The sequence below is a fragment of the Caballeronia sp. J97 genome, from assembly GCF_905220305.1.
Classification (GTDB): Bacteria; Pseudomonadota; Gammaproteobacteria; order Burkholderiales; family Burkholderiaceae; genus Caballeronia.
This window is the reverse complement of sequence record NZ_CAJMZL010000020.1, coordinates 57,307-114,318: the sequence shown is the minus strand read 5'-3', so window position 1 is coordinate 114,318 and position 57,012 is coordinate 57,307. Positions and strand designations below refer to the sequence as shown.

Below are 57,012 nucleotides of genomic sequence, written 5' to 3'. Positions count from 1 at the left end.
CATAGCGCATCGAGACCGACAGGCCGTCGTCGTGATAGCGCGGCGTTCCGCCATCGCCGTTGAAGTACGACACGAACGCCGTCGTCTTGCCGATACGATACGACACGCCGCCGAGATTCGCGCGCAAGCCGGTGTCGCCCTGCGTCTGCTGATGCGCATAAGAAATGCGAAACGGCCCGTTCTGATACGCGAACGTCTCGTAGTTGCCCGACAGGCCGTTGCCGTCGCCGCTGTCGCGCAATGCGACCATCAGCGTCGTGGTGAAGCCATGAAAATCGGGCGACAGATACGTGATGCCGTTGTTCGTGTAAGGCGTGATCTTCGACAGATTGTTGAGCCCCGACGCGATCGTGCCCGCGCCGAACGCATCGAGTCCGCCCTTGAACGGGATATAGATCGGCGAGTACTGGCGGCCCACGCGCCACTCGCCCCACGGCGCGGCGAGACCGATCCATGCCTGTCGGTTGAAGATCGTGTTGGCCGTCGCGAAGGTGCCGTCGGCGGAGCTGAAGCCGCTTTCGAGATCGAAGAGCAGGCGCGTGCCGTCGCTCAGTTGCTCGTAGCCGCGCAAGCCGAAGCGCGAGCCGCGATACGCGCCCGAATCCATGCGCGGCGTCCATGACGAGCCCGGATTCGTCACCTCGATGCTGGTGTCGATCGTTCCGTACAAGGTCACGGCGCTTTGCGCATGCGCCGCCGGCACGCCGATGCCGCACAGCGTCGACACGGCCAGCAAGCGGGTGAAAGTGGTGGTGAGACGCATGTAGTCTTCGGCCCGGATAGCGCGATCAGCGCTTCAAAGCATAAGCGATGACATAGTCGCCGCGATCGGGCGATTGCCGCGCGCCGCCCGCCGAGATCAGCACGTATTGCCTGCCCGTCTTCGGCGACACATAGCTCATCGGACCGCCCTGGCTTCCGACCGGCAGACGCGCCTTCCACGCTTCCTTGCCGGTGGCGCTGTCGAACGCGCGCAGATAATAGTCCTGCGTGCCCGCGATGAACACGAGGCCGCCTTGCGTCGCGAGCGTGCCGCCGAGCGTCGGCATGCCGATGGGCATCTTCATGCCCATCTTGATGCCGAACGGTCCCGTGTCCTGCACCGTGCCGACGGGCACTTGCCACAGGAGCTTGTGCGTCTTCAGATCGACCGCGGAGAGCGTGCCGAACGGCGGCTTCTGACACGGAATGCCGAGCGGCGACATGAAGCGGTTCTTGTTCACGGCATACGGCGTGCCCTTCAGCGGCACCGCGCCCATGCCCGTGTTCACCGCTTCGCCGCCGTTGCTCGCGGGTCCGCTATCGGTTCTTTGCGGGATCATCTGCACCCAGAGGCCGAGGCGCATGTCGTTCACGAAGATCACGTGATGATTCGGATCGGTCGACAGGCTGCCCCAGTTCATGCCGCCGAGAGAACCCGGAAAGCTCAGCGAGACATCGGTGTCGGGTGCGGTGAAAAGGCCGTCGTAACGCATCGACTTGAAGCTGATGCGGCACATCAACTGATCGAACGGCGTCGCGCCCCACATGTCCGATTCCTTCAGCTTGTCCGCGCCGATCGTCGGCATGCCGACCGAGAAGGGCTGCGTCGCGGCGTACTGCTCGTTGGGAATCGTGCCCGTCTTCACCTCGCGCTCTTCGACACGCGTTAGCGGCTTGCCCGTCATGCGGTCGAGCACGAAGATCTGGCCGGACTTGGTGCCGAACACGACGGCGGGCTTCGTGGTTCCGTCCTGCTCCGGGAAGTCGATGAGGCTCGGCTGCATCGGAATGTCGAAGTCCCACAGGTCGTTGTGGACCGTCTGGTACACCCACTTCTGCTTGCCGGTGGTCGCATCGAGCGCGAGGATCGACGTCGCGTAACGATGATCCAGCGGCGTGCGATTGCCGCCCCACAGGTCCACCGACGAGCTGCCCATCGGGATGAACACGGTGTTCATCGCGGGATCGTAGGACATCGGCGCCCACGAGTTCGGCGTGCTGCGCGCGTAGGTCTGTCCCGGTTGCAGGCGCGCGTTGGGATCGTCGCGGCCCGGATCGAAGGCCCAGCGCATCTCGCCGGTGATCACGTCGAAGCCGCGCAGCACGCCGCCCGGCATGTCGGTCTGGACGTTGTCCGCCACGCGCCCGCCCACGACGACCGTCGTACCCGCGAGCGTCGGCGCCGAGGTCAGCTGATATTTCGGATCGTCGGCCACGCCGAGGCCCGCCTTCAGATTCACGATGCCGTGATCGCCGAAGCCTTCGCACAGCGCACCGCTGTCGGCGTCGATGGCGACGAGGCGCGCATCGATCGTGTTCGTCAGCAAGCGGCGCTGGCAGCTTTCGCCTGCCGCGACGGAAACGGGCATCACGGGCGTCGAACCGGCCACGGAAGGTTGCGTCGAAGGCCGCGTCGCATCGAAATACGCGAGACCGCGGCAGCGATTCCATACCTGCGCCTGCGCGTTGATCTCGCGCTTCCAGATCTGCTTGCCGGTGTCGGCATCGACGGCGATCACGTTGTTGTGCGGCGTGCACATGTAGATGCGATCGCCGATCTGCAGCGGCGTCTGCTGATCTTCAGCGCCGTTGCCGGTCGGGCTCTCGGGCACATCGCCCGTACGGAAGGTCCACGCGACCTGCAGATCCTTCACGTTGTCGCGGGTGATCTGATCGAGCGCCACGAAACGGCTGCCGCCGGGCGTGTTGCCGTAGTTGCTCCAGTCCTTCTGCTCGAGTTCCTTCGCGACGGGCACGAGCGGCGCTTCGCTGCCATCGGATGCGACGGTCGGATGCGGCTGGAACATCTGCACGAAGGTGACGAGCATGCAAAGCGCGATGACGGCGGCAAGGCCGTATGCGCGCTTCGACGCGGGCCGGCCGGTCTCGCGCCGGCGCAGCGATGGCCACGTGACGAGCGCGAGCACCATGAAGCCGGCCGGCAGCATCAGACGCGAAACCAGCGGCCAGAAATCGAAACCGGCGTCGAGGGGCGCCCAGATCAAGGTGCCGATGAACGCCGCGCCGAACAGCAGCACCGCCGACGACTTCGCGCGCATGAACTGCACCGCGGACACGACGATGACCGCGCCCGCGATCACGAAATAGGGACTGCCATGCAGAAGCGCGAGCTTCGCGCCGCCGGCGACAAAGAACAGACCTGTGGCCAGCAGCGCGAGGCCCAGCAAAACACACCCGGCTCTCAGCGCGGCTGAAAGACGGGCTTCACTCGTAGACATCGAATCTTCTCCAGGAATCTGCCATGCGATCCGGTATCGGCCAAAGAAAGGGCATCGCGCGGCCATGAGGCGCCGCGCGATGAAAACGTTCCCGTGAAGTCGGCGCGTCGAGCGACGCGCTTCGTCATCCGCCGATGCCGCCGCACTCGACAAATGGGCAACGCGTGAATGCGTGCGCCGATGTGCGCGGCTGGATCGCCTGCCCGGCGCGGCCGATACGAACCGGCCGGGACATTGGCGTAAACCTCTATATTCTAACTGGATAGTTAAATGTTTGCATGGTTCCGGCGTGGATGCGGCGTGCGCTCATGCCTCGTGTGCGTGCGCGAACGCATCGCCTTCGTACTCGAGCCATGTGCGAAACAGCACGATCAGATCGTTGCCGGCCTTTTCATCGGCGACATAGGTGCAATAGCTTCGTGACGGCAGGCGCGGACCGTCGAACGGCGCGACGAGCCGGCCCGCAGCGAGATCGTCGGCGACGAGCGCGCTCGGGCCCATCGCGATGCCCATGCCATCGACGGCCGCCTGCAAGGTCAGATAGAAGTGATCGAAGGTCAGCACCGCCGCGGGCACGAGCGCGGGCATGTCCGCCTGCGCGAGCCAGTCCGGCCAGACGCGGGGAAGGCTCGACGTATGCAGCAGCGTGTGCCGCCGCATGTCTTCGGGCGTGCGCAGGGGCAGGCGCCGCAACAGCGCCGGACTGCATACCGGCAAACGCTCTTCCCTCAAGAACGGACGCATCACGTAGCCGTAAAACGTGTCCGGGCCGCCCCGGATGACGATGTCGCTCGCGTCCTTCAGGCGCTCGACCGGTTCGTTCGAGGTCTCGATTCTGACTTCGACATCGGCATGACGCGCGCGGAATTTTTCCAGCCTCGGCACGAGCCAGCGCAAGGTGAAGCTCGCGGGCGCATTGACGGTAAGCGTCCGCGACACGGCTTCGGACAGACCATAGCGCGCGGTGGCCTGCGCAAGCCGCTCGAAGAGCGGGCCGATTTCCGCGAGATAGGCGCGCGCTGCCGGCGTCAGCACCACGCGCCGGTTATGGCGCTCGAACAAGGGCGCGCCGAGCCACGCTTCGAGCAGGCGCACCTGCTGACTGATCGCACCGTGCGTCACATGTAATTCATCGGCGGCTTGCTTGAAGCTGCCGAGCCGCCCCGCAGCCTCGAAAGCGCGCAGCGCGTTGAGCGAAGGCAGTGTCGGTCTCATTCGCGAGAGTTTTTCTAACACGACAACGCAATTTATATGGTTTGTGAGCGCGCCACAAGATAGTTAATCTACGAACCACCCGTCACATAACCGACATAAAAACGCATGTTCACTTACACCGGCGGCGTCGTTCTCTTCGCAGCGGTGCTGCACGCGAGTTGGAACGCGATGCTTCACGGCAACCGCGACCGGTTCCTGTCGATGACCTGGATGAGCATCGCCATCGGCGTCGTGTCGGCGCTCGTCGTCTTCTATTTGCCGATGCCCGCGCGGGCTGCGTGGCCGTATATCGTCGCGTCGGGGCTCGTGCACATCGTCTATAACGTGAGCCTCGTGCGCTCGTATCGTCGCGGCGATCTCGCTCAGGCTTATCCGATCGCGCGCGGATCGTCGCCGATGCTCGTCACGCTCGGCGCGGCCCTCTTCGCGCACGAAGCGATCGGCCCGGTGCACGCGTTCGGGATCGTGCTGATTTCGGGCGGCATCATGGCGCTCGCGTTGCAGGGCGGCCGCGTGTCGCGCGCGGGCGCGGTCGCTGCATTGACGACGGGCGTGACCATCGCGATCTATACGGTGATCGACGGCATCGGCGTGCGCCTGTCCGATGGCGAAGCGCTCACGTATACCGCGTGGATGTTCATGTTCTATTGGTTCATGCCGGTGATCTTCGTCGCCCGACGCGGCTTCGCGGCGCTCTGGACGCCCGTTACGGAAGCGCCGATGGCCGTGGGCTCATCGCTCGCGGGCGGCCTCGTCTCGATTGCGGCCTACGGCATCGTGATCTGGGCGATGCAGTCCGGCGCGATGGGCGCGGTGTCCGCGTTGCGCGAGACCAGTGTCGTGTTCGCCGCGCTCATCGGCCGCGTATTCCTGCGGGAGCCGGTCAGCGCGAAGCGCTGGCTCGCGTGCGTGGTGGTCGCGGCCGGAGCCGTCTGTCTCGGGCTTTGAACGGCCGGCATTCTTTCACCGGTAAGCCGCATGCCGCGAACTGAGGGACAAGCGACCCTTTATTTGACGGATCGGGATTGCGCGGGGTTCGATAAATTGCTCATCGTGGCATTGGGCCCGCTGGCAATCGACAAGGCACAGTGTCCGTGGCGCGCGTAGGGCGCGATGTCCTGTGTTATCCGGAAGAATCGAGAAGAACCTTGCAACCCGTACATGAATGGCACGCGGCGCCTTTGCCCGCCGATGAAGCGAAGCGGCTCCGCTTGCTGCACAGCCTCGACCTGCTCGACACGCCTCAGGAGGAAGTCTTCGATCGCGTGACGCGCGTCGTCGCGGAATTGTTGCAGGTGCCGATCGCGCTCATATCGCTCGTCGATGAACATCGGCAATGGTTCAAGTCGCGCGTCGGACTCGATGTATGCGAGACCGCGCGCGATGTGTCTTTCTGCTCGTACGCGCTGCATTCCGAACGTCTGCTGCTCGTCGAGGACGCACACGCGGATGCGCGTTTCGCCGGCAATCCGCACGTGATCGGCGCGCCTCATGTCCGCTTCTACGCGGGCGTGCCGTTGCGCTCGTCGCACGGCCCCGTGCTCGGCACGCTGTGCGCAATCGACACGAAGCCGCGAACGCTCAGCGCCGCCGCGCAGGCCGCGTTGTGCGATCTCGCGGCGACCATCGAGCGTGAGATCGCGCAGCGCGAAGCCGCACGCGAGACGCGCGAGATTCAGGAAGTCGACCGCCGCAAGCTGCGCCTGTCCGAGACGCGCTTTCATACGATCTTCGAGCAGACGCCGACGGGCAAGGCGATCGTCGATCTGGACGGCCGCTTCGTCGAAGTCAATCCGAAGCTCTGCGAGATCACCGGCTACAGCGCCGACGAGCTCGTCACGATGACCTTTCAGCAGATCACCGAAGAAGCCGACCTTCCCGCCGACCTGCAACTCGTCGCCGAACTGCTCGACGGCACGCGGACCACCTATACGCTGGAAAAGCGCTATCGCCGCCGCGACGGCGACCTCGTGTGGATCGAGCTCTCCGTTGCGCTGCTTCGCGACGATCGCGGCCTGCCGGTGCACTTCGTGAGCGTGATGCACGACATCACGAGCCGCAAGTACAGCGAACAGGTGTTGCGCGATTACCGGCAGGAACTCGAGCGCCGCGTGCTCGAACGCACCCGCGAGCTCACCAGCAACCGCGCCGCATTGCAGACGATCACGGACAACCTGCCGGTGCTGATCGCTCATGTCGATGCCGGCCTGCGCTATCGCTTCAACAACCAGGTGTACCGCGAGGTGTTCGGCGTCGAGCCGGCCGCACTGCGCGGCAAGGCCGTGCGCGACACGATCGGCGCGGCGACCTTCGAGCGCTGTCTGCCCTACTTTCGCCGCGTGCTCGCGGGCGAACGCGTGACCCACGAGGACATCGTCTACGAGGGCGCGCCGAGCCGCATCTGGAACGCGACGTATATCCCCGAGTTCCAGCGCGACGATGTCGTCGGCTTCTACATCATGTCGCAGGACATTACCGAGACCAAGCGGCGCGAGAATCAGATGCGCTCCGAAGTCATGCTCGATGCGCTCACGGGCCTGCCGAACCGGCGCGCGCTCGCCGAGCAACTCGCCCTGTGCATCGAAGCCGCACGCGACGAGTCCGTGCCCTTCGCGCTCTTCTTCATGGACCTCGACGGCTTCAAGAGCGTCAACGACCAGCACGGCCACGACGCCGGCGACACGCTGTTGAGGCAGGTCGCCGCGCGCCTGAAGAAGACCACGCGCGCGGGCGATCTCGTCTGCCGTCTCGCCGGCGACGAATTCGTGCTGCTGGCGCGCGGCATCTCATCGTCGAGTGCGTGCAGCCGGATCGCGCAGGACATTTGCCGTGCGATCGGCCGGCCGTTCGAGCTCGGTCAGGCCGAAGCGCAACTCGGCACGAGCGTCGGCATCGCGATGTGCGCGGGCGGCTTCGACACATCCGCCGAAGCGATACTCGGCGACGCGGACCGCGCGATGTACGAGGCCAAGCGCAAGGGGCGCAACGGTTTTCGCTTCGCCTCCGTGCTCGCGGACGCCCCGCCGACCATCAATAACTATCTCGACGGCAAATGCCACGACGCCGTGCGCCACTGAATTTTCACGATACGGAATTGAGGTCCGTTTCTCGAAAATTCACGCTGCATGGCAGCATGGCGCGAATTGCACATCGGAGAACGGGCTTTCTCATCATGGGAGCGTGCGCTTAGCCTATTGATTTGTATCGATTTTTATTTGGTGGGGGACACCACCTATCGCCGACGGAAGCCGTCGTTTCTTCGCTAATCTCTTATACAAGAGGTGCACGTCGCAAAGCCGCGCGAGCCGCCCGATGCTTTCCAATCAAGCTGGAGAAACGCGATGCAGAATGTCTATATCGAACCGATGCCGAAGGGCCAATGGGGGCCGATCGACGGCTATGCGCTCGAATTCCACGACGGCACGAGAATGACGCAGCAAAGCTATCGGTCGGAGCGGCTCGCCGTCGATGAAATCAAACTGCGCGGCTATTCGCCGATGGTGGCGAAAGTGCGCGTGACGGATAAGACCGTCGACGAACATTGGGAGCTTGTCGAGTAAGCGTTGCGCACGCGCTTCGCGTTTCGCGCGAAGCGCTTTCCTGTCTCCCGCTACGCTCCTTTTTCGCGCGACGAACGTATCAATGCGGCACGCGACACATCCTTCGCCAGGCATGCATTCAACCCGCGCCTGATCTCAAATCCACGCACCGCCTTCAGCGGATACGACGGCGCGAGGCTCAATACTTCTTCTTGCTCGGCCGCCAGCTATCGTCGGCGGTCATGGCCGGCTTCACCGGTTGAGCAATGGCCGTCACTTTTTGAAATTCCTTCGCGTCGGTTTTCGGTCGTGTGCCCGGCGCGGCACGCGGCGCCGCGCGCGTCTGCCGTGGCTTGGGGTCCGGTTTCGATGCGTGGTGCGGCGCTCGCTCGACACATGCGCGATTGGACTTGTGCGGACAAGCGGCGGATTTCGGTGCGGGTTTCGATGCCGTTTTGGAAGCGGACTTCAATGCAGGCTTCGATGCAGGCTTCGACGTGGTCTTGAGCGCGCGCGTGGCGCCGGGTGTCGCGTCTTTCTTATCGACCGAACGTTCGACCACGCCGCTTTGATGCGCGCCGTCGTTGCCCGACGCGGTGACCGGGATCAACGGCGAAGCGGATTGGACTGAAGGATAGCTTGCCGCCCGAGTCGAGCCGTCTACGATCCGGTCGGCCGAATCGATATTCGGCGCGGCTTCAGCGACCTTCGGCGCGGCGAGGCCGACCGTGCCCGCGACAGCCACAGGCAGCGCCGCCGCCCTCGGCGTGGACGCACGTTGCTCGAAGTAAGCGCGCGCGATGAAGCACGCCCCGAGCACGACGGCGGCCATTGCGACGGTCGCAAGAATCGAATGGGATGAACGTTGGGTGTCGAGAACCGCCGCGCTGCTGGACACGGACGCGGGTGCGGGTAAACGCGCCTCGTAGGTCCTGGGACGCACGAACCAGCGCACACGGGCTACCTCGTGGGGTTCCTGAAAATGGCGCGTCACGCCCCGCGCCGCCTCGACCGCGCGCAACGCCGTCTCCGCGCCCTTCGTCAACACCGCCCCGTGCCGGTCGGCGCCGCAGAACGGACACACCCTTTCTTCTACTGATGAAAGGGTTTCACATCGGGGGCAGATGACGAAATAAAGCGACGGGCCATCGCCTCGCTGTTCCATTGTCACAACTCCATCCGAATAGTTCGGAAGGCCGATCGACAATCAGCGATCGTCCGGTCGCAAGTAATACATACGAATCACCGTAGCATACCGGGCATTGTTTCGGAAGATCAAACCTCTGCTTTGAGGAAACCGAATCATCAGTCGAATCAAGGTCTTGGGGCGAATAGGCGAAGCCGCATAGGGCCTCACCCTTTCGACATCCCGCCCACCACCCGGCGCGGCAAATGCGGCGCGGTCTGCGCGATATGGTCGAGCTCGTCGCGCACCGCGTCGATCACGCACGGGTCACGCACGCGAGGATCGGCGGCGTGGATCGCCTCGAGACGCCGCCGCACCGCGCCGTACTGCGCGCCCGCACGGCGATGCAGCTCCGCCCGCTCGCTGTAGCGCAGGAACGTCTGCAACGAGGCCAGCACCGCGGCGCTCAGACTCGTCATGCCGATGACCACGCGCACGTCCGGCGACACCACCGTCGCAACGAGTGACAGAAACGCCGACGTGCCCGTGGCCGCCGTGATGCCGATGACCGCAAGGCCGAGCCGCCTGCCGCAGCGCGTGAGCCTGTCGGCCATTGTGTAATGACGAACCTGCGATTCGCGCGCGCGCCGGATCCACGCCAGCACGAGCGCCGGCGTGTCGCGAGGCGGGTCATACGAGGAAGCGGCAACGGTCGGTTGCGATCGAAGAAGCGTGTCGGTCATGTTTTAGGCACTCTGCGAAACAGACCTCATCTTCCCTGCGTATCCGGACACATCGTGTCCCGATCGCGCGCCGCTTCAGCGCTCGTTTCGCGGCGCCTGAATCATCTTCCAGCCGTTGCCGGCGGGATCGCGAAAGCCCGCATCGACGCTGCCGTAGCGATCGACCGGCTCCTGCGTGAACTCCACGCCGCTCGCCTTCAGCCGCTCGCAGGTCGCGCGGCAATCCGCGACGGACAGCACGAGCGCCGGCATCGCGCCCTTGGCGACCATCGCGCGCAAGGTCTGCGCGGTCGCGTCGTCGTGAATCGGCGAGCCCGGCGCGAACAGGCCGAGCTGAAACGACGGTTGCTCCGGATGCTGCACGGTGAGCCATCGATACGTGCCGTTGCGCACGTCGGTGTGAACGCGAAATCCGAGCTTGTCGACGTAAAACGCGAGCGCTTCGTCCTGATCGTCGACATAGATGCCCACCACGCTGATGCCCTGGTTCATGTGACCTCCTTCGTTGAAGATGGCCGCACTGTACCTTCGGCGCCGCGCCGCCGCTTCTCCAAAACTGCGATCGTGAGATCGGGACGCTGCGCGGCCTTCAGCACGCAGGCCGGCACGCGGTCGAGCGCGGAAGTGCCGGCGCGAGATTCGACGCGCATCGCGCCCGGACTGCGGCCCGTGATATCCCGGAAGATGCGGCCGAAGGTGCCGAGGCTCTCCCAGCCGGTGACGAAGGCGATGTCCGTGATGGCGAGATCGGTGTCGCGCAACAGCGTGACGGCCTGCTCGATGCGCCGCGTCAACAGATAGCGATGCGGCGGTATGCCGAACGCCCGCTTGAACGAACGCGCGAAATGCGCTTCGGACACGCCGCTGACTTCGGCCAGACGCCTGACGGGCCAGTCCTCGTGCGAGGACGCATCCATGCGATCCCTAGCGCGCAGCAGTCGCCGCAGCAGAGGCGGGTCTTGCAAGGCGTCGGCGCTGTCTGAGTCGCGAGATGGCATGGCGTTCGGGGCGAAAAGTGTGCGGCCAGTGTAGCCCGGCGCGCGCCATCCACGCCGCAAAAGAAAACGTCGCGCGGACGAATCCGCGCGACGCCAAAGTCGCTCATCCCTTGGAGGAGAAAGAGCTAGAGGGGATGGATAACATCGTAGCCCGCCACGCCGATGCGCGAAGCGCCGGAAAGCGGCCGATTTCCGGTCTACTTCGCCCGATCGGACGCGCGCTACAACAACGGAAGCGTGAGCCTGATGTGCTCCGCGAACGCCGCCGTCAACAGCGACGGACGCTCCCGCGCGAATTTCAGCGATATGCCGACGCCCGGCAACGCGGGCAATCCGGTATCCGCGTTCAGCACGCAAAGATCGGCGGGCACGGCCGTCTGCGTGATCACCGCGAAGGCCTGCCCGGACCGCACGAGCGCAATGAGCCCCGCAAGACTGCTGCTCGCGTACGCGATGCGATACGCCTTGCCCGCGCGCCGCAGCGCCTCGCACGCGGCGATGTGATCGAGCGTGTCCGGATCGGACAGCGCGAGCGGCAGCGGATCGTAGTGCGCGGACTCCATGCCCGGGCAGCCGATCCACACCAGTTGCTCGCGCCGGATGATTTCGCCGCCGGAGCGGTCTTCGGGCAGCGAGAGCATCGCGAGATCGAGCGCGCGCTTCGTCAGTTGCTCGGCGAGCCGGGGCGTCGGGCCGCACACGACTTCCACCTGCGCGTGCGGATGCTGACTCGAAAATTGCCGCAGCAAGGTCGGCAGAAAGACGGCGGCGTAATCGTCCGGACAGCCGAAGCGGATGCTGCCCGATAGCCCTTTGCCGCACAGATCGGCCATCGCTTCATCGTGCAGACGCAGGATGCGCTGCGCGTGCACGAGCAGACGCTCGCCGGGATTCGTCAGCACGACGCCGCGCCCGGTGCGCTGAAACAGCGGCTGATCGACGATGTCCTCCAGCCGCTTCATCTGCTGGCTCAACGCCGATTGAGTCCTGCCGATGCGCTCCGCCGCGCGGCTCAACGCCCGCGCTTCCGCGATGACGGCGAACGAGCGCAACAATTCGATTTCGAGTGACAGGCTCAAGGTATTAGCCCCTCTTCTAGCTCGCATTAGAACTATTCGATTCTATAAAACCAGAGCGTTGTCTACACTGCAAATTCCATCCACCCTCCGCCAGGAGAAGCACGGTGTCCCGGAACAACGACGCAAGCTTTTGGCAGAACGCCAGACAACATCTCATCCGCTACGGCGCCACCTTCGAGCCGATGATCATCGAGCGCGCGCAGGGCAGCTTCGTCTACGACGCCGACGGCCGCGCGATCCTCGATTTCACGTCGGGACAGATGAGCGCGGTACTCGGCCACAGTCATCCCGAGATCGTGTCGGTGATCGGCGAATATGCGGGCAAGCTGGACCACCTCTTCAGCGGGATGCTTTCGCGTCCCGTGGTCGACCTCGCGGCGCGTCTCGCCGACATCACGCCCGCCGGGCTCGATCGGGCGCTTTTGCTCAGCACCGGCGCCGAATCGAACGAAGCGGCGATCCGCATGGCGAAGCTCGTCACCGGCAAATACGAAGTCGTCGGCTTCGCGCAGTCGTGGCACGGCATGACCGGCCACGCCGCGTCGGCCACGTACAGCGCCGGGCGCAAGGGCGTCGGTCCCGCGGCGGTCGGCTCGTTCGCGATTCCCGCGCCGTTCGCGTATCGCGCGCGCTTCGAGCGCAACGGCCGATACGACTGGCTCGCGGAACTGGATTACGCGTTCGATCTCGTCGATCGCCAGTCGAGCGGCAATCTCGCGGCCTTCATCGCGGAGCCGATTCTGAGTTCGGGCGGCATCATCGAATTGCCGGAAGGCTACATGGCGGCGTTGAAGCGCAAGTGCGAGGAGCGCGGCATGTTGCTGATTCTCGACGAAGCGCAAACGGGCATCGGCCGCACGGGCACGATGTTCGCGTGCCAGCGCGACGGCGTCACGCCCGACATTCTCACGCTATCGAAGACGCTCGGCGCGGGCTTGCCGCTCGCGGCCATCGTGACTTCGGCGCAGATCGAAGAGAAAGCGCACGAACTCGGCTACCTGTTCTACACGACGCACGTGTCCGATCCGCTGCCCGCCGCAGTCGGCCTGCGCGTGCTGGAGGTCGTCGAACGCGATGGCCTCGTCGCGCGAGCGAACGAGATGGGCGCGCGGCTCAGGCGCGGCCTGCTCGATCTGATGGAGCGCTTCGACTGCATCGGCGATGTGCGCGGACGCGGCTTGCTGCTCGGCGTCGAGATCGTCAAGGATCGCCGCACGAAGGAACCCGCCGACGGCCTAGGCGCGAAGATCACGCGCGAGTGCATGAATCTGGGCCTCAGCATGAATATCGTGCAGTTGCCCGGCATGGGCGGCGTGTTCCGCATCGCGCCACCGCTGACGGTGAGCGAGCAAGAGATCGATCTCGGTCTCGATCTGCTCGGCAAGGCAATCGAACGCTCGCTATAGGCGGTCGAACGAAGCGGGATCGTCAGCGCAACTCGGCGCGCAGATCGCGCACGCCGCGTCCGAGGCGCTGGCGCAACAGCGTTCGCAAGGTAGCACCGTCCTCGTAGCCGACTTCCGCGGCGATCGCTTCGAGATCGAGGCCGCTGCCGTGCAGAAGGGACTGCGCGCGCTCGACACGCAAGTCCTGAAAGTACGCCAGCGGCGATTTGCCGAGCACTTCGCGGCATCGGCGTTGCAGCGAGCGCGTGCTCGTCGCGAGCGCGCTTGCCGCTGTCTGCAGCGAAAACCCTTCCTTCAGATGATCCCGCGACCAGCGTTCGAAACGCTGGATCAACGGATCGGCCTGCGCGAGATGATTGGGGATGATGTACGGCGCCTGCAGCGTGCGGATATCGGCGAGCAGATAACGCGACACGAGCGCGGCCAGCTCGGGGCTCGTCTTGCGAATCAGCCACAGCGCGAGATCGAGATGGCCCATCGCGGCGCCGGCCGTCACGCCGATGTCGGTCGGCACGAGCATGCGCGATTCGTCGAGCATCACATGCGGATAGCGTTGCCTGAAGAGCGGCGCGAGCGACCAGGTCGACGTCGCCGGCCGATGATCCAGCAGCCCGGCTTCCGCCAGCAGAAACGTCCCGATGCACGAGGCGGCGACCAGCACGCCCTCGTCGCGCCATCGCCGCAACTGCGCGATCGCGTCTTTCACGTCCGCCCGTTCGAGCGCGGGCAGCAGCCGGTCCGGCGTGGTCGTGCCCAATGCCGGAACGATCACCCAGTCCGGCTTCAGGTCGGGCGTGATGGGCTGCACCGGAATCGCGAAGCCCTGACCCGAGCGCACGCGCTTGCGCACGGCGACGGTCGACACGTCGAAACGCGGCGCTCCGCCCATCGCGCGCGCCGAAAGATTGTTTGCGGCCGCGAGCGTATCGAGCGTCACGGCAAGGCCGGTATCGAACAGACCATCGAGAGCGAGAACCGCGATGCGCATGGCGTGAATGACCCTAAAGTTGTCATTTACGACAATACAGCTTTTTGCTCCCGGCGACTACATTGATCTCCGTTGCGCTTCGCAATGAACCCGTTCAAGGAGATCGAGATGAAAGTCATCGCTATTGCTTCAGTCAACACGCCGCTCACGCCGGAACAACGTCAGCAGATCATGCCGCGAGAAGTGCCCGCCACGCTCGGGCTCTATCTCGAAGGCAAGATTGAACAGTTCTGGTATCGGCAGGACGCGCCGGGCGTGGTCTTTCTGATGAATGTCGAATCGCTCGACGAGGCCAGGACGGCCGTCGAGAGCCTGCCGCTCGCGGCGGGCGGCCACGCGAAATACGAGCTGATGCAGGTCGGTCCGCTTGCGCCGCTGGGCCTGCTCATCCAGGGCAGATAAACGATGCCCGAGCGTCGCCGTCCGCGCGACGCTCGTGTGCTCACTTGCCCGCCGCCGCGCTTTCGATTACGGCGATGTCGATTTTCTTCATCTTCATCATCGCGTCCATCGCGCGTCGGGCGGCTTCGCGATCGGCGCCGGAGAGGATGTCGAGCAGGCGCTTCGGCGTGATCTGCCATGAAAAACCCCAGCGGTCCTTGCACCAGCCGCACGGACCTTCCTCGCCGCCGTGGCCGACGATCGCGTTCCAGTAGCGATCCGTTTCTTCCGCGCTGCCGGTGTGGACCATGAAGCTCACCGCTTCGTTCGGCCTGAAGTTCGGCCCGCCGTTCAGGCCGAGAAAGCGCCGTCCGAGCACGGTGAATTCGACGGTCAATTCAGGTCCCTGCCCCACGCCCGGTTTGGCGGACACATGCCCCGTTCCGACGCGACTATCGGGGAACGTGGCGGCGTAGAACTCCGCCGCTTCACGCGCATTACCGTCGAACCACAGGCAATTGACGAGCTCGGCCATCGCACACTCCTGAGACAGTGAACAGTGACGCCGACGATATCACGCCCCTGCCGACGCGCTTGGGCGCATCGCGGCCGCGGCGCTCGCCCAAGCGCCACGGCCGGGCATCGCTCACAGAAGCGCTTCGCTGCGCTCCGTGTCGCCCCGTGCGCTTGCGTGCACGGGCTTGCGCGGCACGCCCTGCAACACCGCTTCGGCGACGAGCTCGGCCGTCGCCGCCGACAGCGTCCAGCCGAGATGCCCGTGCCCGGTGTTGTAGAACACGCCCGGACGTTTGCCCTGCCCGACCTTCGGCAGCATGCTGGGCAGCATCGGGCGCAGGCCGCTCCACGGAATCACGCGCGCGGTCGATACCTCGGGGAAATGTCGCCGCGTCCATTCGACCAGCGGCGCGATGCGGTCCGCGCGAATGTCGCGATTGAAGCCGTTCAGCTCCGCCGTGCCCGCCACGCGAAAACGGTCCGCGCCGAGGCGGCTCGTGACGATCTTCGCGCGGTCGTCGAGCAGGCTCACCCACGGCGCGTGATTGCGGCTGCGCGCATCATCGAGACACACGGTGATCGAATAGCCCTTCACCGGATAGACATTGAGATGGTCGCCCGCCATCGATGCGAACGCGCGGCTGCCGACGCCCGCGCAGATCACGATGCCGTCGAACTGAAGCGCCTGCGTTTCGCCCGCATGCTCGACGGTCAGCGACAAGCGCCCCGCGCGGTCATCGATCGCCTGCACCGACGTGTCGTAGCGAAACTCGACGCCATGCCGCACGCAGGCATCGGCGAGTCCGCGCGTGAACTTGTGGATGTCGCCGGTGGAATCCGACGGCGTGAAGAAGCCGCCATGGAACGCGCCGCGCAAGGTCGGCTCGATCGATGCGATCTCTTCGGGCGTTACCGCGTGACGATCGAGTCCGGCGTCGCGCAGGATTTCGTTCACCTTCGATGCCGCGTCGAACTCCTTGCGCGTGGCGTAGAAGTGAAGAATGCCGCGCCGCTCCAGATCGAACTCGATCTGCTCGTCCCGAGCGATGCGAAACAGATGCTCGCGCGCGGCGATCGCGAGGCGCACCGTCTCGACCGTATTCGCACGATAGTTCGGAATCTGACGCAGGAATTCGCCGATCCAGCTGTACTTGTGCCAGCCGGGCCGCGGGTTCATAAAAAGGGGCGCATCGCGCGTGAACATCCACTTCAGGCCCTTCAGCACGGTGGCGCGGCTGTTCCACACTTCGGCGTTGCTCGCCGACAGTTGCCCGCCGTTGGCGAAGGACGTTTCCATCGCGGCATAGCGATGACGTTCGAGAACGGTGACGCGAAAACCGCGCTGCGCGAGAGCGTAAGCGGTCGTGACGCCGGTAATCCCGGCGCCGATGATGGCGATTCGTGACATGACATGGTCCAGATTGATTGAGCATCGCCGGCCTTTTCCGCATACCGCGGCCGGCACCGATGCCCCATCTGTCCATGTACCTGAGAGTTTCGCCCGCGGGCTGCTCGACATGGGTCGATAGCCGGGGGCTCCCCTTCGGTGGGCGCGCGCAGCGCCGCTCTCCAGATGTTCCGGCGCGCACGGTCCTTTTGCCTGAGAGTTTCCGGGGCGGTTGCTCCGTCGGCGTCGTCGCGAGGACGAGCTCTTCCGTGGCGCGTTGTCGAACCCCTCGAAGATACCGGCAGGAAATGCGCGTGGCAAGTCCCTTCGACGTTGACAGACGTGCGCCCTCGCCGTCAGACTGCCGTCGTCCGTCAGACCTTACGCCCCGCAAACGATGCCGATTTCCCAGTTGTCCGTCTTCTTCTTCGCCCAGACCGCCGCGATCGTGCTCGCGAGCCAGTTCGTCGGCAGGCTCGCGCAACGCATGGGTCAGCCGCAAGTGGTCGGCGAGATGATCGCGGGCGTGCTGCTCGGTCCGTCGCTCTTCGGCCTTCTTCTGCCGCAATGGCAGCAGGCACTGTTTCCCAAGGCGACGATGGGCATGCTCTACGTCGCCGCGCAGCTCGGCGTCGGGCTCTACATGTTTCTGGTCGGCACGGAGTTTCGCGCGGAGCACTTCCGCGCACGCGCGAAAAGCGCGATGAGCGTGTCGCTCGCCGGCATCGTCGCGCCTTTCGCGCTCGCGTTCGCGCTGACGCCCTGGCTGCACACGATCCCCGGCCTCTTCGCGGAAAAAGTGCGGCTCTACGAGGCGTCGCTCTTTCTCGGCGCGGCCATCGCGATCACCGCGTTTCCGATGCTCGCGCGCATCATCCACGAACGCGGGCTGGCCGGCACGTCGCTCGGCACGCTCGCACTGACCGCCGGCGCATTCGACGACGCCGCCGCGTGGTGCATCCTCGCCATCGTGCTCGCGAGCTTCGGCGGCTCGTGGATGGGCGCGTATGCGGCGATCGGCGGCGGCGCGGCGTTCGCGCTCTTCATGATCTTCGCCGGCGGCAAGCTGCTGCGCCGGCTCGCGGTCGGATTGAGACCGGACGCGCCGCTGCCCGCGAGCGTGTTCGCCACGGTGTTGGCGCTGTTCTCGCTCTGCGCATTCGCGATGGACGCGATCGGCATTCATGCGGTGTTCGGCGGCTTTCTGCTCGGCGTCGTGCTGCCGCGCGGCCCGCTCACGGAAAAGCTGCGCGAGATGCTGCAGCCTTTCGTCGTCGTGTTTCTGCTGCCGATATTCTTCACCTACTCGGGCCTCAACACGCGGCTCGACATGCTGATGGACCCCGCCATCATGCTCGCGGCCGTCGTGATCCTGTTCGCGTCGTTCGGCGGCAAGGGCATCGCGTGCTGGGCGGCCGCGCGCGCGAACGGCGAGCCTTCCGGCGACGCAATGGCGATCGGCGCGCTGATGAACGCGCGCGGCCTGATGGAACTGATCATCATCAACATCGGCCTCGCGGCGGGCGTGATCCTGCCCGGACTGTTCTCGATCCTCGTGCTGATGGCCGTGCTCAGCACGCTGATGGCAACGCCACTCTTCAACTGGATCGTGCGCCGCAATGCGGCGCTGCGCGCGGCCATCGCGCGCTAGCGGGCGGGAACGGGTGAAAACGAGGGCTTAGAATAGCGGCATCGACACGCTCTTCGTTCCGCCCATCATGCGCTCCTGGCGACTCGACCGCCTCTCCTCACAAGGGCAACTGGATCTCAGCCGCGCAACCGGGCTCGTGTCGTCGATCGGCAGCGAAGATTCCAACGCGCTCGCCGCCGAAGTGCTGAGGCTGCTCGGCGATGTCGCCGCGATCTCGCAATGCACGATCTTCGCGTACGAGTTCGGCAACCGGCCACGCACGGTGTCGGTCGCGGATCATCGCGGCGGGCGGTTTCTGCGCGATGTCGCCGATACCTACGCGCGCCATTTCTATGCGCTCGACGGCAATCAAAAGATCGTTTCGTCGGCGCGCAACGACAAGCCCGGCTCCATGCTCGTGCTGCATCGGCAGACCAGCGAGGACATCGCCAACGAGGCGTATCGCGCGGCGTGCTATCACCAGCCGAACGTATCGGATCGCGTGTCGCTGCTCGTGCAGCCGAGCGCCGACCTCTGGCTCTCGGTGAATCTCTATCGCGACACGCGCTTCGGCAACTACCATCCGCGCGAGATCGCGATGATCGAAGCGATGGCGCCGCTCATCGCGCATGCGGCGAAGCATCACTACGCGATCTGCGGGCAGCGCGACATGCCGATCTCGCATCTGATGCTCGCGCGCGTGCGCGGGCTGTGTCCCGAACTGTCGAAGCGCGAGCTCGACGTGCTGACCGGCGTGCTCGAAGGACGCACCGCGCAGGAAATCGGCGACGCAATGGGCATCAAGGCGACGAGCGTCGTCACCTATCAAAAGCGCGCGTATCGCAGGCTCGGCATTTCGAGCCAGCGGCAACTCTTCGCGCTGTGCATCGGGCCGGGTAAGGTCTGACGAAACATCGCGCGCATCCGTGTTTTCCCCGAGCCGCCGGCACGCTCGCGCTGTACCCAAATTGAGGACAGACGGCCGCATCGCGCGCTCCATACTCCGAGCCAACAGATGTCCGACACAGCGACACGACCGGAGACGACGACATGGAAACCACACGCGCACGCGGTGCGCTCGGCGCAACCCCCGTAACTCACACGCACGAACAACCCGTCATCGCGAAGGTCTCGCGGCATCTGCTGTGGTTTCTCTTCGTGCTGTTCTTCTTTTCGTTTCTGGACCGCATCAACATCGGCTTCGCGGGACTGACGATGATGAAGGACCTCGGCCTCACGAGCACGCAATTCGGGCTCGCGACGACGCTCTTCTATGTCGCGTACATCGCGTGCGGCATTCCGAGCAATATCGTGCTCGCGCGCATCGGCGCACGCCGCTGGATCGGCACGATCATGATCGCGTGGGGCCTCGCTTCCACGGCCACGATGTTCGCGACGAGCCCCACGTCGCTCTATGTGTTGCGCGTGCTCGTCGGCGTGACCGAAGCGGGCTTTCTGCCGGGCATCCTGCTCTATCTCACGTACTGGTTTCCCGGCGCCTATCGTGCGCGCGCCAACGCGCTCTTCATGATCGCGATGCCCGTGACCGCCGCCGTCGGTTCCGCGCTCTCGGGCTTCATTCTCGCGCTCGACGGCACGCTCGGCCTGAAGGGCTGGCAATGGCTGTTTCTGCTCGAAGGCTTGCCGTCCGCGATCCTCGGTTTCGTTGTCTACCGCTATCTCGACGACAGCCCCGAAAAGGCGCGCTGGCTCGATGCCGATGAAAAGCGCGCACTCGCCGTCACGCTCGCGTCCGAGCATCGCGACGACGCAACGCCGCCGATGTCATCGACATCATCGACGCAACCCGCGCGCGGCGCGAGCATCGCCGCCGAACTGCTTTCCCCGACCGTCGTGAAGTTCGCGATCGCTTACTTCTGCCTCGTCAACACGCTCGCGATGGTCGCCGTGTGGACGCCGCTCATCGTCAAGAGCTTCAGCGCCGATGCGAGCAATCGCACGATCGGCCTGCTCGCGGCGATTCCGCAAGTCTGCACGATCGTCGCGATGATCGTCTGGGGACGCCGCTCGGACCGCAAGCAGGAGCGCAAATGGCATCTGATGCTGCCGATGCTCTTCTCCGCAGCCGGCTGGCTTTGCACCGCGTATTCGGCGAATCCCGCGCTGCGCATGCTCGGCGTCTGTCTCGCGTCGGCGGGCTCGTACACGGCGATGTCGATCTTCTGGACGACGCCCGATCACGCGTTGAGCTTCAGGGCGCGCGCCATCGGCATCGCGGTCATCAACGCGACCGGCAACATCAGTTCCGCGCTCAATCCGCTGATCGTCGGCTGGCTGAAGGACGCGACGCACAGCTTCACGTCGGGGTTGATCTATTCGGCGATGCTGCTCGCGATCGGCGCGGTCATCGTCATGATGCTGCCGATACAAAGAAGCCAGGCGCAAGCCGTTTGAGGAATCACAAGGAGCACTGCATGAACAAGACATTCAAGCCGTATCCGTTCACGGCGAAAAAGTACCCGGCGCGCATTCCGCCGTTGCAGCATGGCGTCGACGCGAAGCGTCATGACGTGACGATCGTCGGCGGCGGCCCGGTCGGTCTCGCGGTCGCGCTCGGGCTCGCGAATCATGGCGTGCGCTCCGTGCTGATCGAAGCGGACGATTCGGTGTGTCACGGCAGCCGCGCGATCTGCATCTCGCGGCGCAGCCTGGAGATCATCGAACGACTCGGCGCGCTCGACGGCTTTCTCGCGACCGGCCTGCCGTGGACCGGTGGACGCAGCTTCTATCGCGACACCGAAGTGCTGCACTTCACGATGCCGCAGGACGAAAACCAGAAGCTCCCGCCGATGGTCAATCTCGCGCAGTATCACATCGAACAGTTTCTGCTCGATGCCGCCGAGAAGCGTGCGGACCTGATCGATATTCGCTGGCAGACACGCGTCTCGTCGATCGATGCACGCGACGACGGCGCGACGCTGCAACTCACGACGCCCGAGGGCGACTATGCGCTCGAAACCGGGTGGGTCGTCGCATGCGACGGCGGCCGCAGCGCGATCCGCGAAGCGCTCGGACTGCAGTTGCAAGGCACGAGCTACGAAGGCCGTTACGTGATCGTCGATATCGAACTGGACAGCGAGCGGCCGACCGAGCGCCTCGCGTACTTCGATCCGTCTTCGAATCCGGGCTCGACCGTGCTCGTGCACAAGCAGCCCGACAACGTATGGCGCATCGACTACCAGTTGCGCGACGGCGAGGACGCCGACGCCGCCGTGAAGCCGGAAAACGTGATGCCGCGCGTGCAAAGCCTGCTCGACATGATGGGCGAGAAAGGCGCGTGGTCGCCGATCTGGATCACGATCTACAAGGCGAATGCGCTGACGCTCGAACGCTATCGGCATCGGCGCGTGATGTTCGCGGGCGATGCCGCGCATCTGGTGCCGATCTTCGGCGTGCGCGGCGCGAACTCCGGTATCGACGATGCCGACAACATCGCGTGGAAGCTCGCGTTCGTCGTCAAAGGTCTCGCATCCGATGCGCTGCTCGACAGCTATTCCGACGAGCGCGTCGCCGCCACGCACGAAAACCTGAGCTACGGCACGAAAAGCACGGAGTTCATGGCGCCGCCCTCGTTCGCATTCGATCTGATGCGTACCGCCGTGCTGAGTCTCGCAGCCGGGCACCCCGAAGTGCGCTCGCTGATCAATCCGCGGCAGACGTCGGCGATCACGTATGCGGGCTCGCCGTTGAACATCGCGGATCGCGACGCGTTCGCATCGGGCCCGGTTCCCGGCGCGGTGCTGATGGAGTTTCCGCTGACGATCGTCGAAAGCGGGCATGGACGCGAAGCGCACCTGACCGATCTCGCGGGCCCGACCTTCACGGCGCTGTGCTTCACGGCAGACGGCATCGCGCCGGTGCCGTTCACGACGCTCGCTAGCGCGCTGCGCGCCGGCGGCGTCGCGCTCAGGATCGTGCCGTTGAGCGCGCATCTGAATCCGCATACGCCGGGCGTTCACGCATGGGATCACACGGGACGCATTTTCGAGCGTTATGACGCGCAGCCCGGCACGGTGTATGTGCTCCGGCCCGACGGCCATGTGCTCGGCCGATGGCGCGACGCGCAGCCGAACGATATCGAAGCGGCGATCGCCCGTGCGCTGTCCACATCAACCGATTGAACGAGGGAGAACATCATGACCGATGCACAACTCGACACCGTCTACACGCGTCTGTGCAAAACGATGACGCAACTCGGCGAAGCGAAGGCATCGCTGTTTCTCGCGCGCTTCGCGTTGCTCGCGATCGGCGAGATGGACGATCCGGATACGTCGCTCAGGCTCATCGACGAAGCGGGCAACGGGATCGCAAGTTGAAGAAAAGGTGAAGAAAAGGCGTCGCGCCGACCAGCCTCGGCGCGACGCCTTCGTTGCGGGCCGTCACCTTCGCATGAGGCCCATGACCAGCGTGACGAGGAATATCACGAGGAAGATGAAGAACAGGATCTTCGCGATGCTCGCCGCGCCTGCCGCGATGCCGCCGAACCCGAGCGCGGCGGCGATGATCGCGATGATGAAAAAGACCAACGCGTAATACAACATGATGTTTTCTCCCTCTCACCAGGTTCGCCGCGCGCCCCATGTGCGCGGACGGTGAAGTGTAGGTAAGCAAGCAGTATTCCTTACCGGATGGAGCATAGATTTTTCCCGTGATATCCTTGGCTCGTCCTGCATACGCCATCAAACCTGCATCACGCCGCGAGCGCGGATCATCCGTTTTTTACACGCCGTCAAGAAGACTCGTCACCTGCCGTTAATCAGAAAAAAGGGACGTGAAGCCTGAATCGGCATGTCGAACGCTCGTTCGCGCGCTGCTCCGCGTTATCGAATGGTCATGCATCACGGGCACCATTCCAGCGGGAGCACTCCCTAAAAAGGGCCATGCTCGCATGGTTGACGATCTGCGGTTAAGGTCGATCGCTTCGCCATCTTGAGCATCAAGACATACGCGCGGGCATCCCACCACCGAAGCACCACAGAGACGCGTTCGGACGCCATTCGTCCGACGATAGATTGAAGGGCGCCGCCCTTGCGGCCCCATTGGGAAAGAATTGATGAAACCGGCAAGGAATTCGCTGCGGTCACGCGTTGGCCGATATATCGCGTATGGAGTGATCACGGCCGCGCTTGTGGCGGGCGCGAGCTTCCTGCACTGGCGCCATGAGTTGCGCGTCGCGCAATCGCAATCCGCCGCGCTGACGGGCGTCGCGAGCCAGATGCGCCATGACGCATCGCCGTGGACGCATCGGGAAAGAGACGCATCGGAAATGCTGACCGATATCCGCGGCAAGAATGTCGGGACGATCGGCGTGAGTCCGGATGCGATTCTCGTCTCGACCCTCAAAGGCGAGAAGTATTACGTCGCCGACCACAATGGCGCGTTCTCCAATGCGCTCTTGCTCGGCGACATGAAGCCGGGCGAAAGCTCGCCCTATCAACTGGTCTGGCTGCCCGACGCCGATGTGCGCACGGGCGTCGCGCGCTGGAGCGAGACGTTCGACCGCTCGCGCGACATCCTGAGCCTGTTGCTGCCGCTCTTGATGATCGGTGGCCTTCTCTGGTTCATGCGCCGCGAGATGCGCGGCGGCGCGAAATTGCTCGGCGAAGCGCCGACGCTGCGTTTCGATGACGTCATCGGCGCGGGAGAAGCCAAGGCCGCCCTCACCGATGTGCGCGCGTGGCTCACCGAGCCTGCACAATTTACCGGCATGGGCGTGCGCGCGCCGTGCGGCATTCTGATGACGGGCGGCCCGGGCGTCGGCAAGACGCGGCTCGCGCAGGCGCTCGCGGGCGAATGCGGCGCGAACTTCATCGCCATCACCGGCAGCTATTTCAGCGCGAAGTATTACGGCGTCGGCATTCAGAAAGTGAAGCATCTGTTCGAACTCGCGCGCAAGAATGCGCCGACCGTGATCTTCATCGATGAAGCCGACGGCCTCGGCAAGCGCACCGACACCGGCGGCGGCCCGGTCGAAGCGGAAAGCAATCGCATCATCAATCAACTGCTCGCGGAAATGGACGGCTTCGCATCGAACGAAGGCGTGATCATCGTCGCGGCGACGAACCATCCGGACAATCTCGACGAAGCGCTGCGTCGCCCCGGCCGTTTCGACCGCACGGTGCAAGTGCGTCTTCCGGGCGTCGATGACCGCGCGGATATCCTGCGCTTCTACGCGGCGAGCCTGAAGACGAAACACGACGACATCGACTTCGACCAGCTCGCGCGTCTCACGACGGGCCTGTCGCCCGCCACATTGTCGATGATCGTGAATCAGGCGGGACTCGTCGCGCGCAAGGCGGGCCAGCGCGAAGTGTCCGCGACGCATTTCCTCGAAGCGATCAAGATCGCGCGCATCGGCGATGTCAACGGCGCGGAGCGCGCATTGTCCGACGACGAGCGCACGCGCATCGCGGTGCATGAAGCGGGTCACGGACTCGTTGCGGCGCTGCTCGGCACGGGCGTGCTCGAAGAAGTGACGATCCTGCCGCGCGGCGGCGCGCTGGGCGTCGCGCTCATCACGAAGATGCAGGACAAGCATCTGTATCGCGAGACCGAACTGCGCAACGAGATTCAGGTGCTTCTCGGCGGGCGCAACGCGGAACTGCTCATGTTCGACGAAGCGTCGAGCGGCGCGGCGTCGGATCTTCAGGAAGCATCGCGCATCAGCCTCGACATGGTGTCGAAGTTCGGCTTCAACGAAGAAGGCAATCTGTTCAGCCTCGCGGCGCTGCCGCAGCAGTACGCGGGCTTGCAACTGAAGAATTCGATCGGCCATGCGAACGCATTGCTGCACGATCTAAGCGATGAATGCTTCGCGCTCCTGCAGGCGAACGAGCCGGTGCTGCGCGCGATCGCCGATCAGTTGCTCGAATCGGAGACGGTGCCGGGCGAGACGGTTTATCGTCTGATCCGCGAACATGCGGCGGCGGTCGCGGAAGCGCAGGCGACGGTCGACGAAGTGCTCGCCGCCTGAGCGCGGGCGGCGCAAGCGCCCGGTCGGCCGATGCGCGTTTTCTGCTACGTGTTTCGACTCCAGCACGGCACACCGGAGCACCGCCATGGCCGACGCTTATCGCAGCAAAGGATTGTCCAGCGCGCTTTCGTATCAGGATCCGAAGGTCGCGTTCCGCTGGCTCGAAGCCGCGTTCGGTTTCGAGCCGATGTTCGTGCTGCTCGATGCCGACGAGCATCTCGCCCATGCCGAAATGTCGTATGGCGACTCCGTCGTCATGATCGGCACCGAGTGGAGCGAGGACCACAAGAGCCCGCGCTCGGTCGGCGGCAAGAATACGCAGTCGGTGCATGTGCAGCTCCCCGAGGGCGAGGACATCGATGCGCATTGCGCGCATGCACGCGCGGCAGGTGCGGCGATCATCGCGGAGCCGCAAACGCAGTTCTACGGCGACCGGACCTATCGCGCGAAAGATCCCGAGGGACATATCTGGACCTTCGGCGTCACCGTGCAGCGCATGACGGCCGAGCAATGGGACGCGGCGAGCGGCCTGACGACGCGCAAACGTCTCGATTGAGCGGCGAGACGCGTTACTTCGCGCGCTGATCGGCGCCGAGATACTGGCTTTCGAGGCGGCTTATCGTGCCGTCCTGCCTGAGCCGCGTGAGGGCTGCATCGAGCGCCTGCAGCGTCTTGCCATCGCCCTTGCGCACGCCGATCACGCTGCTCGCGCCGAGAATCGCGGGATCGTCGATACGCGGCCCCGCGAGCTCGAAGCGCGCGCCTTGCGGTTTCGCGAGAAAGCCGAGCCGCGCCGCCGAACCGACCACGACGGTCGCATCGAGCCTGCCGTTGACGAGGTCCGCATAGATGCTGTCCTGGTCCGGATACTCCCGCACGATCACGCCGCGCGTCTCCCAACTGGCCTTCGCGAACGCCGCCTGCGTCGAGCCTTGCAGCACGCCGACACGCTTGCCCGCGAGCTTCGCCGCATCGGGCACGAGACCGCTGCCGCGCGCGGCGACAAGACGAATGTCCGCCGCATACACGGGCTGCGTGAAGTCCATCACGGCACGCCGCGCGGCCGTGGGCGCCATCGACGCGTTGATCGCATCGAACTTGCGCGCCTGCAATCCGGCGATGAGTCCGTCGAAACTGCTTTCCACCCAGACGCACTTCACGTTCGCCGCCGCGCACATCGCATTGCCGATGTCGATGTCGAGTCCCGCCAGACGACCGTCGGGCAGCTTGTATTCATACGGCGGATAGCTCGGGTCAGTGCCGAAGCGCAAGGTGCCGGCGGCGCACGCGCCCGTCATCGCGGTCATGGCGACGGCCATGAGAAGCGCCGACGCGAAGCGCGCGCGCACTCGATGATGCTTCATCGAAAACTCCTTCAGACAAGGGATAAAAGGGACTCAGGCGGCGCAGCGGTCCAGCGCGAGCGCCACGAAGAAGCGCACGCCGAGCGGCAGCACGTCGTCGTTGAAATCGAACTCGGGATGATGGCAATACACGCCGCCCTGTCCCAGCAGCGCATATGCGCCGGGCTTGCGCAACAGGAACTCCGAGAAATCTTCGGAGCCGTTGAGCGGGGCGAAATCGCGCAATACGTTCTGCGCGCCGAAGAGTCCGTCGGCCACGCGCGCCGCGGCTTGCGCCTGCTCGCGATGATTGATCGTCGCGGGCGAGCTGTTGCGGAACGCGACCGAGACCGCGCATTCGCTGGTGATGGCGATGCCCTCGCAGATCGCGCGGATGCGCGACTTCATCAGCGCACGCACGCCTTCGTCGAACGCGCGCAGCGTGCCGGTCAACGCCGCGTGCGACGGAATCACGTTCGGCGCGCTGCCCGCGTGCACGCTGCCGATGCTCAGCACGGCCGTCGCGTTCGGACAGACGGCGCGGCTCACGACCGTCTGCAATGCGCAGATGAGCTGCGCGGCGGCCATCACGGGATCTTTGGTTTTCTCGGGCGCGGACCCGTGTCCGCCGACGCCTGCTATGTCGATCACGATCTCGTCGCATGAAGCGAGCATCGCTCCGTCGAGCACGCCGAACGTGCCCGGCGCAAAATGCGGCGCATTGTGCAGCGCGTAGATCTCGTCGTAGGCGAAGCGCGTTTCGATGCCGTCCGCGAGCATCGCGTTCGCGCCGCCGCCAGTTTCCTCGGCGGGCTGAAAGACGAGCACGACCGTGCCCGCGAAATCGCGATGTCCGCTGAAATGACGCGCTGCGCCGAGCAGCATCGCCGTGTGGCCGTCATGGCCGCATCCGTGGAATACGCCCGCGCGTTGCGAGCGATGCAGCGGCACGCCTTCTTCCTGCATCGGCAATGCGTCCATGTCGGCGCGCAATGCGATCGTGCGCCCTTTGCCGCGCAGCCCATGCACGACGCCGACGACACCCGTCCCGCCGATTCCCGTATGCGTTTCGATGTCCCATGCGCGCAACTTCGCCGCGACGAGCTCGCTCGTGCGATGCTCGTCGAACGCGACTTCGGGATTGGCGTGAATGTCGCGCCGCAAAGCGACCAGTTCGTCGATATCGATGTCGACGGTATTCGTTCTCACGCTTTCGCCTCCTTGTATACTTCGGCCTCTCATCCGTGCCGCTGTTCGCATACTAGCGGCGCGCCGGCCCGCGCCGATTTCCAATTTCTCATGCATATAGCCAACGCTTATGGAACGAGGAACGCTCAAGACCGCACAATTGCAGACGCTCGTCGCGATCGCCGAGCACGGCACGCTGATGGCCGCCGCCGAAGCGTTGAACGTGTCGCAGCCCGCGGTGACCAAGAGCATCAAGGAACTGGAATCCCGCCTCGGTGTGCAACTGCTGGAGCGCAGCGGCGCGGGCGTGCGTCTCACGCGCTACGGCGAAACGCTGTTGCGGCGCGCACGCGCCGTGGTCGCGGAAATCGTGAGCGCCGAGCGCGAGCTCGAAGCGATGAAGTCGGGCGTGGAGCGCACGCTGTCGATCGGCGTGTCGTTGCTGGCATCGTCGATTGCGATGCCCGAGGCGTTGCGCGCTTTCCGCGAGCGGCTGCCCGAGGTCCGGCTCAACGTGTATGAATGCGCGCCGGCGCAGATCATCGACGGCCTGCGCGACGGCTCCTTCGATCTGTGCGTCGCGTTCGTCGCCGCCAGCGACATCACGGCGGAATACCGCGTCGTGCCGCTCGGCGAATCGGCGCAAGTGCTCGCCGCGCCGCGCGGCGATCCGCTCGCGCGCGAAACGCAGCTCGCGCGCATCAACGGCGCGCGCTGGCTCTACTACCACACGCGCGACAGCTTTCCCGCGTTCTGGCGCGAACTCTGCGGCGACAGCACCTTGCCGATGCCGCCGCATGTGAACGTCTGCACGTCGCAGCGGCTCTATGCGCAGCTCGCGCAGGAAGCGGGAACGATCAGCGTATGGCCCGAGCCGCTGCTCGAAGACGAGATGCGGCTCGGCCGCATGGAACGTCTGCACACGGACGCGCGCACCACGCGCCTCACGCTGGGGCTCATGTACCGCAAGGATCTGGTGTTGAGCGCGAGTCTCGAGTGCTTCATCGGGTGCATCCGGCGCACAGCCTAGCTCCGGGCTGACTGACGCAGATCGAACGGCGTCTCGCGCAGGCGCGTGCCCGTCAGCCTGAATACGGCGTTGGCGATCGCCGGAGCAACCGACGGACTCGACAACTCGCCGACACCGCCCGGCTTCGCCGGATCGCCCTGCACGATGTGAATGTCGATGTCGGGCATGTCGTTCATGCGCATCACGCGATACGAATCGAAATTGGTCTGCTGAACCCTGCCATGCCGGATATCGATGCGATCGGCGAGCGCATGCCCGATTCCCCACATCAGTCCGCCGTATAACTGCTCCTCGACGCCGCCTGGCGACACCGCGAGCCCGCAGTCGGCCACGCACGTGAGCTTCTCGATCACGATGCCGTCGTCCCGGCGCGTCACGCGCGCGATCACCGCGACATAGCTGCCATACGCGCGATTCGTCGCGACGCCGAGCGCTGTGCCGCGCGGCATCGGCTTGCCCCAGCCGGCTCGCGCCGCGGCCTCGCGCAATACGGCGACATGCCGCGCATCCTTCATGTGCGCGAGGCGAAACTCGACAGGATCGCGATGTCCCGCATGCGCGGCTTCATCCATGAACGACTCGACCGCGAACACGTTCGGGATATAACTCACCGCGCGATACCAGCCCGTCGGCACGCCCGTTTCATGACGCACCCAGCCGATATCGACGTTCGGCGCGCCATACGCGAACTCGTACTTGCTGATCGCTTCCGTGGTGCTGTAGTCCATGCGATCGGGACGATCGAAATAGCCCGGCTCCCATTGCTCCGGCGATGCGGGCATCACCGCCCGCAGTTGCAGCGCGGACAGGTTGCCGCGCGCATCGAGCACGGCCCGGCCGCGATGATGGCTCGCCGAGTGATAGAAGAGCGCGCGCATTTCGTCCTCGCGGCTGTTCATCAGCTTGACGGGCTGGCCGGTTTTGAGCGCGAGCCACGTCACTTCGAAAAGCCAGTACTTCGATTCGCGCGCACCGAAGCTGCCGCCCGAAACCAGCTCGTGCAGCACGACACGATTCGCCGGAATGCCGCCGATGACTTGCGCCGCCTCCTGCGCCGTCGACGGCACCTGCAAGCCGCCCCAATACGCGATGCCGCCGTCCTTCGCCCACGCGGTCACGTTGATGGGTTCGAGCGGATTCGCCGCCTTGTACGGCATCGAGTACGACGCCTGGATCACGCGCGGGCCGCGTTTCAGGACCGCCGCGGCATCGCCGTTCGTGACCGTCGGCACGACGCGCGCGGCGGCATCGTCGAGCCATGCGGCCTGCCGCGCCGACACCTCGCGGCTGTCGAAGTTTTCGAACAGGCTGTCTTCCCATTCGACATGCAACGCCGCCTGCCCCTTGTGCGCGGACCAGTAATCGTCGGCGAGCACGGCGACGCCCGCCTGATTGCCGCCGAGCACGTCCGGCCGTCCGGGTATCTGCAGCACTTGCCGCACGCCGGGCACGGCGAGCGCCGCCTTGGCGTCGACGCTGCGCACGCGCGCATCGATCACGGGCGCGCGCGTGACGACCGCGACGAGCATGCCGGGCAAGCGCACGTCGAGGCTGTACGCGAACGCGCCGCATACCTTTTGGGCGGCGTCGCGTTTCTTGCGCAGCTTGCCGATGTACTTGAATTGCGATGCGTCTTTCAACGGCGCGTCTTTCGGCGCCGGCACGGTCGCGGCGGCGACAGCGAGCGATCCGTAACTCGCACGCGCGCCGCTCGCGGTGTCGATCACGAAGCCGTTGTCCGTCGCGCACGCGGACGGCGGCACGTTCCATTGCTGCGCCGCCGCCGCGATCAGCATCGCGCGCGCGGTTGCGCCCGCGTGCCGCAAGCGATCGTATTCGAGCGACACGCTCGTGCTTCCGCCCGTCGAAAACACCTTCCACAACGGATGAATGTAATCGGCATAGAAGGGATTCTCGGGCGTGATCACGTCGATGTGAAACGGATCGACATCCAGCTCTTCCGCGACGAGCGCCGCGAGCGCGGTGCGCGTGCCGGTGCCCGAGTCGTGCTTGTGGACGACCAGCTTGACCGTGTCGTCGGGGAGCACGCGTACCCATGCATTCGGCTCGAATTCTCCGCTGCCCGGATGAGGATCGCCGCTCTTCGCCAGCGCGTCGGGCAGGCGAAAGCCTATCGCCAGTCCCGATGCCAGCAACGCGGAACTCTGCTTGATGAAACGGCGGCGCGCTGCGTCATGTTCGATCAGCATTCAGACCTCCGCCGCCGCGCGCTTGATGGCGCGGCGAATGCGTGCGTAGGTGCCGCAGCGGCAGATGTTGCCGGACATCGCGGCGGTGATGGCGTCGTCGGTGACGGACGGCTTGCTCTTCAGGAAAGCCGCCGCCTGCATCAGTTGTCCCGACTGGCAATAACCGCATTGCGGCACGTCTTCCGCGACCCAGGCGCGCTGCAACGGATGCGCGCCGTCTTTGGACAGACCTTCGATCGTCGTGATGCGTCTGCCCGCCACGGCCGCGATCGGCAACAGACACGAGCGCACCGCCTCGCCGTCCAGATGCACCGTGCATGCGCCGCAAAAGCCGCCGCCGCAGCCGAATTTCGTTCCCGTCAAACCGATGCGATCGCGCAGCACCCACAACAGCGGCATGTCTTCCGGTACATTGTCGAGCGGGTGCCGCGCGTCATTGACGATGATTTCGATCATGCGCTGTCTCCTGAATGTCGTTCGTGCGTGCGGCCATTATCGGAAGCGGCCGTGCCGGAACGCCAGCGACGATTTCTTTGATCATCCGTAAGCCCGGCTAACACCCATGTTGAAGCGCTATCCTTCGATCCAGTCGATGCAGGCCTTTCTGCAGGCCGCCCGCTCAGGCAGCTTCTCGAGCGCGGCGCGCCAGTTGTCGCTCACGCACAGCGCGATCAGCCAGCAGATCCGCACGCTCGAAGAGTTCGTCGGCCAGCCGCTTTTCGTGCGCGAAGGCGCGCGCGTCGTGCTGACCGATGCGGGCGCGCTCTTCGCGAACCAGCTCGGCGATGGCTTCGAGCAGATCGACCGCGCGTTGTCGTCGGTGAAGGAACGCGCGGTGAAGCAGTCGATCACGCTCGACGTCGACCCCGAACTGGCGCAAAGCTGGCTCGTCGCGCGCCTGCCCGCGTTGCTCGGTGCGTTGACGAACACGTCGCTGACGTTGCTTTCCGCGCCGCGTCACGATCGCAGTGCATTCGAGCGCGTCGATCTCGCGCTGCGTTACGGCTACGGCGAATGGGACGGCTTCGAGAACGCCCTCGTTTGCGGCGATCGTCTGACAGTGATGGGCTCGCCCGCGCTGCTGCAGGCGCGCGGGCTTTGCGCACCGCTCGCACCACAGCAAGTGCTCGCGCTGCCCCTGCTCGGCTATACCAAGCGTTCATGGATTCCGTGGCTCGCCGCCGCCGGATTGCCGGAAGTGGAACCGCATGCGGTCGCCGTCTTCGACAACGCCGCGGGGCTCATCGCGGCCGCGAGCGCGGGCGTGGGCGCCGGACTCGCACGCGGCCTGCTCGCCGCCGATGCGCAACGCGAAGGCAAGCTGATCGAACTCACCACGGTCGAGATCCCGACGCACTACAACCTCTACGCCGTATGGCCGCGCGAGAAAACGGCGCGCGTGGCGCCGCTCGTCGATGCAATACGCGGCCTCGTCGCGCAAACGGTCAACGTGCGGGCGCGGGACTGACCACGTCGCGCACCGTGTCGAGAAACCGGGCCAGCACGGGCGATGGCGTTTCCGCGCGATAGCGCGCATGCAGCGACACTTCGGGACAGGGCGACGCAAGCGGCACGAAGGCGACGCCGCCGCTCGACAACTGCCGCGCCGACGCCGGCAGCAGCGCGACACCGAGCCCTTCGCGCACGAGACACAGCAGCGTATGCAGTTCGACGACTTCCTGTTCGATGCGCGGCGTGAATCCCGCCTCGACGCAGCAGTCGCGCAGAAACCGCGCGAGTTGCGATTGCAGCAACCCGAACGACAGGAAGCGTTCCGCTTCGAGCTCGCGCAACGCGATCTGCCCGCGTGACGCGAACGCATGCGTCAACGGCAGCGCCACCACCGCGGGCTCCCGCAACACGACTTCGCTGACGATTTCCGGATCTTCATGCGACACGCGAAAGAAGCACACATCGAGCCGCCGCTCCTTGAGCGCCTGAATCTGCGCGGCGGGCGTCATCTCATGCAGCGTCCATCTCACTTGCGGATGCTTGCGCGCGAACACGCCGAGCGCGCGCGGAATCGGTTCGACCATCGCCGAGCTGATGACGCCGATCTCGAGACTGCCCACTTCGCCGCGCCCCGCGCAACGCGTGAGATCGATCGCCCGCTCGAACTGCGCGAAGATCAGCGGAGCCTGCTCCTTCAGTGTTTTCCCTGCCTCCGTGAGCTCGACGCGATGTTGCGAGCGCAGAAAAAGCGCCGTGCCCATTTCCTCTTCGAGGATGCGGATCTGCTGGCTCAGCGGCGGCTGTGAAATGTGCAGCCGCGCGGCTGCGCGCCCGAAATGCAGTTCGTCGGCGAGCACCGCGAAGTACCGCAAAAGCCGCATGTCCATATCGCTAACGTATCAAGATCGTGGTCAAAAAATATTGTACAGAGCGTGCGTAACTTGTGAGACTGCATCGCAAGCAGCAGTGCACGTCAGTGTGACACTCGATGCCGGCGAGGGGAAGGCGCTTCGACAAGCGTCTTGCAAAAGGCCGCATGGGCGAGCTCGCGAGAGCTTTTGTTCCATCGACGCGCCTGCCCGCGATCCGGCAACTGGACACGCCAGTTCCCCTCAAGGAGATCGAGACCAATGATCATCGACACAAGCTGTTATCCGACCAATCTCGTCGACCTCGCCTGGCGCCATGACGGCGAACCCTTTTCGGGCGAGCGTCTGATCGAGGTGATGGACGGCCCGTACATCATCAACGGCAAGCCGCGCCGCATCGACAAGGCTTTCATTCAGCCGCCGCAAGGCAACACCATCTATACGTGGACCGACGGCGTGCGAAGCGGCCGCGAGTCGATCGACGACTACATGGCGTACACCGTCGAGATGACGCAGAAGTATCCCGACCGCCTGCTCGGCTGCTTCGTCTATAACCCGCGCTGCGGCCCCGAGAACGGCGCCGACGCGATCGAGTTCTACGCGAAGGAGCACGGTTTCAGGATGGTGCAGTTGCAGGCGAACATGCACGCGTATCGCCCGGACCGCGCGCTCGACTGGCTGCGCCCCGCACTGCGCAAATGCGCGGACCTTGGCCTCATTGTGAAGCTGCATACCGGCGACGGTCCGTACAGCATTCCGAGCGAATGGTATCCGCTGATCCGCGAGTTTCCTTCGGTGCCGTTCATCATGGCGCACTTCGGCGTGCAGACCGGCGGCGTGTACTGCTTCGAGCCGTATCAGATGGCGCTCGATACGCCGAACGTGTATTGCGAATCGAGCTGGTGCCTGCAGTCGCGCATCGTGGAGTTCGCGAAGGTCTTGCCCACGCACAAGATCCTGTACGGCTCCGACACGCCGCCCAACGAGCCGGGCATGTGGCTGCGCCTGCTCGAAGTGCTGTGCCATGAGCCGCCGCAAGGGCTCAACCTCGACGAAGACACGCTCGAAGACTATCTCGGCAACAACCTCGCGCGCATGCTCGGCCTCGAACCGACCGCGCCCCCGAAGACGGTGGAAGAAGCACGAGCCCGTCTGGACCAATACAAAGAAGCCGACTACGCAGGAGCACGTTGATGATCATCGATACCCATCTGCATCCGACCAATCTCGTCGACGAAGCCTGGCGGCATACGGGCGAGCCCTTCACCGGCGAACGCCTTCTGAAGATGATGGACGGCCCGTACATCATCAACGGCAAGCCGCGCCGCATCGACATGGGCTTCATCCAGCCGCCGCCGGGCAACACCGGCTATCGCGACGGCAACCGGCGCGGCCGCGAAGGCATTCGCGATTACATGTCGTATATCGCCGAGCTGACGCAGAAGTATCCGGACCGCTTCATCGGCAACTTCACGTACAACCCGCGCTGGGGTCCGGAGAACGGCGCGGCCGAACTCGAATTCCACGTGAAGGAGTACGGCTTCAAGATGCTCAAGCTGCACGCGAACATGCACGGCTACCGGCCGGATCGCGCGCTCGACTGGCTGCGTCCGGCGATGAAGAAATGCGCCGAGCTGGGCGTCGTCGTGCTGATCCATACGGGCGACGGACCCTACACGATTCCCACGCAGTTCTATCCGATCATCCGCGAGTTCCCGATGGTGAATTTCATCATCGGTCACTTCGGGATTCAGACGGGCGGCAATTACTCGTTCGAAGCGTTCTGGATGGCGATGGACACACCCAACGTCTATTGCGAATCGGGCTGGTGCTATCAGTCGCGCATCGTCGAGTTCGCGCGTCAGTTGCCGCGCAACAAGATCGTGTTCGGCACCGACTCGCCGCCGAACGAGCCGGGCATGTGGCTGCGCGAGCTGGAAATGCTGTGCGGTCCCGCGCCGCAAGGCATGGATCTCGATGAAGACGGCCTCGAGGACTACATGGGCAACAACATCGCGCGGCTGGTGGGCATCGAGCCGACCAAACCGCCGAAGGATCTTGCCGAAGCGGAGAAGCGATTGAAGGCCACGTACGTGACCAGCGACGAAGTCGCGCAGACGGCCTGATCTCATGCGGGCGCGGTCGGTCACGCGCCCTTCTTCCTCTCGACGGAGCTCACGATGGCCGATAACCTCTTGCGCGCCACGCAGGACTTTCATTGCTTCACGCATGCGTATCGCGAGCGCTATCCCGGCGATGTGCTGACGCTCACGCAGCCCTTGTCCGCCGATCAGGATGTCACGGCGATCGTCGCGGCGCTCGCCGCACGCGGGCAGCATCCGATGCTCGTATGCGAGCACGTCGAAGGCATCGGCACGCCTTTGGCGACCAACTTCTTCGCATCGCGCGAGCGCATCGGCCGTCTGTTCGATGTCGATGCGAGCGGCCTCTTCGAGGCTTATCAGCAACGCGCGAACGCGCCGATCGCGCCCGTGCATGTCGCGAGCGGCCCCGTGCTCGATGAAGTCATCGAAGCCGATGCGGTCGATCTCGCGACACTGCCGATGATCCGCCACTTCGCCACCGATCGCGGCCCGTACATCACGAATGCGGTGATCGTCGCGGAAGACCCGGTGACGGGCGTCGCCAACCTCAGCTATCACCGCTCGATGCTGCATGCGAAGAACGCGCTCGCAACGAGCCTGCATTCGCGCGGCCACCTGTGGCGCATGTTGCAGACGGCGCAGGCGCGCGGCGACACGCTGAAGGTCGCGATGGTCATCGGCGCGCATCCGTTGTTCATGCTCGCGGCGGCATCGCGCGTGCCCTTCGGCGCCGATGAGCGTGCGATCGCCGGCGGACTCTTCGGCGCGCCGCTCGAACTCGTTCGCACGCCGCGTCATGGCATCGGCGTGCCGGCCGCCGCGGAGTTCGTGCTCGAAGGCACGATCGATCCCGATGCGCGCGCCGACGAAGGTCCGTTCGGCGAGTTCACCGGCTATTCGTCGGATCGTTCGACCAACAACGTGCTGCGCGTCGACACGATGATGCGTCGCCGCGATGCATGGCTGGTCGATGTCGTCGGCGGGCCGTATGCCGAACATCTGACGCTCGCCCGCCTGCCGCGCGAAGCGGAAATGAGCGAGAAGCTGAAGGCGCGCTTTCCGTCCGTCACCGCACTGCACTATCCGAACTCCGGCACGCACTTTCACTGCTATGTCGCGCTGAAGCAGACGCGCGATGGCGAAGCACGCCAGATCATGCTCGCGCTGCTCGGCTGGGACCCGTATCTCAAGCATGTGGTCGCCGTCGACAGCGATATCGACATCACCGACGACTCGCAGGTGCTGTGGGCGATCTCCGCACATTCGCAGCCGCATGAAGACGTGTTCATCGTCGGCGGCTTGCCGGGCAGTCCGCTCGATCCCTCGTCGTCCGCCGATGGCACGACGTCGCGCATGGGGATCGACGCGACGCGCGGCTCGCGTTTCGACGGCATGCGCGCGCGCATCGGCGAGGATGCCGTGCAGCGCGCGGCGCACATACTCGACGGAGCCGCGCGATGAGCACACGACGCATCGCGGTGGGCATCAGCGGCGCATCGGGTTTCATGTACGGCGTGCGCCTGCTGCAATTGCTGCGCGAACTCGATATCGAAACGCATCTGACGATCTCGCGCAGCGCGCTCCTGACGATGCAGCACGAGACCGACTGCAAGCTCGCCGATGTCAGCGCGCTCGCAAGCGTCACGTATCGAAGCGACGACATGGCGGCCGCCATTTCCAGCGGTTCGTTCCGCACGCTCGGCATGATCGTCGCGCCCTGCTCGATGAAGACGCTCGCGGAAATCGGCAGCGGGCTTTCGTCGAGTCTCATCTCGCGCGCCGCCGATGTCACGTTGAAAGAGCGCCGGCCGCTCGTGCTGCTCGCGCGCGAAACGCCGTACACGCTGGCGCATCTGCGCAACATGATCGCCGTCACCGAAATGGGCGGCATCGTCGCGCCGCCGGTGCCCGCATTCTATGCGCGCCCCGCGACGCTCGACCAGATGATCGATCACACGCTCGGCCGCGTGCTCGATCTGTTCGGGCTCGATTGCAACGTCGTGCGGCGCTGGAAGGAACACGAAGCTCACTGACTCAAAGGAGAGAAGCGATGACTCATATCCATACGACTCACAACGCGTTCGAAAAAATTCCCGTCACGGTGTTGACCGGCTTTCTCGGTGCGGGCAAGACGACGCTGCTCAACTACATCCTGCGCGAGAAGCACGGTCACAAGATCGCCGTGATCGAAAACGAGTTCGGCGAAGTCGGCATCGACGGCGGCCTCGTGCTCGAATCGACCGAAGAGATCTATGAAATGACCAACGGCTGCGTGTGCTGTGTCGGCGCGGTGCGCGAGGATCTCGTCCGCATCGTGCGGATACTGGTCGAGCGGCCCGAGCGGCTCGATCACATCATCGTCGAGACGAGCGGGCTCGCGGACCCGTATCCCGTCGCGCAGACCTTCTTCATCGACGATCCGATCGCGCAACGCGTGACGCTCGACGCGGTCGTGACGATGGTCGACGCGAAGCACATCGCCGCGCATCTCGACGATCTCGTGCTCGATGGCCGCGACAATCAGGCGGTCGACCAGATCGTGTGCGCGGACCGCATCGTCGTCAACAAGGTCGATCTCGTGACGCCGCCGGAAATCGCGTCGTTGAAGGAGCGGCTGCGCGGGCTCAACGCGACGGCCGAGATCGTCGAATCGAGCTATGCGCAGATCGATTTGCGCAAGATCCTCGGGGTCGGCGCCAATGAGTTCGCGCAGCAGCTCGTCGAAGCCGATGAAGCGCATGACCACCATCATCATCATCATGAAGAAGACCACGACGATCATCTCCACGATGAAAGCGTGTCGTCGGTCGGCATCGAAGTCGAAGCGGACATCGATCTCGACGCGCTGGAGGCATGGCTCGCGGAACTGCGCGCATCGGACGCGACGAATCTCTTTCGCATGAAGGGCATCTTCGCGGTGAAGGGGCAGCCGTACCGATACGTGCTGCAAGGCGTGCACGACATCATCGAGCTGCGCGCGGCGCAGGCGTGGGGCTTCGAGCCGCGTTCGAGCCGAATCGTGTTCATCGGGCGCGAGCTCGATCGCGCCGCGCTGACCGAGCGCTTCCATGCCTGTCTCGCCGTGCCGGTCGCGGGCTGACGAACGAAGCCGCCGATAACGATAATCAGGAGACACGTGATGAACACCGACCAACACCCTGTCGATCGCGTCCTGCCCAAACGGCAGATGATCACGCTCGGCCTGCAGCACATGCTCGTTGCTTACATCGGCGCGATTGCCGTGCCGCTGATCGTCGCATCCGCATTGAAGATGTCGCCCGCGGACACCACCGTGCTCATCAGCACGGCGCTCTTCTGCTCGGGCATCTCGACGGTGCTGCAAACCGTCGGCGTCTGGAAGTTCGGCGTGCGCCTGCCGATCCTGCAAGGCGTCGCGTTCAGCAGCGTGGGGCCGGTCATCGCGATCGGCCTGAGTCCGGGCGTCGGCTTCGCCGGCGTTTGCGGCGCGGTGATCGGCGCGGGCGTATTCACGATGTTCGCGGCGCCGCTCGTCGGACGTCTGCGGCGTTTCTTTCCACCCGTCGTGACCGGCTGCATCGTCACCGTGATCGGCCTGCAGCTCTTTCCCGTCGCGTATCAATGGGCGGGCGGCGGCGAGAATGCGCGGCACTTCGGCGCGCTGCCGTTTCTCTGCGTCGCGCTGTTCGTCGCGCTCGTGATCCTCGCGGTCAATCGCTTCGCCAATGCGTTCCTGCGCAATCTGTCGGTGCTGATCGGTCTCGTGTCGGGCAGCGTGCTGGCGTGCGGGCTCGGCATGGGCGACTTTCGCAACGTCGCCGACGCGCCGTGGTTCACGATGCCGCTGCCGTTTCACTTCGGCATGCCGGTGTTCTCCGTGGTGCCGGTGCTGACGATGATCGTCGTGATGGTCGTGCAGATGGTCGAATCGATGGGCCTCTTCGTCGCGATCGGCGATATCGTCGACAAGAACATCAGCGAGGAAGACGCCGTGCGCGGCATGCGCGCGAACGGTCTCGCGAGCGCGATCGCCGGCATGTTCGCTGCGTTCCCGTTCATCGCGTTCATGGAGAATGTCGGGCTCGTGATCCTGACCGGCGTGCGCAGCCGATGGGTCGTTGCGGTGAGCGGCGTGCTCATGTGCGTGGTCGCACTGGTGCCGAAGATCGGCGCGGTCGTCGCATCGACGCCGGCGGCGGCGCTCGGCGGCGCGGGCATCGCGATGTTCGGCGTCGTGGTCGCGGCGGGCGTGCAGACGCTCTCGAAAGTGGACTTCGAGCGCAATCGCTATAACGTGCTGATCGTCGGTTTCACGATCGCCACCGCGCTCATTCCCGTGATGGCGCCGCAAGTCTTCAAGCAGATGCCCGAATGGACGCAGCCGTTCGTGCACAGCGGCGTCGTGCTCGCATGCCTCGTATCGGTCGTGCTGAACGCCGTGCTCAACGGCGCGCACGAGGAAGACGTCGTGCCCGCGCACAATATGGTGCGCGAGTAAAACGTGACGACAGGACAACCCTCCATGAATTCAATTAATAAAGCATTACTTATCAAAAATCCGGCTGCGGTGATGAGCGGCTTGCGCGGCGACGACGCGCGTCTCGGCCAGGCGGATATTCGCATCCGTGACGGCATCATCACGGCGATCGGGCCGGATCTCGAAGCACGCGACGACGAGCGCGTCATCGATGCGCGTTCGTGCGTCGTCTATCCGGGCTGGGTGAACACGCATCATCACCTGTTCCAGAACCTGTTGAAGGCGGTGCCTTCCGGCATCAACGCCGATCTTCAGGAATGGCTCGCCGCCGTGCCGTATCCGCGGCTCGCGCGCTTCACGCCGGAACTCGCGCGCGTCGCCGCGCGGCTCGGCATGGCCGAGTTGCTGCTGTCGGGCGTGACGACCTGCGCGGATCATCACTATCTCTATCACGCGGACGGCACCACCGAAACCGGCGATCTGCTCTTCGACGAAGCGGCCTCGTTCGGCCTGCGCTTCGTGCTGTGCCGCGGCGGCGCGTTGCAGGCGGCGGGCGATCATCCGGGCTTCTCCAAGGTCGCCCTGAAGCCCGAGACGCTCGACCAGATGCTCGCCGATATCGAACGGCTGAAGGCGCGTTATCACGATGCGCGAAGCACCTCGATGCGCCGCGTCGTCGTTGCGCCGACGACACCGACCTTCTCGTTGCCGCCCGACCTGCTGCCCGAGATTTCTCGTGCGGCGCGCGGCATGGGCCTGCGCATGCACACGCATCTTTCGGAGACGCGGCGCTATGTCGATTTCTGCCGCGAGCGCTTCGACAAGCTGCCGGTCGAGTTCGTCGCCGATCACGAATGGCTCGGTCCCGATGTGTGGTTCGCGCATCTCGTGCATCTCGAAGCGAGCGAAATCGCGATGCTCGCGGAAACCGGCAGCGGCTGCTCGCACTGTCCGGTGAGCAACGCACGGCTCGGCAGCGGCATCGCGCCCGCACCGCAGATGGCCGCGGCGGGCGTGCCGATGTCGCTCGCGGTCGACGGCGTCGCGTCGAACGAGTCGGGCAGCATGATCAACGAGGCGCACTTCGCGTGGCTCGTGCATCGCGCGGCACAGGGTGCGTCGGCGACGACCGTCGAGGAAACGATTCACTGGGGCAGCGCGGGCGGCGCGGGCGTGCTCGGTCTCGATGCGGTGGGCACGCTCGAAGTCGGCAAGGCCGCGGACCTCGTGCTCTACGACATCGACGATCCGCGCTTTTACGGCTATCACGATCTCGCGGTGGCGCCGGTGGCCTCGGGTGAGCCGGTGCGCGTGCGCTACAACATCGTGAACGGCCGCGTGGTCGTCGATAACGGCGTGATTCCCTTACTCGATCTCGACGCCTTGCGCCGCGAAGCCGCCGTGGGCGTGAAGGCTTTACTGGACGACTAGGGAGATATCGCGATGCAAACGAAACGCCTGAGACTCGGGATTCTCACGCCGTCGTCCAACACGGCGCTCGAACCCATCACCTGCGCGATGCTGAGCGCGCTGCCGCACGTGAGCGCGCACTTCGCGCGCTTCACCGTCACGCAGATCAGTCTGTCGGACCAGGCGCTCGGCCAGTTCGACGTGAACTGCATACTCGATGCAGCGAAGCAGCTCGCCGATGCGCGCGTCGACGTGATCGGCTGGAGCGGCACGTCGGCGGGCTGGCTCGGCTTCGAGCGCGACGAAGCGCTGTGCCGTCAGTTGACGGAAGCGACCGGCATTCCCGCGACGACATCGGTGCTGGCGTTGAACGAGATTCTCGCGAAGACGGGCGTGCGCCGTCTCGGCCTCGTCTCGCCTTATATCGACGATGTGCAGGAGCGCATCATCCGCAATTACGAGCAGCTCGGCATCGAGTGCGTGGCGGAACAGCATCTGGGCCTGAGCGAGAATTACAGCTTCGCCGAAGTGCCCGACACGCTGCTCGCCAGCATGATGCGCGAAACCGCGTTCGCTCGTCCCGATGCGGTGACGACCTTCTGCACGAATCTCCATGCCGCGCATCTCGCGCAATCGTTCGAGCGCGACACGAGCATTCCCGCCTATGACACGGTCGCGACCGTCGTATGGAAAGCGCTCAGGATGCTCGATGTGGATCCGTCGCCGCTCTCCATGTGGGGCAAGCTGTTCTCGCTGCGGCTGTGACGCGGCGACTCAATCGCCCAACGCCACGCCCTCGCGACGTGGATCAGCGCCGCCGGCCCAGAACTTCGCGCCGTGCGTGCGCTGCTTGCGCACGATCGCCTGAACGCCGCTCGTCATCTCCACTTCGGCGACCTGATGCCCGCGCGCGCGAAGCGCATCGGCGAGGCCCGGCGTGACGAGTCCTTTCTCCAGCTCGGTCGGACCGTTGCGGCTGCCGAAATTCGCCATGCCGATGGCCGTCTGCACATCCATGTTCCAGTCGAGCAGCGCGACGAGCGTCTTCGACACGTACTCGATGATCTGCGATCCGCCCGGCGAGCCGAGCGTCGCGACGAGCGCGCCCGATTCGCGATCGAACACGAGCGTCGGCGCCATCGACGAGCGCGGACGCTTGCCCGCCTCGACGCGATTGGCCACCGGCTTGCCGTTCTCTTCGGGCACGAAGGAGAAGTCGGTCAACTGGTTGTTGAGCATGAAGCCATGCACCATCAGATGCGAGCCGAAGTAGGACTCGATGGTCGTGGTCATCGATATCGCGCCGCCGCGATCGTCGACCGCCACGATCTGCGATGTCGATACGCGCAGCGGCGAGCGGTCCGGCGCGAACGACACGCTCGTGCCTCGTGGCACGCCGGGCTGCGCCTTGCCCATGCTCCTGTCGCCGATCAACGCGGCACGCTCGTTCAGATAGCGCGGGTCGATCAGCCCGGCGACATCGACTTTCACGAAGTCGGCATCGGCCACATAAAGACCGCGGTCGGCGTAGGCGAGCCGGTCCGCTTCGGCGATCGCATGCACGGCGTCCGGGCTGGCTTCGAAAAGCGCAGGCGTCGTGACGGGGCTCGGCTTGAGCGTCGCGAGCGCATAGCGCGGATCTTTCTTGCCGAGCGCCTGCGCGATGCCGAGGATCTGCGCGATCGCGATGCCGCCCGACGACGGCGGCGGCATGCCACATATTTTCCAGCGCTGATAGTCCGTGCAGACCGGCGGGCGCTCTTTAGCCTGATAGCGCGTCAGATCGGCCTCGGACAGGGTGCCGGGATTGGCGCTGCCGTTCACGGCCGCGACGACATCGCGCGCGATCTCGCCCGAGTACAACGCGCTCGTTCCTTCATGCGCGATGCGCCGGAGGGTGCGCGCCAGCTCCGGGTTGCGGATCACGGTGCCGACCGGCTTCGCCTTGCCGTCCGCGTCGAGAAAATAGCGCGCCATCTCGGGCGAACGGGGCAGGAACTTGTCCTGCGAGACTTGCGTATAGAGGCGTTCGGAGACCGGGAATTCCTTCTCCGAAAGCTGAATCGCCGGCTCGAAGAGCGTCGCCCACGGCAGACGGCCATGCTGCCGCCAAGCGAGCTCCAGCACGCGCAGTGCGCCCGGCGTGCCGACGGATCGCCCGCCGATTTGCGCTTCGCTGAAGTCCATCGGCTTGCCATCGGGCCGCAGGAACAGACGTTCGTTCGCGCCTTGCGGCGCGGTCTCGCGCCCGTCGTAGGCCTGCACGCGCTTGCCGTCCCAATACATGATGAACGCGCCGCCGCCGATTCCCGTGGCCTGCGGCTCGACCAGCGTCAGCACGGCCTGCATCGCGATGGCGGCATCGATCGCCGAGCCGCCCTTGCGAAGCATCCTGCGGCCGGCTTCGCTCGCGAGCGGATTGGCCGCGGCCGCCATGTGACGTTGCGCATAAGCGGTCGACAAGCCGTTCCGATAGCCCGACGACACTTCGGGCGCGGGCGGCATCGCAGGCGGCGGCGCGGGTGGCGCGGAGGCCGTTTCAGGCAGCGGCGCGGCGGGCTCGGCGGCCTGCTGCGAGGTGCCGCATGCGCCCGACAACGCGGCGAGACAGACGATCAACGCGCCGCGCCATGCGTGCAGCGCCGCCGCCGCGACGGCGCGCTTGACTGGCCGATCCATGCGCTCTCCTTTGCACTCCGGACGAGGCGCTCTCGCGCTCGCCGAATCGATCGATAGCTTCGCTCCAAAAGATTAGGCGCTTCTTCGATTTTGGAAAGGAAGATTTCGTTTTCGATACGGGCGTGCGGGGGACTCGGGTGGAATGATTCAGAGGGCGTACCGCTTTAAGTCAAACCGTGTCGCCGCTCTTCTTTCGGGACCGGTATTCCGTCGGCGACATCATGAATTGTTTTCTGAACACCTTCGAGAATCGCTCCCCGTTGGTCAGGCCGGTCCTGCGCGCGATCTTGTCGACGGGCAAGTCGCTCTTGGCCAGCAACTCGCAACTGAGATTGAGACGCGCGCGCAGAAGAAACTGCGAAGGCGTCACGCCCATCTCGCGCTTGAAGAGCCGCAGGAAATTGCGCTCGCTCATCGCCACGGTGCGCGCCGCGTCGCCGACCGAAATGGAACGTCCGCAATTTCGTTCGAGCCAGCGCGCGGATTCCTGCGCCTTCTCCGCGAGCGTCGTCGTTCCGATGGTGCTGAGCATGATCGGCAGATGCTGGTCTCTCGCGGATGCGAGACGGTCGGCCACCGCTGTCGCAACGTCGTAACCGAGGTCGCGCTTCACGAGTGCGAGCGCGTTGATCAGCGCATCGCCACGCTCCGTGGACGCCCATCCGTTCGACGTTCCGGCATTCACGATGCCGCGCTCGACAGACGCCCAGTCGCGCCTCGAAATGCCGGCCGCGGCGAGCAGCGCGTCGCCGTTGCCCAGCGAGCCCACGATGGCGCTCTGCGAACAGGCGATCCTCAACAGTTCGATCAGCGATTCGTCCGTGGCCGCGCGCTTCACGCCGGTACCGCCCGCAATGTAAAGCGCGTCGAAACTTTGAAACCGCTGGCCGCCCAGCCTGTCGGTCCACACGCATACCGATGATGAACACGCAACCGCGCCCCCGCGTGCGGAGACGAGACGAACGCTGTAAGTCACACCATTGCCCGAAGCGGAAGACTGAAGCTCGTTGCTCAGATGCAGCGCCTCGGCCAGCGTCCCCGCGCCGAGAAGCGAAAAACCGTCATACAAGAGAATGCCGATGAACTTGACCATCTTCTCTTCAGACAATCGATAAACACTGCTGATTTCTGCATCGCCGAAGGATGTAGCGTAAGACATGGTCTTAATCTCCTGAATTTCGGTTTGCAGACACGCCAAAGCTCTTGACGTACGAATGCCGCCTGATTCGAGCGTAGCGTCCGATTGGATTCTCTCTTTCCGCCGTGGCGGGCAAAAGCATGGTTTTGGCCGAGAACGTCGCATCCGGCGGACCGGCGCGCGCGATGATCGATTCACATTCAGACGCCTTTGTCCGAACGACACGAAGATGATTTTTTCGAACTGTCGTACGGACTTCGAACTAGATGGCTGACGATCGTGAAAGGCAACCGGTGATTTCACGGATGCGTCTCGACGATGACGTCGGCTCATGCACGTGCGTGCCAAATCTCCTTGAAGCACGGATGGCGCTTTCGTCATTTACGCGTCGAAACGGCGCTCGCGTAAGCCGCCGGCAACCCGGCCAACACCTTGCCGTATTCGGTCACGCGCACAGCCGCAACTGACGCCGGCACTACGCTCTGTCATGCATGGAACGTCGAACGAGTACTCGTTTCGAAAATGCACGAGGCTCCGCCGAGATGAACGTGCGAACGCGCAGGCACGCGTGGATGGGACTATCTCGAATCAGGGAGTCGCTCACATGAGCTTCAGCAAGCGATACTCGCAATACTATGATCTCTTCGATCACGAGAAGAAGAACTACCGAGCTGAGGCGGCGTTCGTCACGGATATGCTCGGCCGCTACGGGATAGTCGGCGGCAATCTGTTGAATCTCGGCTGCGGGACCGGACGCCACGCGGCGGAATTCGCGGCCACGGGATTTTCGGTTTCGGGCGTGGACATGAGCGCCGACATGCTCGCCCGGGCCGACGCGCGACGCATCTCGTTGCCGGGCACCGTGGCGAAGCGCCTCAGGTTCCAGCAGGGCGACGCGCGCACGGTGCGCACGGACGAGCTTTACGACGCCGTCGTATCGCTGTTCCATGTCGCGAGCTATCAGACGACCAACGCCGACTTCATGGCGATGTGCCACACCGCCGCCACGCATCTGCCGCGCTCCGGGCTCTTCCTGTTCGACTGCTGGTATGGTCCCGCCGTTCTCGCCGACCCGCCCAGGGTGCGGATCAAGCGCGCCGCCAGCGACGAAACCGTGGTGATACGGATCGCGGAGCCTTTGATGCGCCCTCACGACAATACCGTCGCGGTGAACTATACGATCATGATGACCGACGGCAAGACGCAGTGCGTCGAGACCGTTCTCGAAACTCATGTGATGCGTTATATGTTCAAGCCGGAAGTCGAGCTGATGCTGGACCTGAGCGGGTTCGAAGTGCTCGAAAGCGTGAAGTCGATGGGCGGAGAGCTGAGCGCCGCCGACCGGTCCGCGACGTTCGTCGCGCGCAAGAGATAGTGCCTCGCGAGCGCGCTCCACACGCGCTCGAACACGCGGCTCAATACGCGTTGATGCCGCGCAGCCCCTTGAAGATCGTCGCGGCGATAATCCGCATATCGAGCGCGAACGACCAGTTCCCCAGATAGTACAAATCGTGCGCGACCCGCGCTTCCATTTTCTCGATCCGGTCGGTTTCGCCGCGAAGGCCGTTGACCTGAGCCCAGCCGGTGATGCCGGGCTTGATCCGGTAACGATGGATATAGCCCGACACGACCTTCTGATACAGATCGTCGTGTTCGATGGCATGTGGACGCGGCCCCACCACCGACATGTCGCCGCGCAATACGTTGAAGAACTGCGGGAGTTCATCGAGGCTCGTTCTGCGCAGGAATGCGCCGACGCGCGTCACGCGCGGATCGTTGCGCGTCGCCTGGCTGAGCACGCCGGCCTCCTCGGTATGCATGCGCATCGAGCGAAACTTGTAGATGGTGAAGACACGCCCGTCCGCGCCCTTTCGGCGCTGCCTGAAGAATACCGGGCCGCGTGAGCTCAGCTTCACCGCGATCGCAATGGCAATCAGCAAGGGCGACACGACGCCGAGCGCGAAGAGCGCGAAGAGCCGGTCGAACACCTCCTTCTGCAACAGCGCCCGCTGCGAAAGCGGCGACGCCAGGAGATTGATCGCGGCCACACCCAGAAGCTCGGTCACGCAGCTTTCGAAGAGCGCGAGACTGCGTACGTCCGGAATGAAGCGCACGTTGACGAGATCGTCACGGAACTCGTTCACGAAGCGCAGGATGGTCCGTTCCTGCGACAGGGGCAGCGCGAGCCATACCTCGTCCACGTTCTGTTCGCGAACGTGCTTCACGAAAGTGTCGAAATCGTCGAAGAGGGGCGCGCGTGATCTGATCGGCAATTCGGGCGAGGCGTTGAACACGGCGATCGTGCGAAAGCCCGTATGACTCGCCCGCTCGATCGACGTCATGATCGACTCGCAATGCCTGCCGCAACCGACGATGGCGACCTGATGAAAATTCATGCCGGCGTGACGCATGCGCGCGAGGACCGCATGCGTGGCGAGACGGCCGAGGATCATCAGCCCTGCCGATGTCGCGGTCCAGTAGACGAACCACAGACGCGAAACCTGATCGAGCCGATGCAGCGAAAACATCAGCACGAGCGCACAGGTCTGCACCACCAGCCAGGCGAGCGAGACGCGGCTCGACAGCACGAGCTTGCTGCGCCCGCGCCACGATTCGTATACGCCGAAGCCCGGAAACAGCGCGAGAGAAAACGCCGCTGAAAACGCGACGAACGGCATGTAGTAATCGGGCTCGGTGATATGGTCGAACCTGATCAGCGACGCGACGCCCGCGCCGCAGACCACCATGCATACATCGAACAGCCGTGCCAGCAATCCCTGTATATCGCGCATGTCATACCCCGAGCCTGAGATGCCTGCTGCGAACGGACTCTTGCGCTACGGTCAGGCGCGACCGTAGCAATCGTCGAGACGAACGATGTCGTCCTCGCCGAGATAGGAGCCTGATTGAACCTCGATGATTTCGAGCTGAACCTTGCCCGGGTTTTCGAGCCGGTGCCGCACGCCCAGCGGAATGAACGTCGACTCGTTTTCCGAGAGCAGGAACTGTTCCTCGCCGCGCGTGACGAGCGCCGTGCCGCGCACGACGACCCAGTGCTCCGCGCGATGATGGTGCATCTGCAACGAGAGCCGCGCCCCCGGCGTCACGACGATGCGCTTCACCTGGAAGCGGTCGCCATGCTCGATCGAATCATAGAAGCCCCACGGGCGGCGGACCTTGCGATGCGCGTCGGCCTCGGGCGCATGCTGTTCGCGGATGCGCGCGACGAGCCGCTTGATGTCCTGCGCATGCGAGCGGTCGGCGACGAGCACGGCATCGTCGGTATCGACGACGACGACATTGGTCGTGCCCACGCACGCGACGAGTCGCCCGCCTTCGGAGCGCGCATAACTCGACGTCGCGCCTTCGAAGAGGACTCGTCCGCTGCCTACGTTGCCGAGCCCGTCCTTTTCCATCGCTTCCCATACCGCGTCCCACGAGCCGAGGTCCGACCATCCCGCCGACAACGGGACGACCACGCCTTTGCAGGGCGCATCGGAGCCGCCGCCGATGTGTTCCATCACCGCGTAGTCGATCGAATCGGACGGCACGCGGCCGAACTGATGCGGACACGGACGAATGAAGTGATCATCCGCGTGGCCATCTCGGAGCGCTGCCATGCACGTTGCGTGCATCTCACCGTTGAGGTGCGCGAGCGCATCGAGCCACACGCTCGCACGCACGACGAAAATGCCGCTGTTCCACCAGTAGGTCTGCGCGGCGACATACTGCGCGGCGAGCTCGGCCGCAGGCTTTTCGACGAAGCGATCGATCAGATGCACGCCTTCGCCGAGCGATTCGCCTATGCGGATATAACCGAAACCGGTATCGGGCCGCGTAGGCGGAACGCCGAGCGTCACGATCATTCCGCGTTCGGCGTAGCTCGCCGCCGTTTCGATCGCCGCGTGCAGCGCGGGAAGGTTCGCAATGGAATGATCGGATGGCATCGCCAGCATGATCGCATCGTCGCCGGCGCCGGCGATCGCAAGGGCCGCGAGCGTGAGCGCGGGCGCGGTATCGCGGCGCGCGGGCTCGACGATGATCTTCGCACCGACGCCGCACAGGCGCACCTGCTCTTCCGTCGTGAAGCGATGCTCCTCGCCGCATACGATGACCGGCTGTGTGTCGATGTCGAAGCCGCCGGCGAATCCGTCCATGCGCGTGACGGTAGCCTGCAACAGCGAGTCGCGTCCGACCACGCCGATCAACTGCTTCGGAAACTGCTCGCGCGACATGGGCCAGAGGCGCGTGCCCGAGCCACCCGCGAGAATCACCGGCACGATGCGTTTGCAAGACTGCGCGGGCGGCGCCAGCACGTCCGCCACCGTGATTGCATCTTCTGAACTCATTGCGTTGTCCATGGCTGCACTCCGTGGTTCTCGATTGATCGCCGAAAGAAATGCTTCACTCGAAGCCCTGCCGGCTGATCAAAGAGGGGATGGAATCGACCGATCATCGACGTTGAGGATGACTGTCATGTGACGCGCGCGATATCTCCGGACGGACATCGCGCGAGGCATTCTTCACAGGAACGTGGCCATCATCTTGCGGACGGCGGCCACGGCGTGATCCTGCTGCTTCTCGGTCAGCGCAAGCCCGCTCGGCAGATAGAATCCGCGCAGGCCCATGCGCTCCGCAACCGGATAGCGTTCCCCTTCGAACAGCCCCTGCTTGCGGAAGACCGGCTGCAAATGCATGGGCCAGAAAAAAGGCCGTGCGCCGACGCCTGCATCGGCAAGTATGGCGCGCGCTTCATCGCCGCCGATAGGCAAGGCATCGTCGAGCATCACGCCGAAAACCCAATAGACGTTTTCCGCATAAGAGCATGCGACGGGTGCGAGCTCCAGTCCCGGCACATCGTGCAGAAGTGCGTCGTAGCGACGCCCCAGCTCCCGCTTTCGCGCGATGTGCTCGTCGAGCTTTTCGAACTGTGCCAGCCCCACTGCGGCCTGAAGACTGCTCATGCGATAGTTCCAGCCGAGTTCCTCATGAACGAAGCGCCGTTCAGGTCTGAAGCACAGGTTGCGCAGACTTCTTGCGCGCGCGGCGAGCGCATCGTCGTCGCACAGGATCATGCCGCCTTCGCCCGTCGTGATGTGCTTGTTCGCATAGAAGCTGAAGCACGAGATATCGCCGAAGCTGCCGCACGCCTTGCCGTCATAAGTCTGGCCGATGGCCTGCGCTGCATCCTCGATGACAAGCAGGCCATGCTTCTTCGCGAGTTCGAGAACGGGCTTCATGTCGACCGGCAGACCGAAGATATGCACCGCCATGATCGCGCGCGTACGGCTCGTGATCGCCTCCTCGATCTTCGTCACGTCCATGTTCCACGTGTCCGCGCTGGAGTCCACGAAGCGCAATTGCGCGCCGGTACGCACGATCGCCGATGCGCACGAGATGATCGTATGCGTGGGGATGATCACCTCATCGTCCGGGCCGAGCTTCAGCGCCGCTGCGGCGACATCGAGCGCCGCGCTGCCGTTCGCGACGGCGATGGCGTGCTTGCGGCCGGTGGAGGCCGCCATTGCGCGCTCGAAGCGCTCGACGAATGCGCCATCCGACGAGATCCAGCCGCTCTCGATACATTCGTTCAGGTAGATCCTCTCGTTTCCGTCGAGCAGGGGTTCGTTCACCGGAATCATCGTGTGCCTCTCTGGTTTCAATCTCGAAGCCTGTCGGCTGGTGTGGCCGGTCCGTTCACGGGACAAGATGCTCCCGTGAGCGGCCTGCACGCGTTCACGCAGCATAGGAGCGGCGGAAGGCTCATCCTGAGGGCTGGCCGAATATGCCATGACGTTGGCTGAAGCGGCTTTGGCGACGGGACGCCATGCCGCGCGCGCCCTCGACACTTGTCGTCGACGGTGCGAAAGCGTGGACCGCGACAATATCTTGGCACCGTCCGCCACGAGCCGGGAAATGTTCATAGCCATCGCTAATCTGAGAAGCGCACGCGCGCCTGACCAGATTCAGTGTCTGCGGGAAATCACGTTCCGATCAACGCATCTCAATGGACGGTTGAGCACCAACATGAACAAAGGCTCTCGCATCTATGTCGCCGGACACAATGGCATGGTCGGCTCCGCCCTCGTCCGGTGTCTCGCCAGTCGCGGCTATCACCACTTGATCACGCGATCCAGACATGAGCTCGATCTGCTCGATCAACGCGCGGTGACGGAATTTTTCGCGCAGGAACACATCGACGTGGTGCTGCTCGCGGCAGCGAAGGTCGGCGGCATACACGCGAACTCGACCCAGCCAGCGTCGTTTCTTTACGAGAATCTCGTCATAGAAACCAATGTGATTCATGCGGCTTTCAAGAGCGGCACACCCGAACTGGTGTTCTTCGGTTCGTCGTGCATCTACCCGAAATTTTGCCCGCAACCGATCAGGGAAGAGTACCTGCTCACGAGCGGCTTCGAGCAGACCAACGAAGCCTATGCCATCGCGAAGATCGCCGGGCTCAAGCTGTGTGAAGCGTATAACCGGCAACACGGAATGCGATATATCTCCGTGATGCCCACGAACCTCTACGGTCCGAACGACAACTACGATCTGCAGAACGGGCACGTTCTGGCCGCGCTCATCCGCAAGACGCACGAAGCGAAACTGAACGGACTCCCTTCCATTTCGGTCTGGGGATCGGGCTCGCCGCGACGCGAATTCCTGCATGTCGACGACCTCGCATCGGGCGTGCTCGCGCTGCTCGAAAGCGGCCGCTCCGACGGCGTGTTCAATATCGGCACCGGACGCGACATCGCGATCGCGGACCTCGCCCGTCTCGTCTGCGACGTCATAGGCTTTTCCGGATCGCTGGATTTCGATCGATCGAAACCGGACGGAACGCCGCGAAAATTGCTCGATGTGTCCAAGCTGGCCGAGCTCGGGTGGACGCCCACGATCACGCTCAGGAGCGGCATCGCATCGACCTATGCCGATTTCACGGAACACGTGCAGCGGACCGGATACGCGAACGCGTGATGAACGTGTGACGGCGCGCGTGCCGATGCTGTCGTTCGACAGCCGGCCGCGCGCCGTTTGTTATTGCGTTTCGCGTTCGGCCAGTATCGGCGACAGCGCGCGTCTCAGCGCCCCTTGCGAGAGCAGCGCCGCTGCCGCGTCTATCGCCTTCTCTATCTTCGTTCGCTTGCGCAGATAAGTTTCCTGCGCGTTCGTCAACGCGTCGACGATGGCCGGCGCTTCGGGCGGCGCGAAGCATATTGCTTCGTGAATCTCCTTCATGCTGATGGCCGGAAGGTCCGTGGATATGACGAGTCTTCCGGACGCCACATACTCGATGACCTTGAATGGAAACACGCCGTTGCCCATCTTCTCGATCGACGCGTGCGGATTGACCAGGACGTCGCACTCCGAGATCAAGGAGAGCAGCGTCTCATCGTCCACCCGGCCGTGAAAGTGCACCGCATGTCCTTCGTCGCCGAGGGCTGCGAACGCCGATGCCAGCGGGCCCGCGCCGCACACATGAAAGATGAAGCGTCCGCGCGACAGGCGAATCAGATCGAGTACGACATCCGCGCCTTTCTCCGCGCTCAGTCCGCCGAAGTAGCCGATCACGGCAGGCGCGCCTTCGCGCGAAAATGGCCGCCGCCGTCTGCATACTTCGATCAGGTCATCGGAAACCACGCCCGGACACAATATGACCGGGCAACCGCTGCGCCGCTGCTCGCGTGTCGACAACGATTCGTTGACGGCAAGGCACACCGTCGGGGCCGGCAAGAGAAAGCGCCATGCAACGAAGTCGATCATCGGCTTGGGATGCCAGCGCCGCCGCGAGAACAGCCAGTCTTCGAACTGAAGGACGAGACGCGCGCCGAACTGCTTCGTCAACTCGCGAGCCAGCATCGTTTCGAATGCGTAGGGGTTGTAGATCCATACCGTATCGGGTTTGCCCAGCATCGAAATCTCGCGGCTCACGGCGGCGACTTCGAGCAGGTTCAACATCTTGCCGACGGTCCGGACCGGATAGCGGCGCAGCGCGATCTCACGAATAGGCTTGTCGCCGATGCGCGCGTCGCGGACTTCTCGCTGCAACCACGCCTCCTCTTCGTGCGCCGAATTGATCAACACGACATCGCGCGCCAGATGGGCGGCCAGGGTCAGAAAGAATTCGACTTTGCGGGCAGCGCCGAGATCGCGGTTCCTCTCGCGATGAGCGGCGCTGTACGGTGCGATGAACACTAGCATGTCGGCTCCCGGATTACATGCTCAGCGACGGCGCTTCCACAGCGGCGCCGGGCGGTCGCGCGCGACCGGACACGGTTTCGACCGCCGTGCCCGCCATCTTGACCGAGCGCCAGTACATGTCCCCGAAACAGACCAGAAGCGTCGTCACCAGCGGATACTGCTCCGGCAGATTGATGTCCATGCACGCGCCTATCGTGATGCCCAGAAACACGAGGTAACGCGCCCGCAGATACCCCGGCTCAGGCGGACGGATGCGCCACAGGAACGCCGCGGCGCCCGCAATGAAGAGCAACGTCCCGACCGTCCCGATCTGAAACTGCATGGTGACGAAGGTATTGTCGATGAGCAGATTGAACCGGTACTGCTCGGGTTCGGCGCCCGCCTGCGACACCATCGCGTACGCCGTGTTCGTGCCGACGCCGAGACCTCTTCCGATCAGCAACTCCGGGACGTCCGCCTGCGACAATTCACCCATCATCTCCCCGAGGTTATATAGCCGCCCCCCTTCGCTGATCTGGTTGGCCAGAATGTCGCCACGGCCCACCGCGTCGACCATATGCGCGTAGCCGGCCGTCACGAGGCACGCCGCGATCGGCAACGCGCTCGTCACGAGCAGCATCCGGCCGCTTCGACCGAGCCTCGCGTGCAGCGTCTCCCAGAACAGGAGGCCGGCCACCGGCGCAATGCACAGCATCGCGAAACGCGTGCCGGACGACACCGCGATCGCCACCGCCACCACCAGCAGCACGAGCCGGAGGATGAGCCGCCCCCGATCGAGAATCAGCGTCATGCACGCGAGGGAGATCGCATACATGCCCGCCAGCGTCGCGTTGCTGAGCAGACCCGTATAGCGATCGCCCGCAAACGAAACGACCCGGCCCTGACCGAGCTCCATCCATTGCCGCAGAACGACGTTGAGGTCGAGCGCGGCGAGCGCGAGCAACGCGAGGACGAAGGCCGTCTGCCCGCGGGCGCTATCCGGCAGCCATCGCCCGAACAGGAACAGCCCGAACGACGCATGAAGCAAAAGCAGCCAGCGCAGCCCGGCGGCAAGAAAGAACAGCGGCGTCCAGCCCAGGATGAACGGCACGACGCCGATCGATATCACGCAGAGGATCCACGCAAAGTACAGGAGAATGAACGTGCGCGTGCCGGATGGAAAGCGGCACATTCCCAGCGCGAGAGGCCAGCCCACGCCGATGACGGCCGCGATGACATCCTTCACGTATCTGACCGAGCCCGCCTCCTTCATCCCGGCCGTGCTCATGTTCCATACGTCGATGGAGCGGGTTCCAAGCGCGCTGATCGCCTGGTCCCCGTATTGCGCCAACGCTGCGGCAAATAGCGAATAGACGACGAATGAGAATGCCCAACGGGTCCACATGGCATACGCTCCGGTGTGTTGCCGCGCGGCTCAACGCAGGCTCGTCGTCATTCGTGATGCTCCAGCGCCCGGTATCCGGCCAGTGTGATCAGCGCATCCCGCTTCGCGATCTGATAGTCGGACAGGACCATCTCCTTCACGAGCGCGGGGAATGTCACCGTCGGGGCCCAGCCCAGTTTCGCGTGCGCCTTCGACGGATCGCCCAGCAAGGTCTCCACTTCGGTCGGCCTGAAATAGCGTGGGTCGACGCGCACGATCACCGCACCCGGCGCGACCCGGCATTCCTTGTTCGTGATGCTGTCCACGATGGCGACCTCGTCGACACCGCTGCCTTCGAAGCGCAGCGTGATGCCGAGCTCCGACGCCGCCTGCTGGACGAATTCCCTCACGCTGTACTGCACGCCCGATGCAATGACGAAGTCTTCCGGCTCCGGCTGCTGCAACATGAGCCACTGCATCTGCACGTAATCGCGTGCGTGTCCCCAGTCGCGCATCGCGCCCAGATTGCCGAGATAGAGGCAGTCCTGCGATCCGATCGCAATGCGGGCGATGGCGCGCGTGATCTTTCGCGTGACGAAGGTCTCGCCGCGAACCGGCGATTCGTGGTTGAACAGAATCCCGTTGCATGCGTATATGCCGTACGCCTCGCGATAGTTCACCGTGATCCAGTACGCGTATAGCTTCGCGACCGCATAGGGGCTGCGCGGATAGAAAGGCGTGGATTCGCGCTGAGGCACTTCCCTCACCAGCCCATACAACTCCGATGTCGATGCCTGATAGAAGCGCGCGCTCTTCTCGAGGCCCAGTATGCGCATCGCTTCGAGTATCCGCAGCGCGCCGAGGCCGTCGGCGTTGGCCGTGTACTCCGGTTCCTCGAAGGAAACCGCCACGTGACTCTGCGCGGCCAGGTTGTAGATTTCGTCCGGCTGAACGCGCTGCATGATGCGCAGAATGCTCGACGAGTCGGTCAGGTCGCCGTGATGCAAATGAAAGCGGCGCTGCGCGACATGGTCGTCTTCGTACAGATGGTCGATCCGATCGGTATTGAAGAGCGACGAACGGCGTTTCACGCCGTGCACCTCATATCCTTTGTCGAGCAGGAATTGAGCGAGATAGGAACCATCCTGACCGGTGATCCCGGTGACCAGCGCGACCTTGTTCGGCATCGTTTCTTCTCCTCGTTTGCTTACGCGACATGCGAATTGCATCAGGCAGTCTTGATGTTGCTCTCGCCACGATCCCGGCCGTACCGGTATGAGCTCACGTAGCCCGATCCATAGCGGGATCTCTCGGCGGGAACATCGGTGAACAGGATGCCGCTCACGCTGACGTCGCTGTTCTGCAACCGGCTCAGCGCCTCGTGGACTTCGGCGACCGACTGACGCCCGTGCCGCACCACGAGAAGCGTCGTCCCTGCCTGCCGTCCGATCAGCGACGCGTCCGTGACGGCGAGCACCGGCGGCGTGTCGATGACGACGGAGTCGTAACGCCTCGATGCCGAATCGATCAGCTCGTTCAGGCGCTGGCTCATGAGAATGTCCGCGGGATTGGCCGAGTCCGCGCCACGCGGAATCAGATCGACGCCATCGATGACATCGCGCCGCACCACATCGTCGAAGGGCGCGCCGTTCAGCAGTTCGCGCAGTCCGGGTCCGTCGGCCGGTCCGAACGACGCATGCATGTTGCCCATGCGCATGTCCGCATCGATCAGCAACACCCGCTTGCCGCCGGCCGCCTGAACGGCCGCCAGATTGGCCGACAGGAACGACTTGCCCGCGCCGGGCGTCGAGCTCGTGATCATGATCACGTTGTTTCTGCGCGCGCCGCCGATCGATTGCAGCACAGTGCGCAAGCTACGCACGCCTTCCACCGCCACATCGCCGGGCGAACGCGTCGCCAGCACATGGACGCCGGGAATCTTGCGACGCATGTCCTCCTGCAACCTGACTTGCCGCGCGCTATGCGGCACGACCGCGCAGACCGGAATGCCGAGAGCACGCTCGATCTCGACGCTTCGCTCCACGCCACCGAACAGCGCTTTTCGCAGGAACGCAGCGACGATTCCCAGCGCGACGCCCAGCACCGCGGACAGCGACAGCAAGACGCGCCAGTTGGGTTTGATGGGCTTCTCGGGCGCCATCGCGCGATCGACGATGCGAACATTGCCGACATTGCCCGCCTTGATGACACGCAACTGCTGCGCGCTGTTCAGGAGATTCGTATAGAGATCGGTGTCGACGCGAACGTTGCGCATGAGACGCAGCGCGGTCTGCTCGGTGTCGGGCAAGGACGCGATGCGCCGGCTCAATGCATCGCGATCCTG

50 protein-coding genes and 2 riboswitches (2 of these 52 cut by a window edge) are annotated in these 57,012 nt (G+C 64.5%); of the genes, 24 read left to right on the top strand and 26 right to left on the bottom strand.

Annotation, left to right across the window (positions count from 1 at the left end):
• From U4Y90_RS23570 to gcvA, 3 genes are all read right to left on the bottom strand, one after another.
• Window positions 1-763, bottom strand: partial view of a porin gene (locus U4Y90_RS23570; RefSeq protein ID WP_321798150.1) — the 5' portion only. 263 nt of this gene lie to the left of the window's left edge; 763 of the gene's 1,026 nt are visible here — the first part of the coding sequence; the start codon lies at window positions 761-763; its stop codon lies off the left edge, out of view.
• A 25-nt stretch (window positions 764-788) separates the two neighbouring features.
• Complete coding sequence (locus U4Y90_RS23565; RefSeq protein WP_321798149.1) at window positions 789-3,221, bottom strand: glucose/quinate/shikimate family membrane-bound PQQ-dependent dehydrogenase; 2,433 nt, start codon at window positions 3,219-3,221, stop codon at window positions 789-791.
• A gap of 306 nt (window positions 3,222-3,527) precedes the next feature.
• The gene (gcvA, locus tag U4Y90_RS23560) at window positions 3,528-4,436 is read right to left on the bottom strand and encodes a transcriptional regulator GcvA (RefSeq protein ID WP_321798148.1); all 909 of its coding nucleotides are present in this window, start codon (window positions 4,434-4,436) and stop codon (window positions 3,528-3,530) included.
• Window positions 4,437-4,541: 105 nt separating this feature from the next.
• Here gcvA and U4Y90_RS23555 point away from each other — a divergent pair, with 105 nt between their 5' ends.
• From U4Y90_RS23555 to U4Y90_RS23545, 3 genes are all read left to right on the top strand, one after another.
• A complete protein-coding gene (locus U4Y90_RS23555; protein ID WP_321798147.1) occupies window positions 4,542-5,384 on the top strand; it encodes a DMT family transporter in 843 nt (280 codons plus the stop codon).
• 200 nt (window positions 5,385-5,584) lie between these two features.
• Entirely contained in the window at window positions 5,585-7,513 is a 1,929-nt protein-coding gene (locus tag U4Y90_RS23550) for a diguanylate cyclase domain-containing protein (RefSeq protein ID WP_321798145.1), read from the top strand.
• Between the two features lie 264 nt (window positions 7,514-7,777).
• Window positions 7,778-7,996 carry a hypothetical protein gene (locus U4Y90_RS23545; protein ID WP_321798143.1) on the top strand — a complete coding sequence of 73 codons (219 nt, stop codon included), beginning with the start codon at window positions 7,778-7,780 and terminating at the stop codon, window positions 7,994-7,996.
• 178 nt (window positions 7,997-8,174) lie between these two features.
• On the opposite strand, the gene U4Y90_RS23540 is transcribed toward U4Y90_RS23545, so the two are convergent.
• The 5 genes from U4Y90_RS23540 to U4Y90_RS23520 form a co-directional block, all read right to left on the bottom strand.
• Entirely contained in the window at window positions 8,175-9,023 is an 849-nt protein-coding gene (locus tag U4Y90_RS23540; protein ID WP_321798142.1) for a hypothetical protein, read from the bottom strand.
• A 305-nt stretch (window positions 9,024-9,328) separates the two neighbouring features.
• Complete coding sequence (locus tag U4Y90_RS23535) at window positions 9,329-9,844, bottom strand: SLATT domain-containing protein (RefSeq protein WP_321798141.1); 516 nt, start codon at window positions 9,842-9,844, stop codon at window positions 9,329-9,331.
• A 75-nt stretch (window positions 9,845-9,919) separates the two neighbouring features.
• Entirely contained in the window at window positions 9,920-10,336 is a 417-nt protein-coding gene (locus tag U4Y90_RS23530; protein WP_321798140.1) for a VOC family protein, read from the bottom strand.
• Window positions 10,333-10,842 (bottom strand): helix-turn-helix transcriptional regulator, encoded by a 510-nt coding sequence (locus tag U4Y90_RS23525; protein ID WP_321798138.1) that lies wholly within the window; start codon window positions 10,840-10,842, stop codon window positions 10,333-10,335. The genes U4Y90_RS23530 and U4Y90_RS23525 overlap by 4 nt, the downstream gene beginning before the upstream one ends.
• Window positions 10,843-11,063: 221 nt before the next feature.
• A complete protein-coding gene (locus tag U4Y90_RS23520; RefSeq protein ID WP_321798136.1) occupies window positions 11,064-11,948 on the bottom strand; it encodes a LysR family transcriptional regulator in 885 nt (294 codons plus the stop codon).
• A gap of 77 nt (window positions 11,949-12,025) precedes the next feature.
• Between U4Y90_RS23520 and U4Y90_RS23515 the strand changes: the two genes are divergently transcribed.
• On the top strand, window positions 12,026-13,327 hold the full coding sequence (locus U4Y90_RS23515; protein WP_321798134.1) for an aspartate aminotransferase family protein: 1,302 nt from the start codon (window positions 12,026-12,028) through the stop codon (window positions 13,325-13,327).
• A gap of 22 nt (window positions 13,328-13,349) precedes the next feature.
• Here U4Y90_RS23515 and U4Y90_RS23510 read toward each other — a convergent pair whose 3' ends face one another.
• Window positions 13,350-14,315: a GlxA family transcriptional regulator gene (locus U4Y90_RS23510; protein WP_321798132.1), complete on the bottom strand. Its 966-nt coding sequence runs from the start codon at window positions 14,313-14,315 to the stop codon at window positions 13,350-13,352.
• 108 nt (window positions 14,316-14,423) lie between these two features.
• Here U4Y90_RS23510 and U4Y90_RS23505 point away from each other — a divergent pair, with 108 nt between their 5' ends.
• Complete coding sequence (locus U4Y90_RS23505; RefSeq protein WP_321798131.1) at window positions 14,424-14,717, top strand: hypothetical protein; 294 nt, start codon at window positions 14,424-14,426, stop codon at window positions 14,715-14,717.
• Between the two features lie 40 nt (window positions 14,718-14,757).
• Here U4Y90_RS23505 and U4Y90_RS23500 read toward each other — a convergent pair whose 3' ends face one another.
• Window positions 14,758-15,231: a VOC family protein gene (locus U4Y90_RS23500; RefSeq protein ID WP_321798130.1), complete on the bottom strand. Its 474-nt coding sequence runs from the start codon at window positions 15,229-15,231 to the stop codon at window positions 14,758-14,760.
• Between the two features lie 111 nt (window positions 15,232-15,342).
• Window positions 15,343-16,620, bottom strand: a complete 1,278-nt coding sequence (locus U4Y90_RS23495; RefSeq protein ID WP_321798129.1) for a D-amino acid dehydrogenase — start codon at window positions 16,618-16,620, stop codon at window positions 15,343-15,345.
• A gap of 65 nt (window positions 16,621-16,685) precedes the next feature.
• A riboswitch (glycine riboswitch) is annotated at window positions 16,686-16,788 on the bottom strand.
• Window positions 16,789-16,791: 3 nt separating this feature from the next.
• Window positions 16,792-16,879, bottom strand: a riboswitch (glycine riboswitch).
• Between the two features lie 117 nt (window positions 16,880-16,996).
• On the opposite strand from U4Y90_RS23495, the gene U4Y90_RS23490 reads away from it, so the two are divergent.
• The 5 genes from U4Y90_RS23490 to U4Y90_RS23470 all read left to right on the top strand — a co-directional run bounded on the left by U4Y90_RS23490 (window position 16,997) and on the right by U4Y90_RS23470 (window position 22,566).
• Window positions 16,997-18,250, top strand: a complete 1,254-nt coding sequence (locus U4Y90_RS23490) for a cation:proton antiporter (RefSeq protein WP_321798127.1) — start codon at window positions 16,997-16,999, stop codon at window positions 18,248-18,250.
• Between the two features lie 67 nt (window positions 18,251-18,317).
• Window positions 18,318-19,136: a helix-turn-helix transcriptional regulator gene (locus U4Y90_RS23485; protein ID WP_321798125.1), complete on the top strand. Its 819-nt coding sequence runs from the start codon at window positions 18,318-18,320 to the stop codon at window positions 19,134-19,136.
• A gap of 143 nt (window positions 19,137-19,279) precedes the next feature.
• Window positions 19,280-20,644: an MFS transporter gene (locus U4Y90_RS23480; protein ID WP_321798123.1), complete on the top strand. Its 1,365-nt coding sequence runs from the start codon at window positions 19,280-19,282 to the stop codon at window positions 20,642-20,644.
• Between the two features lie 20 nt (window positions 20,645-20,664).
• Window positions 20,665-22,371, top strand: a complete 1,707-nt coding sequence (locus U4Y90_RS23475; RefSeq protein ID WP_321798121.1) for an FAD-dependent oxidoreductase — start codon at window positions 20,665-20,667, stop codon at window positions 22,369-22,371.
• A 15-nt stretch (window positions 22,372-22,386) separates the two neighbouring features.
• Window positions 22,387-22,566 carry a hypothetical protein gene (locus U4Y90_RS23470; protein ID WP_321798120.1) on the top strand — a complete coding sequence of 60 codons (180 nt, stop codon included), beginning with the start codon at window positions 22,387-22,389 and terminating at the stop codon, window positions 22,564-22,566.
• 63 nt (window positions 22,567-22,629) lie between these two features.
• On the opposite strand, the gene U4Y90_RS23465 is transcribed toward U4Y90_RS23470, so the two are convergent.
• The gene (locus U4Y90_RS23465) at window positions 22,630-22,791 is read right to left on the bottom strand and encodes a DUF1328 family protein (protein WP_035508907.1); all 162 of its coding nucleotides are present in this window, start codon (window positions 22,789-22,791) and stop codon (window positions 22,630-22,632) included.
• A gap of 512 nt (window positions 22,792-23,303) precedes the next feature.
• On the opposite strand from U4Y90_RS23465, the gene U4Y90_RS23460 reads away from it, so the two are divergent.
• Together U4Y90_RS23460 and U4Y90_RS23455 are read left to right on the top strand one after the other, a co-directional pair.
• Entirely contained in the window at window positions 23,304-25,223 is a 1,920-nt protein-coding gene (locus U4Y90_RS23460; RefSeq protein WP_321798118.1) for an AAA family ATPase, read from the top strand.
• A gap of 85 nt (window positions 25,224-25,308) precedes the next feature.
• On the top strand, window positions 25,309-25,779 hold the full coding sequence (locus U4Y90_RS23455) for a VOC family protein (RefSeq protein ID WP_321798116.1): 471 nt from the start codon (window positions 25,309-25,311) through the stop codon (window positions 25,777-25,779).
• 13 nt (window positions 25,780-25,792) lie between these two features.
• On the opposite strand, the gene U4Y90_RS23450 is transcribed toward U4Y90_RS23455, so the two are convergent.
• The gene (locus U4Y90_RS23450; RefSeq protein WP_321798114.1) at window positions 25,793-26,587 is read right to left on the bottom strand and encodes an ABC transporter substrate-binding protein; all 795 of its coding nucleotides are present in this window, start codon (window positions 26,585-26,587) and stop codon (window positions 25,793-25,795) included.
• Between the two features lie 33 nt (window positions 26,588-26,620).
• Window positions 26,621-27,775 (bottom strand): amidohydrolase, encoded by a 1,155-nt coding sequence (locus tag U4Y90_RS23445; protein WP_321798112.1) that lies wholly within the window; start codon window positions 27,773-27,775, stop codon window positions 26,621-26,623.
• Between the two features lie 109 nt (window positions 27,776-27,884).
• Here U4Y90_RS23445 and U4Y90_RS23440 point away from each other — a divergent pair, with 109 nt between their 5' ends.
• Complete coding sequence (locus U4Y90_RS23440; protein ID WP_321798111.1) at window positions 27,885-28,784, top strand: LysR family transcriptional regulator; 900 nt, start codon at window positions 27,885-27,887, stop codon at window positions 28,782-28,784.
• Here U4Y90_RS23440 and U4Y90_RS23435 read toward each other — a convergent pair.
• Together U4Y90_RS23435 and U4Y90_RS23430 are read right to left on the bottom strand one after the other, a co-directional pair.
• The gene (locus U4Y90_RS23435; protein WP_321798110.1) at window positions 28,781-30,994 is read right to left on the bottom strand and encodes a xanthine dehydrogenase family protein molybdopterin-binding subunit; all 2,214 of its coding nucleotides are present in this window, start codon (window positions 30,992-30,994) and stop codon (window positions 28,781-28,783) included. The two genes, U4Y90_RS23440 and U4Y90_RS23435, sit on opposite strands and share 4 nt — an antisense overlap.
• Window positions 30,995-31,450, bottom strand: a complete 456-nt coding sequence (locus U4Y90_RS23430; protein ID WP_321798108.1) for a (2Fe-2S)-binding protein — start codon at window positions 31,448-31,450, stop codon at window positions 30,995-30,997.
• 106 nt (window positions 31,451-31,556) lie between these two features.
• Here U4Y90_RS23430 and U4Y90_RS23425 point away from each other — a divergent pair, with 106 nt between their 5' ends.
• The gene (locus U4Y90_RS23425; RefSeq protein WP_321798107.1) at window positions 31,557-32,462 is read left to right on the top strand and encodes a LysR family transcriptional regulator; all 906 of its coding nucleotides are present in this window, start codon (window positions 31,557-31,559) and stop codon (window positions 32,460-32,462) included.
• On the opposite strand, the gene U4Y90_RS23420 is transcribed toward U4Y90_RS23425, so the two are convergent.
• Complete coding sequence (locus U4Y90_RS23420) at window positions 32,440-33,333, bottom strand: LysR substrate-binding domain-containing protein (protein ID WP_321798106.1); 894 nt, start codon at window positions 33,331-33,333, stop codon at window positions 32,440-32,442. The two genes, U4Y90_RS23425 and U4Y90_RS23420, sit on opposite strands and share 23 nt — an antisense overlap.
• A gap of 243 nt (window positions 33,334-33,576) precedes the next feature.
• On the opposite strand from U4Y90_RS23420, the gene U4Y90_RS23415 reads away from it, so the two are divergent.
• Genes U4Y90_RS23415 through U4Y90_RS23380 form a run of 8 tightly spaced genes read left to right on the top strand, consistent with a single transcriptional unit; the run spans window position 33,577 to window position 42,051 of the window.
• Window positions 33,577-34,509 carry an amidohydrolase family protein gene (locus U4Y90_RS23415; protein WP_321798105.1) on the top strand — a complete coding sequence of 311 codons (933 nt, stop codon included), beginning with the start codon at window positions 33,577-33,579 and terminating at the stop codon, window positions 34,507-34,509.
• Window positions 34,509-35,441: an amidohydrolase family protein gene (locus tag U4Y90_RS23410; RefSeq protein WP_062259803.1), complete on the top strand. Its 933-nt coding sequence runs from the start codon at window positions 34,509-34,511 to the stop codon at window positions 35,439-35,441. Before U4Y90_RS23415 ends, U4Y90_RS23410 begins: the two co-directional genes overlap by 1 nt.
• A 54-nt stretch (window positions 35,442-35,495) precedes the next feature.
• Window positions 35,496-36,881 carry a UbiD family decarboxylase gene (locus tag U4Y90_RS23405; protein ID WP_321798103.1) on the top strand — a complete coding sequence of 462 codons (1,386 nt, stop codon included), beginning with the start codon at window positions 35,496-35,498 and terminating at the stop codon, window positions 36,879-36,881.
• Window positions 36,878-37,453 (top strand): UbiX family flavin prenyltransferase, encoded by a 576-nt coding sequence (locus U4Y90_RS23400; protein ID WP_321798102.1) that lies wholly within the window; start codon window positions 36,878-36,880, stop codon window positions 37,451-37,453. The genes U4Y90_RS23405 and U4Y90_RS23400 overlap by 4 nt, the downstream gene beginning before the upstream one ends.
• A 17-nt stretch (window positions 37,454-37,470) precedes the next feature.
• Window positions 37,471-38,520, top strand: coding sequence for a GTP-binding protein (locus tag U4Y90_RS23395; RefSeq protein WP_321798101.1), 1,050 nt, complete (start codon window positions 37,471-37,473; stop codon window positions 38,518-38,520).
• A gap of 39 nt (window positions 38,521-38,559) precedes the next feature.
• On the top strand, window positions 38,560-39,897 hold the full coding sequence (locus U4Y90_RS23390) for a nucleobase:cation symporter-2 family protein (protein WP_321798100.1): 1,338 nt from the start codon (window positions 38,560-38,562) through the stop codon (window positions 39,895-39,897).
• A gap of 24 nt (window positions 39,898-39,921) precedes the next feature.
• Complete coding sequence (locus tag U4Y90_RS23385; protein ID WP_321798099.1) at window positions 39,922-41,307, top strand: amidohydrolase family protein; 1,386 nt, start codon at window positions 39,922-39,924, stop codon at window positions 41,305-41,307.
• 12 nt (window positions 41,308-41,319) lie between these two features.
• A complete protein-coding gene (locus tag U4Y90_RS23380; protein ID WP_321798098.1) occupies window positions 41,320-42,051 on the top strand; it encodes an aspartate/glutamate racemase family protein in 732 nt (243 codons plus the stop codon).
• Between the two features lie 9 nt (window positions 42,052-42,060).
• On the opposite strand, the gene U4Y90_RS23375 is transcribed toward U4Y90_RS23380, so the two are convergent.
• Window positions 42,061-43,965 carry a gamma-glutamyltransferase family protein gene (locus U4Y90_RS23375; protein ID WP_321798097.1) on the bottom strand — a complete coding sequence of 635 codons (1,905 nt, stop codon included), beginning with the start codon at window positions 43,963-43,965 and terminating at the stop codon, window positions 42,061-42,063.
• Window positions 43,966-44,134: 169 nt separating this feature from the next.
• Window positions 44,135-45,406: a GlxA family transcriptional regulator gene (locus tag U4Y90_RS23370; RefSeq protein WP_321798096.1), complete on the bottom strand. Its 1,272-nt coding sequence runs from the start codon at window positions 45,404-45,406 to the stop codon at window positions 44,135-44,137.
• A gap of 301 nt (window positions 45,407-45,707) precedes the next feature.
• Here U4Y90_RS23370 and U4Y90_RS23365 point away from each other — a divergent pair, with 301 nt between their 5' ends.
• Window positions 45,708-46,478, top strand: coding sequence for a class I SAM-dependent methyltransferase (locus tag U4Y90_RS23365; protein WP_321798095.1), 771 nt, complete (start codon window positions 45,708-45,710; stop codon window positions 46,476-46,478).
• 40 nt (window positions 46,479-46,518) lie between these two features.
• Here the strand turns inward: U4Y90_RS23365 and U4Y90_RS23360 are convergent, their stop codons facing one another.
• From U4Y90_RS23360 to U4Y90_RS23350, 3 genes are all read right to left on the bottom strand, one after another.
• Entirely contained in the window at window positions 46,519-47,895 is a 1,377-nt protein-coding gene (locus tag U4Y90_RS23360) for an undecaprenyl-phosphate glucose phosphotransferase (protein WP_321798094.1), read from the bottom strand.
• Between the two features lie 51 nt (window positions 47,896-47,946).
• Complete coding sequence (locus U4Y90_RS23355; RefSeq protein WP_321798092.1) at window positions 47,947-49,452, bottom strand: mannose-1-phosphate guanylyltransferase/mannose-6-phosphate isomerase; 1,506 nt, start codon at window positions 49,450-49,452, stop codon at window positions 47,947-47,949.
• A 174-nt stretch (window positions 49,453-49,626) separates the two neighbouring features.
• A complete protein-coding gene (locus U4Y90_RS23350; RefSeq protein WP_321798091.1) occupies window positions 49,627-50,745 on the bottom strand; it encodes a DegT/DnrJ/EryC1/StrS family aminotransferase in 1,119 nt (372 codons plus the stop codon).
• Between the two features lie 385 nt (window positions 50,746-51,130).
• Between U4Y90_RS23350 and U4Y90_RS23345 the strand changes: the two genes are divergently transcribed.
• Window positions 51,131-52,081, top strand: a complete 951-nt coding sequence (locus U4Y90_RS23345) for a GDP-L-fucose synthase (protein ID WP_321798090.1) — start codon at window positions 51,131-51,133, stop codon at window positions 52,079-52,081.
• Window positions 52,082-52,141: 60 nt separating this feature from the next.
• Here U4Y90_RS23345 and U4Y90_RS23340 read toward each other — a convergent pair whose 3' ends face one another.
• The 4 genes in view from U4Y90_RS23340 to U4Y90_RS23325 are tightly spaced (at most 47 nt apart) and all read right to left on the bottom strand, a layout consistent with a single transcriptional unit that may run on beyond the window.
• A complete protein-coding gene (locus U4Y90_RS23340; protein WP_321798088.1) occupies window positions 52,142-53,305 on the bottom strand; it encodes a glycosyltransferase in 1,164 nt (387 codons plus the stop codon).
• A gap of 13 nt (window positions 53,306-53,318) precedes the next feature.
• A complete protein-coding gene (locus U4Y90_RS23335) occupies window positions 53,319-54,689 on the bottom strand; it encodes a hypothetical protein (protein WP_321798086.1) in 1,371 nt (456 codons plus the stop codon).
• A 47-nt stretch (window positions 54,690-54,736) separates the two neighbouring features.
• Window positions 54,737-55,855, bottom strand: coding sequence for a GDP-mannose 4,6-dehydratase (gene gmd, locus U4Y90_RS23330; protein WP_321798085.1), 1,119 nt, complete (start codon window positions 55,853-55,855; stop codon window positions 54,737-54,739).
• 41 nt (window positions 55,856-55,896) lie between these two features.
• Window positions 55,897-57,012: the 3' portion of a polysaccharide biosynthesis tyrosine autokinase gene (locus U4Y90_RS23325; protein WP_321798084.1), read on the bottom strand. The gene runs 1,110 nt beyond the window's last position; the window shows 1,116 of its 2,226 coding nt (coding positions 1,111-2,226); the start codon falls outside the window, past its right edge — the gene reads right to left on this strand; the stop codon is at window positions 55,897-55,899.

What these genes read in the sequence shown, in the direction of transcription:
- U4Y90_RS23450 (WP_321798114.1), bottom strand. Translation starts at nt 26,587, where the DNA reads ATGAAGCATCATCGAGTGCGCGCGCGCTTCGCGTCGGCGCTTCTCATG.
- gmd (WP_321798085.1), bottom strand. Translation starts at nt 55,855, where the DNA reads ATGCCGAACAAGGTCGCGCTGGTCACCGGGATCACCGGTCAGGATGGT.
- U4Y90_RS23510 (WP_321798132.1), bottom strand. Translation starts at nt 14,315, where the DNA reads ATGCGCATCGCGGTTCTCGCTCTCGATGGTCTGTTCGATACCGGCCTT.
- U4Y90_RS23355 (WP_321798092.1), bottom strand. Translation starts at nt 49,452, where the DNA reads ATGAGTTCAGAAGATGCAATCACGGTGGCGGACGTGCTGGCGCCGCCC.
- U4Y90_RS23495 (WP_321798129.1), bottom strand. Translation starts at nt 16,620, where the DNA reads ATGTCACGAATCGCCATCATCGGCGCCGGGATTACCGGCGTCACGACC.
- U4Y90_RS23525 (WP_321798138.1), bottom strand. Translation starts at nt 10,842, where the DNA reads ATGCCATCTCGCGACTCAGACAGCGCCGACGCCTTGCAAGACCCGCCT.
- U4Y90_RS23460 (WP_321798118.1), top strand. Translation starts at nt 23,304, where the DNA reads ATGAAACCGGCAAGGAATTCGCTGCGGTCACGCGTTGGCCGATATATC.
- U4Y90_RS23420 (WP_321798106.1), bottom strand. Translation starts at nt 33,333, where the DNA reads ATGGACATGCGGCTTTTGCGGTACTTCGCGGTGCTCGCCGACGAACTG.
- U4Y90_RS23535 (WP_321798141.1), bottom strand. Translation starts at nt 9,844, where the DNA reads ATGACCGACACGCTTCTTCGATCGCAACCGACCGTTGCCGCTTCCTCG.
- U4Y90_RS23335 (WP_321798086.1), bottom strand. Translation starts at nt 54,689, where the DNA reads ATGTGGACCCGTTGGGCATTCTCATTCGTCGTCTATTCGCTATTTGCC.
- U4Y90_RS23555 (WP_321798147.1), top strand. Translation starts at nt 4,542, where the DNA reads ATGTTCACTTACACCGGCGGCGTCGTTCTCTTCGCAGCGGTGCTGCAC.
- U4Y90_RS23530 (WP_321798140.1), bottom strand. Translation starts at nt 10,336, where the DNA reads ATGAACCAGGGCATCAGCGTGGTGGGCATCTATGTCGACGATCAGGAC.
- U4Y90_RS23415 (WP_321798105.1), top strand. Translation starts at nt 33,577, where the DNA reads ATGATCATCGACACAAGCTGTTATCCGACCAATCTCGTCGACCTCGCC.
- U4Y90_RS23465 (WP_035508907.1), bottom strand. Translation starts at nt 22,791, where the DNA reads ATGTTGTATTACGCGTTGGTCTTTTTCATCATCGCGATCATCGCCGCC.
- U4Y90_RS23395 (WP_321798101.1), top strand. Translation starts at nt 37,471, where the DNA reads ATGACTCATATCCATACGACTCACAACGCGTTCGAAAAAATTCCCGTC.
- U4Y90_RS23470 (WP_321798120.1), top strand. Translation starts at nt 22,387, where the DNA reads ATGACCGATGCACAACTCGACACCGTCTACACGCGTCTGTGCAAAACG.
- U4Y90_RS23360 (WP_321798094.1), bottom strand. Translation starts at nt 47,895, where the DNA reads ATGCGCGATATACAGGGATTGCTGGCACGGCTGTTCGATGTATGCATG.
- U4Y90_RS23545 (WP_321798143.1), top strand. Translation starts at nt 7,778, where the DNA reads ATGCAGAATGTCTATATCGAACCGATGCCGAAGGGCCAATGGGGGCCG.
- U4Y90_RS23520 (WP_321798136.1), bottom strand. Translation starts at nt 11,948, where the DNA reads ATGCGAGCTAGAAGAGGGGCTAATACCTTGAGCCTGTCACTCGAAATC.
- U4Y90_RS23350 (WP_321798091.1), bottom strand. Translation starts at nt 50,745, where the DNA reads ATGATTCCGGTGAACGAACCCCTGCTCGACGGAAACGAGAGGATCTAC.
- U4Y90_RS23430 (WP_321798108.1), bottom strand. Translation starts at nt 31,450, where the DNA reads ATGATCGAAATCATCGTCAATGACGCGCGGCACCCGCTCGACAATGTA.
- U4Y90_RS23475 (WP_321798121.1), top strand. Translation starts at nt 20,665, where the DNA reads ATGAACAAGACATTCAAGCCGTATCCGTTCACGGCGAAAAAGTACCCG.
- U4Y90_RS23440 (WP_321798111.1), top strand. Translation starts at nt 27,885, where the DNA reads ATGGAACGAGGAACGCTCAAGACCGCACAATTGCAGACGCTCGTCGCG.
- U4Y90_RS23375 (WP_321798097.1), bottom strand. Translation starts at nt 43,965, where the DNA reads ATGGATCGGCCAGTCAAGCGCGCCGTCGCGGCGGCGGCGCTGCACGCA.
- U4Y90_RS23345 (WP_321798090.1), top strand. Translation starts at nt 51,131, where the DNA reads ATGAACAAAGGCTCTCGCATCTATGTCGCCGGACACAATGGCATGGTC.
- U4Y90_RS23365 (WP_321798095.1), top strand. Translation starts at nt 45,708, where the DNA reads ATGAGCTTCAGCAAGCGATACTCGCAATACTATGATCTCTTCGATCAC.
- U4Y90_RS23480 (WP_321798123.1), top strand. Translation starts at nt 19,280, where the DNA reads ATGGAAACCACACGCGCACGCGGTGCGCTCGGCGCAACCCCCGTAACT.
- U4Y90_RS23385 (WP_321798099.1), top strand. Translation starts at nt 39,922, where the DNA reads ATGAATTCAATTAATAAAGCATTACTTATCAAAAATCCGGCTGCGGTG.
- U4Y90_RS23400 (WP_321798102.1), top strand. Translation starts at nt 36,878, where the DNA reads ATGAGCACACGACGCATCGCGGTGGGCATCAGCGGCGCATCGGGTTTC.
- U4Y90_RS23380 (WP_321798098.1), top strand. Translation starts at nt 41,320, where the DNA reads ATGCAAACGAAACGCCTGAGACTCGGGATTCTCACGCCGTCGTCCAAC.
- U4Y90_RS23340 (WP_321798088.1), bottom strand. Translation starts at nt 53,305, where the DNA reads ATGCTAGTGTTCATCGCACCGTACAGCGCCGCTCATCGCGAGAGGAAC.
- U4Y90_RS23405 (WP_321798103.1), top strand. Translation starts at nt 35,496, where the DNA reads ATGGCCGATAACCTCTTGCGCGCCACGCAGGACTTTCATTGCTTCACG.
- U4Y90_RS23500 (WP_321798130.1), bottom strand. Translation starts at nt 15,231, where the DNA reads ATGGCCGAGCTCGTCAATTGCCTGTGGTTCGACGGTAATGCGCGTGAA.
- U4Y90_RS23455 (WP_321798116.1), top strand. Translation starts at nt 25,309, where the DNA reads ATGGCCGACGCTTATCGCAGCAAAGGATTGTCCAGCGCGCTTTCGTAT.
- U4Y90_RS23435 (WP_321798110.1), bottom strand. Translation starts at nt 30,994, where the DNA reads ATGCTGATCGAACATGACGCAGCGCGCCGCCGTTTCATCAAGCAGAGT.
- U4Y90_RS23490 (WP_321798127.1), top strand. Translation starts at nt 16,997, where the DNA reads ATGCCGATTTCCCAGTTGTCCGTCTTCTTCTTCGCCCAGACCGCCGCG.
- U4Y90_RS23410 (WP_062259803.1), top strand. Translation starts at nt 34,509, where the DNA reads ATGATCATCGATACCCATCTGCATCCGACCAATCTCGTCGACGAAGCC.
- U4Y90_RS23390 (WP_321798100.1), top strand. Translation starts at nt 38,560, where the DNA reads ATGAACACCGACCAACACCCTGTCGATCGCGTCCTGCCCAAACGGCAG.
- U4Y90_RS23565 (WP_321798149.1), bottom strand. Translation starts at nt 3,221, where the DNA reads ATGTCTACGAGTGAAGCCCGTCTTTCAGCCGCGCTGAGAGCCGGGTGT.
- U4Y90_RS23425 (WP_321798107.1), top strand. Translation starts at nt 31,557, where the DNA reads ATGTTGAAGCGCTATCCTTCGATCCAGTCGATGCAGGCCTTTCTGCAG.
- gcvA (WP_321798148.1), bottom strand. Translation starts at nt 4,436, where the DNA reads ATGAGACCGACACTGCCTTCGCTCAACGCGCTGCGCGCTTTCGAGGCT.
- U4Y90_RS23485 (WP_321798125.1), top strand. Translation starts at nt 18,318, where the DNA reads ATGCGCTCCTGGCGACTCGACCGCCTCTCCTCACAAGGGCAACTGGAT.
- U4Y90_RS23505 (WP_321798131.1), top strand. Translation starts at nt 14,424, where the DNA reads ATGAAAGTCATCGCTATTGCTTCAGTCAACACGCCGCTCACGCCGGAA.